At 49.4% G+C, this 46,168-nt stretch carries 46 protein-coding genes; 23 read left to right on the top strand and 23 right to left on the bottom strand.

Annotation, left to right across the window (positions count from 1 at the left end; all coding sequences use genetic code 11):
* The first annotated feature begins 376 nt into the window (after positions 1–376).
* Positions 377–1,456 (top strand): hypothetical protein, encoded by a 1,080-nt coding sequence (locus CX664_RS02345; RefSeq protein ID WP_101745160.1) that lies wholly within the window; start codon positions 377–379, stop codon positions 1,454–1,456.
* Between the two features lie 78 nt (positions 1,457–1,534).
* Here the strand turns inward: CX664_RS02345 and CX664_RS02340 are convergent, their stop codons facing one another.
* The gene (locus CX664_RS02340; RefSeq protein ID WP_101745159.1) at positions 1,535–2,137 is read right to left on the bottom strand and encodes a LysE family translocator; all 603 of its coding nucleotides are present in this window, start codon (positions 2,135–2,137) and stop codon (positions 1,535–1,537) included.
* A 165-nt stretch (positions 2,138–2,302) separates the two neighbouring features.
* On the opposite strand from CX664_RS02340, the gene CX664_RS02335 reads away from it, so the two are divergent.
* On the top strand, positions 2,303–3,718 hold the full coding sequence (locus CX664_RS02335; protein WP_101745158.1) for an aminotransferase-like domain-containing protein: 1,416 nt from the start codon (positions 2,303–2,305) through the stop codon (positions 3,716–3,718).
* 2 nt (positions 3,719–3,720) lie between these two features.
* The gene (locus CX664_RS02330) at positions 3,721–4,254 is read left to right on the top strand and encodes a DUF2878 domain-containing protein (protein ID WP_101745157.1); all 534 of its coding nucleotides are present in this window, start codon (positions 3,721–3,723) and stop codon (positions 4,252–4,254) included.
* Between the two features lie 70 nt (positions 4,255–4,324).
* Here the strand turns inward: CX664_RS02330 and CX664_RS02325 are convergent, their stop codons facing one another.
* Positions 4,325–4,810 (bottom strand): hypothetical protein, encoded by a 486-nt coding sequence (locus CX664_RS02325; RefSeq protein ID WP_101745156.1) that lies wholly within the window; start codon positions 4,808–4,810, stop codon positions 4,325–4,327.
* A gap of 279 nt (positions 4,811–5,089) precedes the next feature.
* Between CX664_RS02325 and selD the strand changes: the two genes are divergently transcribed.
* Positions 5,090–6,124: a selenide, water dikinase SelD gene (gene selD / locus CX664_RS02320; RefSeq protein WP_101745155.1), complete on the top strand. Its 1,035-nt coding sequence runs from the start codon at positions 5,090–5,092 to the stop codon at positions 6,122–6,124.
* Positions 6,125–6,246: 122 nt separating this feature from the next.
* Here selD and CX664_RS02315 read toward each other — a convergent pair whose 3' ends face one another.
* Together CX664_RS02315 and CX664_RS02310 are read right to left on the bottom strand one after the other, a co-directional pair.
* The gene (locus CX664_RS02315; RefSeq protein WP_206679310.1) at positions 6,247–6,492 is read right to left on the bottom strand and encodes a hypothetical protein; all 246 of its coding nucleotides are present in this window, start codon (positions 6,490–6,492) and stop codon (positions 6,247–6,249) included.
* 159 nt (positions 6,493–6,651) lie between these two features.
* Entirely contained in the window at positions 6,652–7,080 is a 429-nt protein-coding gene (locus CX664_RS02310) for a secondary thiamine-phosphate synthase enzyme YjbQ (protein ID WP_101745154.1), read from the bottom strand.
* Positions 7,081–7,486: 406 nt separating this feature from the next.
* On the opposite strand from CX664_RS02310, the gene CX664_RS02305 reads away from it, so the two are divergent.
* Entirely contained in the window at positions 7,487–7,864 is a 378-nt protein-coding gene (locus CX664_RS02305) for a RidA family protein (RefSeq protein WP_101745153.1), read from the top strand.
* A gap of 85 nt (positions 7,865–7,949) precedes the next feature.
* On the opposite strand, the gene CX664_RS02300 is transcribed toward CX664_RS02305, so the two are convergent.
* From CX664_RS02300 to CX664_RS02265, 7 genes are all read right to left on the bottom strand, one after another.
* On the bottom strand, positions 7,950–8,498 hold the full coding sequence (locus CX664_RS02300) for a DUF2058 domain-containing protein (RefSeq protein ID WP_101745152.1): 549 nt from the start codon (positions 8,496–8,498) through the stop codon (positions 7,950–7,952).
* Between the two features lie 181 nt (positions 8,499–8,679).
* On the bottom strand, positions 8,680–9,450 hold the full coding sequence (locus CX664_RS02295) for a cytochrome c1 (protein WP_101745151.1): 771 nt from the start codon (positions 9,448–9,450) through the stop codon (positions 8,680–8,682).
* Positions 9,450–10,685, bottom strand: coding sequence for a cytochrome b (locus CX664_RS02290; protein ID WP_101745150.1), 1,236 nt, complete (start codon positions 10,683–10,685; stop codon positions 9,450–9,452). The genes CX664_RS02295 and CX664_RS02290 overlap by 1 nt, the downstream gene beginning before the upstream one ends.
* The gene (gene petA, locus CX664_RS02285; RefSeq protein ID WP_101745149.1) at positions 10,685–11,278 is read right to left on the bottom strand and encodes a ubiquinol-cytochrome c reductase iron-sulfur subunit; all 594 of its coding nucleotides are present in this window, start codon (positions 11,276–11,278) and stop codon (positions 10,685–10,687) included. The genes CX664_RS02290 and petA overlap by 1 nt, the downstream gene beginning before the upstream one ends.
* A gap of 572 nt (positions 11,279–11,850) precedes the next feature.
* Positions 11,851–12,243: a 30S ribosomal protein S9 gene (gene rpsI, locus CX664_RS02275; RefSeq protein ID WP_101745147.1), complete on the bottom strand. Its 393-nt coding sequence runs from the start codon at positions 12,241–12,243 to the stop codon at positions 11,851–11,853.
* Between the two features lie 12 nt (positions 12,244–12,255).
* Entirely contained in the window at positions 12,256–12,684 is a 429-nt protein-coding gene (gene rplM / locus CX664_RS02270) for a 50S ribosomal protein L13 (RefSeq protein ID WP_101745146.1), read from the bottom strand.
* Positions 12,685–12,934: 250 nt separating this feature from the next.
* Positions 12,935–13,993: a hypothetical protein gene (locus CX664_RS02265; protein WP_145999762.1), complete on the bottom strand. Its 1,059-nt coding sequence runs from the start codon at positions 13,991–13,993 to the stop codon at positions 12,935–12,937.
* 310 nt (positions 13,994–14,303) lie between these two features.
* Here CX664_RS02265 and rpe point away from each other — a divergent pair, with 310 nt between their 5' ends.
* Positions 14,304–14,981, top strand: a complete 678-nt coding sequence (gene rpe, locus CX664_RS02260; RefSeq protein WP_101745144.1) for a ribulose-phosphate 3-epimerase — start codon at positions 14,304–14,306, stop codon at positions 14,979–14,981.
* A 3-nt stretch (positions 14,982–14,984) separates the two neighbouring features.
* Positions 14,985–15,161, top strand: coding sequence for a hypothetical protein (locus CX664_RS27720; protein ID WP_163369609.1), 177 nt, complete (start codon positions 14,985–14,987; stop codon positions 15,159–15,161).
* A 97-nt stretch (positions 15,162–15,258) separates the two neighbouring features.
* Here CX664_RS27720 and CX664_RS02255 read toward each other — a convergent pair whose 3' ends face one another.
* Complete coding sequence (locus tag CX664_RS02255; RefSeq protein WP_101745143.1) at positions 15,259–16,602, bottom strand: hypothetical protein; 1,344 nt, start codon at positions 16,600–16,602, stop codon at positions 15,259–15,261.
* 704 nt (positions 16,603–17,306) lie between these two features.
* Here CX664_RS02255 and trpE point away from each other — a divergent pair.
* The 4 genes from trpE to trpC are packed head-to-tail and all read left to right on the top strand — an operon-like array spanning position 17,307 to position 21,276.
* On the top strand, positions 17,307–18,797 hold the full coding sequence (gene trpE / locus CX664_RS02250) for an anthranilate synthase component I (RefSeq protein WP_101745142.1): 1,491 nt from the start codon (positions 17,307–17,309) through the stop codon (positions 18,795–18,797).
* Positions 18,797–19,381, top strand: coding sequence for an anthranilate synthase component II (locus tag CX664_RS02245; RefSeq protein ID WP_101745141.1), 585 nt, complete (start codon positions 18,797–18,799; stop codon positions 19,379–19,381). Before trpE ends, CX664_RS02245 begins: the two co-directional genes overlap by 1 nt.
* 24 nt (positions 19,382–19,405) lie before the next feature.
* Positions 19,406–20,461: an anthranilate phosphoribosyltransferase gene (trpD, locus tag CX664_RS02240; RefSeq protein ID WP_101745140.1), complete on the top strand. Its 1,056-nt coding sequence runs from the start codon at positions 19,406–19,408 to the stop codon at positions 20,459–20,461.
* Positions 20,462–20,472: 11 nt separating this feature from the next.
* On the top strand, positions 20,473–21,276 hold the full coding sequence (gene trpC / locus CX664_RS02235) for an indole-3-glycerol phosphate synthase TrpC (protein ID WP_101745139.1): 804 nt from the start codon (positions 20,473–20,475) through the stop codon (positions 21,274–21,276).
* A gap of 246 nt (positions 21,277–21,522) precedes the next feature.
* Here trpC and sodC read toward each other — a convergent pair whose 3' ends face one another.
* The gene (gene sodC, locus CX664_RS02230; RefSeq protein ID WP_101745138.1) at positions 21,523–22,098 is read right to left on the bottom strand and encodes a superoxide dismutase family protein; all 576 of its coding nucleotides are present in this window, start codon (positions 22,096–22,098) and stop codon (positions 21,523–21,525) included.
* Between the two features lie 368 nt (positions 22,099–22,466).
* Between sodC and CX664_RS02225 the strand changes: the two genes are divergently transcribed.
* On the top strand, positions 22,467–22,880 hold the full coding sequence (locus CX664_RS02225) for an OsmC family protein (RefSeq protein WP_101745137.1): 414 nt from the start codon (positions 22,467–22,469) through the stop codon (positions 22,878–22,880).
* Positions 22,881–23,023: 143 nt separating this feature from the next.
* Here the strand turns inward: CX664_RS02225 and CX664_RS02220 are convergent, their stop codons facing one another.
* Together CX664_RS02220 and cysZ are read right to left on the bottom strand one after the other, a co-directional pair.
* Positions 23,024–23,365: a histidine triad nucleotide-binding protein gene (locus tag CX664_RS02220; RefSeq protein ID WP_101745136.1), complete on the bottom strand. Its 342-nt coding sequence runs from the start codon at positions 23,363–23,365 to the stop codon at positions 23,024–23,026.
* Between the two features lie 32 nt (positions 23,366–23,397).
* Positions 23,398–24,132, bottom strand: coding sequence for a sulfate transporter CysZ (gene cysZ, locus CX664_RS02215; RefSeq protein WP_101745173.1), 735 nt, complete (start codon positions 24,130–24,132; stop codon positions 23,398–23,400).
* 198 nt (positions 24,133–24,330) lie between these two features.
* Between cysZ and trxB the strand changes: the two genes are divergently transcribed.
* Complete coding sequence (gene trxB / locus CX664_RS02210) at positions 24,331–25,284, top strand: thioredoxin-disulfide reductase (RefSeq protein WP_101745135.1); 954 nt, start codon at positions 24,331–24,333, stop codon at positions 25,282–25,284.
* Between the two features lie 47 nt (positions 25,285–25,331).
* Here trxB and CX664_RS02205 read toward each other — a convergent pair whose 3' ends face one another.
* Positions 25,332–25,808 (bottom strand): Z-ring associated ZapG family protein, encoded by a 477-nt coding sequence (locus CX664_RS02205; RefSeq protein ID WP_101745134.1) that lies wholly within the window; start codon positions 25,806–25,808, stop codon positions 25,332–25,334.
* Between the two features lie 346 nt (positions 25,809–26,154).
* Here CX664_RS02205 and zapE point away from each other — a divergent pair, with 346 nt between their 5' ends.
* Positions 26,155–27,249 carry a cell division protein ZapE gene (zapE, locus tag CX664_RS02200; RefSeq protein WP_101745133.1) on the top strand — a complete coding sequence of 365 codons (1,095 nt, stop codon included), beginning with the start codon at positions 26,155–26,157 and terminating at the stop codon, positions 27,247–27,249.
* A gap of 191 nt (positions 27,250–27,440) precedes the next feature.
* Here zapE and CX664_RS02195 read toward each other — a convergent pair whose 3' ends face one another.
* From CX664_RS02195 to CX664_RS02180, 4 genes are all read right to left on the bottom strand, one after another.
* Positions 27,441–29,141, bottom strand: a complete 1,701-nt coding sequence (locus CX664_RS02195) for a hypothetical protein (RefSeq protein WP_145999761.1) — start codon at positions 29,139–29,141, stop codon at positions 27,441–27,443.
* Between the two features lie 510 nt (positions 29,142–29,651).
* A complete protein-coding gene (gene djlA, locus CX664_RS02190; protein ID WP_101745131.1) occupies positions 29,652–30,473 on the bottom strand; it encodes a co-chaperone DjlA in 822 nt (273 codons plus the stop codon).
* On the bottom strand, positions 30,470–31,222 hold the full coding sequence (gene murU, locus CX664_RS02185) for an N-acetylmuramate alpha-1-phosphate uridylyltransferase MurU (protein WP_101745130.1): 753 nt from the start codon (positions 31,220–31,222) through the stop codon (positions 30,470–30,472). Before murU ends, djlA begins: the two co-directional genes overlap by 4 nt.
* Positions 31,219–32,310, bottom strand: coding sequence for an aminoglycoside phosphotransferase family protein (locus CX664_RS02180; RefSeq protein ID WP_101745129.1), 1,092 nt, complete (start codon positions 32,308–32,310; stop codon positions 31,219–31,221). Before CX664_RS02180 ends, murU begins: the two co-directional genes overlap by 4 nt.
* Before the next feature lie 557 nt (positions 32,311–32,867).
* Between CX664_RS02180 and CX664_RS02175 the strand changes: the two genes are divergently transcribed.
* The 8 genes from CX664_RS02175 (at position 32,868) to CX664_RS02140 (ending at position 42,222) form a co-directional block, all read left to right on the top strand.
* Positions 32,868–35,648: an LPS-assembly protein LptD gene (locus tag CX664_RS02175; RefSeq protein WP_101745128.1), complete on the top strand. Its 2,781-nt coding sequence runs from the start codon at positions 32,868–32,870 to the stop codon at positions 35,646–35,648.
* On the top strand, positions 35,649–36,986 hold the full coding sequence (locus CX664_RS02170) for a peptidylprolyl isomerase (RefSeq protein ID WP_101745127.1): 1,338 nt from the start codon (positions 35,649–35,651) through the stop codon (positions 36,984–36,986). It begins immediately after the preceding gene.
* 1 nt (position 36,987) lies between these two features.
* Complete coding sequence (gene pdxA, locus CX664_RS02165; protein WP_101745126.1) at positions 36,988–38,004, top strand: 4-hydroxythreonine-4-phosphate dehydrogenase PdxA; 1,017 nt, start codon at positions 36,988–36,990, stop codon at positions 38,002–38,004.
* 279 nt (positions 38,005–38,283) lie between these two features.
* Complete coding sequence (gene rsmA, locus CX664_RS02160; RefSeq protein WP_101745125.1) at positions 38,284–39,090, top strand: 16S rRNA (adenine(1518)-N(6)/adenine(1519)-N(6))-dimethyltransferase RsmA; 807 nt, start codon at positions 38,284–38,286, stop codon at positions 39,088–39,090.
* A gap of 17 nt (positions 39,091–39,107) precedes the next feature.
* The gene (locus CX664_RS02155) at positions 39,108–39,911 is read left to right on the top strand and encodes a symmetrical bis(5'-nucleosyl)-tetraphosphatase (protein ID WP_101745124.1); all 804 of its coding nucleotides are present in this window, start codon (positions 39,108–39,110) and stop codon (positions 39,909–39,911) included.
* 327 nt (positions 39,912–40,238) lie between these two features.
* On the top strand, positions 40,239–41,459 hold the full coding sequence (locus CX664_RS02150) for a type II secretion system F family protein (RefSeq protein ID WP_101745123.1): 1,221 nt from the start codon (positions 40,239–40,241) through the stop codon (positions 41,457–41,459).
* Between the two features lie 133 nt (positions 41,460–41,592).
* The gene (locus CX664_RS02145; protein WP_101745122.1) at positions 41,593–41,802 is read left to right on the top strand and encodes a hypothetical protein; all 210 of its coding nucleotides are present in this window, start codon (positions 41,593–41,595) and stop codon (positions 41,800–41,802) included.
* Positions 41,803–42,015: 213 nt separating this feature from the next.
* Positions 42,016–42,222, top strand: a complete 207-nt coding sequence (locus CX664_RS02140) for a hypothetical protein (RefSeq protein ID WP_101745121.1) — start codon at positions 42,016–42,018, stop codon at positions 42,220–42,222.
* 329 nt (positions 42,223–42,551) lie between these two features.
* Here CX664_RS02140 and CX664_RS02135 read toward each other — a convergent pair whose 3' ends face one another.
* From CX664_RS02135 to CX664_RS02125, 3 genes are all read right to left on the bottom strand, one after another.
* The gene (locus CX664_RS02135; protein ID WP_101745120.1) at positions 42,552–43,055 is read right to left on the bottom strand and encodes a Flp family type IVb pilin; all 504 of its coding nucleotides are present in this window, start codon (positions 43,053–43,055) and stop codon (positions 42,552–42,554) included.
* A gap of 52 nt (positions 43,056–43,107) precedes the next feature.
* Positions 43,108–43,668 (bottom strand): hypothetical protein, encoded by a 561-nt coding sequence (locus CX664_RS02130; protein ID WP_101745119.1) that lies wholly within the window; start codon positions 43,666–43,668, stop codon positions 43,108–43,110.
* 303 nt (positions 43,669–43,971) lie between these two features.
* The gene (locus CX664_RS02125) at positions 43,972–44,337 is read right to left on the bottom strand and encodes a hypothetical protein (RefSeq protein ID WP_101745118.1); all 366 of its coding nucleotides are present in this window, start codon (positions 44,335–44,337) and stop codon (positions 43,972–43,974) included.
* Between the two features lie 537 nt (positions 44,338–44,874).
* On the opposite strand from CX664_RS02125, the gene CX664_RS02115 reads away from it, so the two are divergent.
* The gene (locus tag CX664_RS02115) at positions 44,875–46,167 is read left to right on the top strand and encodes an OmpP1/FadL family transporter (RefSeq protein WP_180966350.1); all 1,293 of its coding nucleotides are present in this window, start codon (positions 44,875–44,877) and stop codon (positions 46,165–46,167) included.
* Position 46,168: the final 1 nt, after the last annotated feature.

The raw sequence follows: 46,168 nt of genomic DNA, 5'->3' as shown, positions 1-46,168 counted from the left end.
TTCTGGCTAAGTGGGCAGTTACTATGCAAGGCACAACGTAGGGAGCATAGCCGTAGCTATGTGACCGTAGTTGTAACGCCGCACGACTGCATGGATGCAGGAGCTAGAGCAACGCAGGAGCAGTTGCCGGGAGTGACTGTCCACTTAGTCAGAAAATACGATTTCATTTGGTTAACTACTTAGATCACCCCATAACTTACCTGGCATTTTTCATAAACCGTGATGCGCGATCCCGGCTGATAAAAATATACAGTTTCTCAAACATAAAACATCACTCTTTCCTGAGCTGAGGGATAGCTGTGGAACTTTTTAGAACTTTTGTACTCTAAAGATTCAAGCAAATTAATTATGAGAATCAAGCAAGGGATATCATGTAATGGATCATATCAAGCTTAGTGTTTTGTCAGCACTATCACATTCATGGTGCAGACATTCAGAATCCTTACTGCCAATCAGGGTCATTAAATCCCTTGTTAATGGCATCAAAGCACTGTTTGGCCGTTATTCTGTCAGCGTTCTAGACGGCAACACCCAAAAGCTGATGAAAGAACACCCAAATGCATGGTTTACCAAAAGACTCTATAAGCCAATAAGTGCTTATAACATCAGCATCCCGTCAGCCTGCAAGAGCTCAACCAGTTATGTTTCCAATAAGATAGATAAACTGCATGATGAAGGGCGTAGGCTTAAAGTTAAACTTGCTTTCAAACAGGATGGCAGTATTGCTCCAATTCCCATGTATAACTCCGATAATTCCTGGTTCCCCAAAGACCTTAATTTTAAAGCCCGTCGTCCTGATACTGACACTGTAAGACCTGGAGAACAAATAGTCTGCCGACACATCGCCTGGGCTTATGCCACAAAAGTGTTTGGTCGGGGAAAAGAGACTTTTAAAATAATAAACACCCCGAAAAAGATACAGACAATCTTTGCAAATACACCTGATTTTCCTTTAAGGGATGCGCTCCGTAATCCAGATGGATTAAAAAACGGCCCAATTACTAACAGATCCTTTTATGCCGATGGATATTATTTCCACGAGGGAGCGTTTTCTGAGGCTCTTTCGGGACTGGTAGAAAAGTATTGGAATATGCCTGCTGGCGATGAAAAGAATTTCTATTTTCGGTCAAAAGGTAATAAAAGCTTTGGCCACGCAATGGCCCTGAGATTAAAGAAGCAGGATGGATGCATGAAGGTTATTTTTTATGACCCTAACGAAACACTTATGCACAAGACCTTCCTGCTCTCGGAACCAGGTTTGGCTGCACACATTACCGGCAAAGATCTTCAAGACAGTTACATCTTTGAAGGAGCACTAATTAATATTGATGACAGGAAGAAAACTGCTGATGAATGTGATGTCCAGTGCTTCGGTGGATCACCTGGCGACTTGCTATGTTACTCAGCAGAAGGGCATCATCGTCATCCCTTATTCAGAGGTAGGCGTAATGGTTGACAGATCACCTTATAACTTACCTGGCATTTTTTATAACCCGGGATTTACGGTCCCGGCTGATAAAAAAGATACAGTTTCTCAGACATAAAATAACGCAACCGATGCGGCTGTCAGTGAAGCCAGAGACCAGTTAAAAGCCCTTAAACTTTGCTCATTTTTCAGAAATCGCCTCAGTCCTGAGCCAAAAACTACCCAGACTGAACAACAAGGTAGATTGATTAGAGTAAATATCACCCCGACCAGTAAAACAGAAAGCGTGTAGTTATCACCAGGCAATGTAAACACAACAGCGCTACTGACGGCCATCATCAAGGCTTTCACATTCACAAACTGAAAACTGATAGCCTGAAGAAAAGTCATTGGTCTTTTACTGTCCGCCTGTTCTGAAACACTGGCAGCCGTGGCAATCTTCCATGCCAGCCACAATAGATACATGGACCCAATATATTTCAAACCCGTTTGCAGCTGTGGATACCTCTCAAAGACACTCCCCAGTCCAAATGCAACCCCAAGAAACAGAATAAAGAACCCAATAGACACACCGAGCATATGGGGAATACTTCTGGCAAAGCCATAATTTACCCCGCTGGCTGCCAGCATAATATTATTGGGCCCTGGTGTAATACTGGAACTCAAGGCAAAGGTTACCAATGGCAACCAGAGTATCTCTATCTCATTCATTTTTCCCTCTGTAAATTTTAATAATGCCCTTGAAAATTGCCCCCATACAATCAAACAAACGACGATATAAAGGCTTCAATGAAGTATGATGCATGGACAAAAAAGCGTGCAATTAATAAATTGTCACCATGACAAAGATATCATTTCAAACATAATAAAAAGACAATGGATAAAAAAATAAGCTTCCCGTGCTGGCTGAAAAGCCTTTCCTTCAATTCCGGCCCCAAATATATGGCTCTCGCCGATGCCATCGAGCAGGCCGTTAAAAACGGATCATTACACTCAGGCGATAAACTGCCTACTCATCGCTGGCTTGCCGATGTTCTTAACGTAACCATTGGTACTATTACCCGGGGCTATGCTGAAGCAGAAAGACGACGGTTGATTACCGCCAGAGTGGGCAGTGGAACTTTTGTTACCGGTAAGGTCTGGCAGCAGGCCCAATTCAATGTACCTCAAAAACCAGAGTCTACGCTTATTGATATGAGCCTGACCCTTCAGGTTCCGGCACCGAGAGAAGAGATACTGGCCGAGACGCTGCAAATGATTGCATCAGACCCTCTGCGCATGACTTCTCTGCTGGACTATCTGCCTGAAACCGGACTTGAAAGGCATCGCAGTATCATTGCCGGATGGCTTGCAACGCTGTCGATCCATGTAAATCCAGACAATATTCTTATCACCAATGGGGGCCAGCATGGCAATATGATGGCTCTTCAGGCAGCCACCCGGCCAGGGGACACCATCGTTTCCGAGTCCCTTACCTATCCGGGGTTCATCAATGCGGCAAGGCAATGGCAAACTCACCATATAGGTTTGCCGATGGATGAGCATGGCCTAATTCCAGAAGCACTGGAACAGTGCTGCCTGCAACACCGCCCGAAACTGCTGTATCTAATGCCATCCCTGCAAAATCCGACAGCGCTCATTATGCCAATACAACGGCGGGAGCAAATCATTGAGATAGCACGCAGGCACAAACTGCTGATCCTGGAAGATGATGTACAATTCGTCGCTTCCGATAAACGACTGACATCGCTCTACAGCCTTGCTCCTGATCTGGTAATTTACAGCGGCAGCTTCTCAAAAACGCTGTCGGGTGGATTAAGGACCGGCTACCTCTGCTACCCTGCTCACCTGAGAGAACGGCTGGTTATGGCCATGAGGAGCGACTGCTGGGTGCCACCACCATTGATGGCTGAAGTTGCCAGTGAATGGATTGAATCCGGTATTGCCGAACAACTGATTCGCTGGCAGACCGAAGCCATTGCCAGACGTCAGAAACTCATGACCCACCACCTCAAAGGTATCGATATACAGGCACAAACTTATAGTTTTCATGGCTGGCTCAAGCTACCCGAACCTTGGCGGGCCGAGACTTTTGTACGACATCTGAATAATAAAGGAGTAAAAGTGCTCCAGTCAGAACTGTTTGCCGTTGGCAGCTACTCAGTTCCCCAGGCCGTACGCCTTTGTATCAGCAGCCCTGATAGTGACAATAAAGTTCAGTTCGCTTTGGAAACCATTCGGGACATCCTGACCGTAGAACTGGACCCTATCTATCGACCACTGGTGTTCTAATAATGATGACAAACGACAAAATAAAACTGATTGCTAATTATCTGCTTTTCCAGCTTGGCTGGTTTGCCTGTGTTCTTGGGGGTGATCAAATTGCCCTTGCTGCAGCCGTAATAGTCCTTTTTATCCACTTGCTATGGATAGGTAACTGGCATAAGGAAAAACAAATACTGGCTCTTACCTTGCTACTGGGGTGCGCTATCGATAGCTTTCTTGGAAATCTGGAAATCCTGAAGTTTAACTCTCAACTGGATGACGCTGGACGTATTTTACCACTCTGGCTGGCCTGTCTGTGGCTGATATTCGCCACCACTCTAAGGCACAGCCTTGACTGGTCCCGAACCAACAAACTCTACGGTGCCATACTGGGCTTCTTTGGGGGACCATTAAGCTATTTGGCTGGGTCAAAAATAAGTGATGTAACCCTTGCCCAGCCTTTATGGCAGACGCTGTTGATCCTGGCCATTATCTGGGCAGTTGTTATCCCAATGCTTCAGTCCTTTTCCCAGGCATGGCTGAATAAAGCAAAAAGTGGATAACGTCTTATGCTACTCAGCAGCTTTTTCAGTTTGAAAAGCTGCTGTCAGCTATAAAACCACCGGTAAACAGTCAATCAATTTCTGCTTCGTACTCTTTATAAGCGAAAATCCGATTGATGTGATGACTTCTGGTCAGCTTCTTAAACCAGTACGTACACCAGTGCTCCGGCGTTATTGAATCCGCCGGGGCGGGAACACCTGCCTCAAAATAATCAATCAGAACACTCTGACCTTCATCATCCAGCACATTAAATAATATTCCGGGACCGGCAGTAGAGCCGTCATCCAACAGCCGCACCCTGGGATGAAAGATCATATCTATATTAACTCGCCAAATATCATATTTATTACACATCATCAGGCGAAAACGCGCAGTATCAAACTGGGCACCTGAACCTGCTTTAATAAATTGATCAGACTCCAGCCAAGCGGGAAATTTACGAACAACCAGACCTTCGATCTTGCGATCACCGCTGGCAAGCCACTGCTGCAATGCTGCCGACTGTTGCTGCAGCAAATCATCGATAGAAGAACAAGGCAAAGTTAGTGCTCCCATCCGATTCTCCTGATTCATCAATTATCGCTATTCTTCTTTCGCTTTGGATCAACCTGGTCCTGGAGCCATATGTAATCCAAAATATATGGTTTATACGGTTATCTACTAACACTGACGTCTAAAATTACCTTTTATCACAGAGAAATGACATTAGAAACCTCTGTTTTCTATGGGGCCCCCGCAATGGTGTGCAACCTTCTCGCCCTTAAGGCATTTAATGAAAGGTTTCGCGGTGCTAAAGTACGCGCATTTCAAAGCGTTAGCTCAGAGGCAGTATTAATGAAGGATCTGAAGCTCACAGAATACAGTCATGGTGCGGGATGTGGATGTAAAATTTCACCACAGATTCTTGACGGTATTTTGCAAACCAACCTTACTCTTCCAGAGTTTCCTAACCTGGTTGTAGGTAATGCCAGCAAAGATGATGCAGCCGTTGTTGACCTGGGCAATGGTGAAGGGATTATCAGCACGACTGATTTCTTTATGCCTATTGTTGATGATCCATTTGACTTTGGTCGCATCGCTGCCACCAATGCCATCAGCGATATTTACGCCATGGGTGGCACGCCCTTAATGGCCATAGCCATTCTTGGCTGGCCCGTTAACAAGCTACCGCCGGAAGTCGCAGCCCAGGTAGTAGACGGTGGTCGTCAGGCCTGTGCCGCTGCAGGTATACCTCTGGCCGGAGGCCACAGTATTGACGCTCCTGAACCCATCTTCGGACTTGCCGTCACTGGTCGTGTATCTCTTGAACATCTGAAAAGAAATGATCAGGCTCAGGCCGGTCACAAACTTTATCTGACCAAGCCTCTTGGCGTTGGTATTCTCACAACAGCGCAAAAGAAAAAACTGTTGCAGGAGAAGCACCAGCATATTGCCCGTGACTCCATGTGCGTAATGAACACCATGGGGGCTGACCTGTCTCTGCTGAATGGCATCAGTGCCATCACCGATGTTACTGGCTTTGGCCTTCTTGGCCATCTTCTGGAGGTTTGTGAAGGCAGCAAGGTAAAAGCCACGCTGTATACCGACAAACTGCCACTTCTTCCTCATGTGGAAACCTATCGTCAGCAGGGCTGCATTCCCGGCGGAACGGAAAGAAACTATGCCAGCTATGGCCACAAAGCCGCCAATATTACCGAGCAACAGAAACACATTCTCTGTGACCCCCAAACCAGTGGTGGACTTTTGGTTGCGGTAGACCCGGCAGCGGAAGAAGCTTTCCATAACGTCGCGGCAAGATTTGAATTATCTCTGGAGCCAATTGGAGACCTATCGCCTTACGACGGTGGTAATTGGGTAGAAGTCGTTTGAATCTTCTGGAAGTGCTCACTGATCATTTTTCATGGGCAGTCTTGCATCCATGCTGTCGTGCGCTTCTGGTATAAAATATATGTGCAAAAAAACCCGGCGAATGCCGGGCTTTAACGGTTAAACTATATTGGTCTGTTACCATATTCACCGGAGGGCTTTTTCGGTGGGTCTGCGGTAATGTTCGATGGAATCTCCTCAATCTGGCCTCCTTTCTTCAAAAACTCTTCTACCTGGGCATCCAGACTTGCCCTGAGTTTTTTACGAGACTCGACGGTCCTCTCTTCAGCAGGTTCGTCGCGGCTCCCCAGAAACCCTATATCAGCGCCATCAAAACCAGCAGCAGCTTTAGTCGGCTTTTTCCGTGCCATAGCTATGTCCTCTAGGTACTGGTTTTCGGAATGTCCATTCCGAAATATTGAGATTGACTTCTTGTCCAATTTTTATAGTTATAGTCCAGCATTGTTAAAATGCCAGTTTGGTTCACCCTCCTGTATAAAAAATACATTGTTAATGCTTGTTTTTTATCATTACGTATAACTTTCACCGTGTAAAGTGATGATTAACTTACGACTTCCGCCGCTGTCTCTGTGTTCCCCCAGCCATATCCCCTGCCAATGACCCAAAGCCAGCGAACCGTCCCTGATTGGAATGATTACATCGGCACCAAACAGGCTGGATTTAATGTGGGCCGGCATATCATCACTGCCTTCTATCACATGGAGAAAATACTCTTCATTTTCAGGGATATAATGATTGCTGTAGGCTTCCATATCATGACGGACATTGGGGTCGGCATTCTCATTGAGTGTCAGTGAAGCAGAAGTATGCTGTAAAAAGATATGACAAATCCCTGTCTTATAATTCTCCAGCTCCGGTAACTGACCAATAATTTCGTCCGTAACCACATGAAACCCCCTCCGGTAGGGACGCAGCTGAACCTGTTTCTGGAACCACATAATTTAACCCTCACTCAAAGGTGCCGATAACAATCCGTCAGTCATCAGAGGATCCGTATCCATGATGTCACTTTACGATAAAAATGTGACAGTTTTGAAATTTGTCGCGATGTTCATAATCCGGAAACCGAGCTACCTACCCATGGCAGTTTATATAAGACCAGATTAAGCTTTCAGAATTCAAAAAACACTAGACGAGGCTTTTCGGCTGAGTTTTCCCCTTGCCATCAAGTTCTACACAAAGCATACCTGCCAAAAAACGACACCTGAAGAGTAAACACAGCAGTCATGATCTTTGGGAAACCGGTCAAAAATAAACCCCTAAATTCACTTTGAACCGATGACAAACACACGCGACATCTCTAAAATCTCGCCCCTTTCCCTTGAACAAAGCGGCTTAATCATCATGGACAACGTGATCGAAACCCCTGACGCTCCTCCGGCTATCGGCCCATACTCTCAGGGTATGCGCTTTGGCAACCTGGTTTTCACATCTGGCCAGCTGCCAATCGATCCGGAAACCGGAGAAGTGTCTGAAGACACCAAACAGCAGGCTCATCAGTGCCTGAAAAACCTGAAAGCGGTCTTGGAAGCGGCCGGCAGCGGCATGAACCGGGTGAAAAAAGTTACTGTATTCGTTCGCGATATGGATGAGTTCAGCAATATTAACGAAGTCTACAAGCAGTACTTCAAAGTACCTTTCCCTGCCCGCAGCCTGGTTGAAGTTGCCCGTCTGCCAAAAGATGTGAAGGTAGAAATTGAAGCCCTGGCAACGGTTGGCTAACCCGTTGGCAGAGCAGCCAACGATGGTTCTCATTCATTAAGTAAGATTTTGAGAACCCATTAATTGAACGGGGGGTTAGCCCCCGTTACCACATCAGGTCATCCGGAATCTGATAATCCGCATACCAGTCTTCTTCTTCCTCGGTCAAATCACCAGACTTATCATTCTGCATGACAATCGCTTCTGGCTTTCGCTCTGCAATCTTACTGGCCACCGGCGCAGGAATGAGCAGAAAATCGTCGCCCAGTATCGACAGGGCCAGCAAGCCCCTTTCCAACTTGGTTAACTGTTCATCAGTCACATAAATTTTCTTGATTTTGTTTTCATAAACAAACTTATATTCTGCTTCGCCCCCATTACGGGACAGCACATTAGTCTCAATCAGTTGACGAACCTGTGCGTCCAACGCCTTGCGCTGACGTTCATCTTCAAGCTGTCGATTCAGCTCACGATCTTTCTCAGCCTGAGCCTGCCTCTCTTTCTCCAGCTCAATACGGCGTTTTTCCTGATCGGTCATATCACCAGAGCGGGCAGCCTGCTGTTTCTTTTTCTTATTACTGGTCTTGGCCTGTAATGCCTGTTGTTTTGTCGCAAGGCCAGCTTTCATCAGCTGGTCACGAAGTGATTTACTCATCGTCTTAAATACCAGAGGGGGATTCAAAAAACTGGAATCTTAGCAAGCCCTTCTACTGACAGCCAGAGATGAAACCCGCCATTGTCTGCTTTTTGATAATCACAAAAAGAACAAAGCCCACAAAGAAGAGCATTCCTTTGTGGGCTTGTTGATTCAGAGAGCCGATAACGGCGACTATTGCTTAGTGGACATCCTTCCAGAATTCCCGTTTGAGCAGATAGGCAAACACGAAGAACAACGCCAGGAACAGGTATACATAAATACCCAGCTGCTTACGCTGTTCTTGCATTGGCTCCGCAGAGTAAGCCAGGAAGTTGGTTAAATCATAGGCCATTTGATCGTATTCGGTGGGCGTCATACTCCCCTTACGCTCCGGATCAACCGTCAGGCCACAGATCTTGTCCCCGGTCAGCGGGTCACGGGCCGTTGGGTCTGTATCACCGCAATTGTCGATCTGTACTCCCTGAAGCCCCAAAAGCACATGGGGCATACCAACATCCGGGAAGACCTTGTTATTTACCCCATAAGGGCGGCTTGGGTCTTCGTAGAAGGTCCGGAGGTAGGTATATAGCCAGTCAGGCCCACCTTTAACGCGGGACACTAGTGTCAGGTCCGGAGGTGTAGCACCAAACCAGACCTTCGCTTCGTCCGGGTCCATGCTGTTATGCATCAGATCACCGATCTTGGCAGACTTATCGAACACCAGGTGCTCCATCATCAGGTCATGGGGAATGCCAAGGTCATCCGCTACCCGCTCATAGCGCTGATACTGGGTCGCATGACAACCTGCACAGTAGTTCTGGTAATACTTCGCCCCCCGCTGCAGCGAAGCTTTGTCAGAAGGGTCCACATTGGCCTCATCAAGAGGGTATCCCCCACCGGCTGCTGCCGCCAACGATGAAAACAGCACCGAAACCAGAAACAACTTAATGGTCAGTATTATTCTTTTCATTAGCCGGTCACCCTCTCAGGTACAGGTTTGGTCTTCTCCCATCGTGTGTAGAAAGGCATCAACAGGAAGAACGCAAAGTAAATCAGCGTACAGATCTGGGCAATGAGTGTATAAGTCTTAGTAGCCGGTTGCGTTCCGAGCCAGGTCAGCAAAATAAAGACAAAGGCAAAGACCACAATGCTGGTTCTGCTGACCATGCCCTTGTAACGCCATGACCTGACCGGGCTGCGATCCAGCCAGGGCAGAACAAAGAGAATGGCAATCGCGCCACCCATGGCGATAACCCCCCCCAGCTTGGAGTCGATTGGTCCGATATCAAAGGTAATCGCCCTGAGGATGGAGTAGAACGCCCCAAAGTACCAGACTGGTGCAATATGCTCGGGCGTCTTCAGGCCGTTGGCCGGTTCAAAGTTGGCATGCTCAAGGAAGAACCCGCCCATCTCCGGGAAGAAGAAAATAATGCCACAGAACACAAACAGGAAGACCACAACACCGACAATATCCTTAACGGTGTAGTAGGGGTGGAAAGCGATACCATCCAGGGGCACACCATCGGGTCCTTTGTTCTTCTTGATATCTATACCGTCCGGATTGTTTGAGCCCACTTCATGCAGCGCCAGGATGTGCAAAACCACCAGACCAAGAATAACGATCGGCAGCGCAATGACATGCAGCGCAAAGAAGCGGTTCAGGGTAATGCCGGAAATCAGGAAGTCACCACGAATCCACTGCTGAAGATCCGGACCAATCACCGGAATAGCGCCAAACAGGGAAATAATTACCTGCGCCCCCCAGTAGGACATCTGCCCCCAGGGCAACAGGTACCCCATAAAGGCCTCACCCATCAGCGCCAGGTAAATGGCCATACCGAAGATCCAGATCAACTCCCGTGGTGCCTTGTAGGACCCGTAGAGAAGACCACGAAACATGTGGCAGTAAATAACCACAAAGAACATGGATGCGCCGGTAGAATGCATGTAGCGGATCAACCAGCCATATTCCACATCCCGCATGATGTACTCAACAGAAGCAAACGCGGCTTCAGCGCTGGGCACATAACTCATGGTCAGCCAGATGCCCGTCAGGAGCTGGTTAACCAGAACCAGCAGGGCCAGAGAACCAAAGAAATACCAGAAGTTGAAGTTTTTGGGCGCATAATATTTGCTGAGATGCTTCTCCCACGCCTGGGTGACGGGAAGTCGGGCATCAACCCAGGCCATTATTTTATTTCCCATCACGCATTCTCCTCATCTTTACCGATAATCAGAATATCATCGCCTTCAAAGGAGTAAGGTGGCACGACCAGATTCGTTGGGGCAGGAACTCCTTTATACACCCGACCGGCCAGATCGAACCGCGAACCATGACAGGGGCAGAAATACCCCCCCTTCCAGTTGGCATCAAACTCCATGGGTTTGACTTCCGGCAGATATTTTGGAGAACACCCGAGGTGGGTACACAAACCGACCAGAACAAGAACATCTTCCGTCCGTGAACGGTACGGATTGGTGGCATACTCAGGCTGCTCTGAGCTTTCTGATTTCGGGTCGCGCAAACGCCCATCCTGTGATGGCAGTTCATTAAGCATATCTTTGGTACGTCGCAGCACAAAGACTGGTTTACCCCGCCATTCATAGACAACCTGTTGCCCGGGTTCCAGCTTGCTTAAATTGACTTTTACCGGTGCACCGGCAGCCTTAGCTTTTGCACTCGGGTTCCACGACTTCAGAAAAGGCGTAGCAACCCCTACAGCCCCGGCAGCCCCCACCACCGAAGTCGCTGCCACGAGAAAGCGGCGCCGGCCTTTGTTTATGCCGTTGTCACTCATTAACCTACTCTCCCCATCCGGGCTGAACGCCCAATGACTTCTTTTTGTTCATGGGTGTGATAACAGATTTACTTCTGAAACAGGGCTTTTGTTAACCCGGATATTTCATAAACGTGCTCCCGATCTCGCTTGTCCTTTGCCGCTCTAAGGGAGTTTTGCTCAGTCGACCGTACTCCCCGGTACGGCGCTCCCTCACAAAATCCCTTAGAGCGACAAAGTTCGGCGCGAGATTCGGGGCAGTTTATGAAATATCCGGGTTGCAGCCTGAAAAGAACAAAGACTCAAAAGCTCTCTCGCAGAACCACCCGCACCTCAAATAACAACCTGACAGCTGCAATCAACCCCCAACAATAAAGCCGCATCGCATTATACTTACCCACATAAGCGGCAGTGCGTAATGATACTGGTTTTAACGCATAAAAAAAATGCCCAAAACAGGGCACAGGTTTTTTTAATAAAAGTTTCAGGCATAAAAAACTTCCCGATACGCTCTCCCGAAAGAGGCACAAAGGGAAGCTTTCCAGTAATCCAGGCAACCAGCCGGAAAACCGGCCGGTTGTCTGAGCACAATATCAGCGCTTGGAGAACTGTGGACGCTTACGGGCTTTACGCAGACCCACTTTCTTACGCTCAACTTCACGAGCGTCACGGGTAACGTAGCCAGCTTTACGCAGAGGAGAGCGCAGAGTCTCATCGTACTGCATCAGCGCGCGGGTGATACCATGACGGATAGCACCAGCCTGACCAGAACCGCCGCCACCAGATACAGTGATCTTGATGTCGAACTTTTCAGTCAGCTCAGTCAGTTCCAGAGGCTGACGAACTACCATTCGAGCAGTTTCACGGCCGAAGTATTCGTCCAGGGAACGGCCATTGACAGTGATACTGCCAGAACCGGCTCTCAGGAAAACACGTGCGGTTGAGGACTTACGACGTCCAGTTCCGTAGTATTGAGTTACAGACATAACCACCCCTGATTAAATTTCCAGTTGCTGAGGCTGCTGAGCAGCATGTGGATGCTCGCTTCCGGCATAAACCTTCAGCTTGCTGTACATGGCACGACCCAGAGAATTCTTGGGCAGCATCCCCTTAACAGCCGTCTCGATTACCAGCTCAGGCTTGTGATCGATCAGCTTGTCAAAGCTGATGGACTTCAGGCCGCCGATGTAACCGGTGTGGCGGTGGTACATCTTGTCAGTAGACTTACGTCCGGTAACACGTACTTTCTCGGCGTTTACTACAACGATGTAGTCGCCAGTGTCCACATGAGGAGTGTACTCTGGCTTATGCTTGCCGCGCAGACGCAGAGCGATTTCTGTTGCCAGACGACCCAGCGTTTTGCCTTCGGCATCAACTACGAACCAGTCACGTTTTACGGTTTCTGGCTTAGCACTAAAAGTTTTCATTAAATTCGCCTCTATGATACCGCTGACGCGATACCTGTTCCTACATGGCCGTTCCCTGCTGGGCAAGAGCCAGGCTAATAGCCCCAGATCAGCAATACCGGCCTGTTCAAAACATTGGGCGCTCAATCGGGAAACGGGAGCGGTATTATACCGTTTGGCAAGAGGAAATAAAGCCCCCTGCGAACCGGATCTCTGTTAAAAACCCGGAACCACCCTTTGCATCATTAATTTGCATAGCACGGCGACATGACTAACGAGCAACCTGCAAATCGCTGTCAGAAGCCCTGAGGACTTTTAAAATATGCCGCCCCTGAAAGTCCGGATTAAACTGAAGACCTTGCGGAAGCACCCTTCTGCCAAGCCTCTCAAGCTCTGAGGAGGCAGCACTGGTTCGGACTTCAACGGCCAGTAACAGGGAGTTCAGCAGGAAGCCAATAATACTTCGACTCCATAAACTCACACCAAAACCACCGGCAAGGGCAGCGTAAGTGACGATAAAAGAGACCCTGTTAACAAAACCGTTTTTCTGATCCCCGTGATACCCGATCACCATTCTCACAGGAGGCTGCGTTCTGTCATTATCGGCAAAACTGAACCCGACACCTTCTGAGAGGCCATTTATACTGAAAGGCCCGCCAAGATCGAGAAAAAGCTCATTATCCTTGGGAAACTTGTAATATCGATAACCATAAATCCCCCCCCGCCCTGCGCTACTGATGTACAGTGACTTAAGATCCATCCACTCCAGGCCCATAATATAAAGCGTTCTTTCCGGGGACAGCATCAAATCAAGGGCTGACTGATGGGTTGCCAGAATTAAAAAAAGTAACAACGGGTTTTTCTGCAAAGGGGCGGGCATTGTCCTTGAATCGATTTTTTTTACCAACCGCCTGACCTTACTTTCCGTGGTAAATCGCACCTTGTAACCCGAAACCTCAGATGCGGATTCAGTCAATATCGCCTCATACTCCACCAACAACAATTGCCCGGTTCGTTTAAGGTAAGAGAGGTAATTGACATAACCAAAAGCTCTATCCTCCACTTCCTCCATTTGATCAATCTCTTCCGCCTCTGACGGGACTGAAATCATTATTCGACAGGACTCGGCAACCCCCTGCTGGCACCCCACGGTATATTTCAAATCCCCCTTAACACCGAAGATATCCCTCAATTCCACAGAGCCCACATAGTCTGAAGCCTCAACGTCGTCAGACTGGGCCTGATAAGTCGCCATTGCCTGGCCGGTGATAATCAGTGCGATACAACAATATCGCCTCATTCCCCACACCAAAGCGCTTGAAAAAATCATCTTCATTTTTACCACAAGCCTCACCAACAATGCTGCCAATCAAATGAACTTTACCCTTTTTCGAGGCGATCCCTCCTCCAGTCGATAGACCGTTGACCAGAAGATAACGAGATGCTCAGTCAGCACAGTGCGCGAAGTAAAAGCATAGACGATGACAACCATTGTGAATAATTGTGCAGGCATTACGCTACGGTCTCAGCCTGAAATGGCCGGTCTATCCCTGCGATGTGTCAGAGCCGGTTGCACCTGACAGAGCCCTGACAACCCGCTACAATCGCCAAAAATCATACACAGGCAGATCAGGAAAACCATGCGCGACTATATTATTGCCCCGAGTATCCTTTCCGCAGATTTTGCCCGCCTGGGCGAAGAGGTCGATCATGTTCTGGCCGCCGGAGCGGACTGGATTCACTTTGATGTTATGGACAACCACTACGTCCCGAACCTCACCCTGGGTCCGATGGTGTGCAAGGCACTGAGAAAGCATGGCGTCTCTGCACCCATCGATGTTCACCTGATGGTGACCCCTGTCGATCGTATCATCGGTGATTTTATTGAAGCCGGTGCCAGTATGATCACTTTCCATCCGGAAGCCTCTGAACATATTGATCGCAGCTTACAACTGATTCGCGAAGGTGGCTGCCAGGCTGGGCTGGTACTCAATCCGGCAACATCCCCCGATGTGCTTGAGTATGTGATGGACAAGCTGGATATGATCCTGTTGATGTCGGTCAATCCCGGCTTTGGCGGTCAGAAGTTTATTCCTTCAACCCTGAAAAAACTGTGCAGGGTTCGCAAGCTGATTGATGATAGCGGGCTGAATATCCGTCTTCAGGTAGATGGTGGTGTGTCGGCCAGTAATATCCGCCAGATTGCCGAGGCCGGTGCGGATACCTTTGTTGCCGGTTCAGCCATTTTTGGTGCTGACAGTTATAAGGATGTCGTGACTCAAATGCGTTCCGAACTGTCTGAGGTAGTGGCTCTTTAGACCATGGAAACATCACGCTCCAACGGCCATCCGTTTTTGAACAACCTTTCCCTGGTTATGTACGACCTGGATGGCACGCTGGTGGAAAGCGTGCCCGATCTTGCCGCCGCGCTGGATAAGATGCTGCTCGATATGGGAATGCCTGCCGCCGGTAAGTCGAAAGCCCGCTTATGGATATAATCATGGTGAACCTATTGAGCGGGCTAAGCCCGACCTGGTGATTGCGTCATTAACCACACTTCTCCCAACGAAGGCTTAACCAGGTTCGGGAATGGTGTCATGCAGTCGGTGCCATTCCATTTTCCCAAACAGTGGCCTCCGAAGTTACCTCACGCTGGTAAAGACGTGAACAAACCCGATTGCTGTGCCCCCATGCCTGCTTCGCAACCGTTGGCAGCCTGGGTACCGGATTCGACTTCTCAGCTCTGAAAAACAGATAGTTAAGCGTGGTATATAACGCATATGATCTACACGATATATAGGCCCTGGGCTTATCCTGATAACCACTCACCGCAGGTATCAACAACTTACCCAGCATTTCGGGTCGCTCTTTGCTGTTGACGCAAAAATTCATATTCCAGGTTGTGTAGAGATCACTCCACTGCTTTGGCATCGGATAATTGAACAGGGGTTGCTGCCCCTGCTCATCCAACTCAGATGCACGTTGGGTGTATTTTCCCGGATAATGCTGGGCCAGGGTCAAGCCTGCACAGGCATTTTCGTGACGGCCGTTGGCTGTCTCAACGGTGGTTGCTTCAATGATATTAAAGGGCAAAATACAACGCCCCTGCGAATGGGGATAATCTCGTTTCGTTCGACTTTTCAACATCTTCACAATAGGCTGCTCAACGGAGATGAGCTTAATCGCTTTTTTGAAACCCAGCCCTCTGGTAGCCCTCCTGATTTCATTTCGCTTTTTTTTCCACAAATGAACACACACTTCCAATACTTCGGTATTTTGAATTTGTGCTTTGGTCAGTAAATTGAGCGCCAGAGCAAATGGTAATACTGATTCCATTTCATGAATAATTTCATTTTTGCCCTTTTCGAGCATGCCTTCGGTCGTTTCACTGACATTAATGATGTTATGAATCGCATGCATCAAATAATCATTTGATTTGATATTCTTGAAAACCTCACTGATTTCCCTTTCTATCGTTTCCTGCGAAATATCATTCGATAAGTTGTTACTGATTATTTCGAATATTTCCTGAGTCCACTCACCTCTCAAATCCATCAGGTCAAGATCTATGAAAGACTGCTTAACCTCTTGTCTCACGTCGTTAATATCGAGTTTCTGGATCAGCTCGCTGGCACGAGCATGCAACTCACTCAGAAACATATTTACCTTTTCTGTCTCCTCCGAACTCAATGATTTTTCTGAGCTATCAATTCCCCCTTGCCTGCATAGTGCGATTTTCAAATAAATTGACAATGTTTTATTGCAGATATAAACCAAAGGTCGGCTAATAAGGTAACCAGTGATTTTTTTCCTGGTCGTTGACGACCAGCAACCTTCATGTGTACGTTGACCCGGTATTGCTCTTGGATTATGGAGATCGCTTTGCATCAAGCCTTGAGCCTGATTCAGCCCCCGGGTGTAACTGGAATTTTCTATCATGTGAATTTCCCTGCACAAGTAGTTGGCCAAATGGAATCGTATATTTCTGGCTAAGTGGGCAGTCACTATGCAAGGCACAACGAAGGGAGCATAGCCTTAGCTATGTGACCGGAGTTGTAACGCTGCAGAGTGGCTGCCCACTTAATCAGAAAATACGATTTCATTTGGTTAACTACTTAGTTTCAACCACTTCAAGAAGGTACCCCATTCATTAAGTGGATGTACTAATAAACTGATCAGAATCAATAACAGACAACTGCTGCACACTGCATCATTAAACAAAATTGCCATAAACCCTGTGCTTTATGCCCTCGGGTACAGGAGAGCGGCGAGCATCACAACCCGGGACAACAAGCGGAGCAATTCTTCGGTTTGTAATAGTCGAAGCATTCATATACCATTTTCGATCACAATATAGTGAGAAGCACCGAAATAACTTAGCAGTGCGTAGGGAGTTTGCAGTGAAACTCTGTCGAAACCGAGACTGTCGAAACCGAGACAGTCATCACCAAAAGCGTTTTCACATCAGATGCAGCTACCAAAACACCTGTTTCGGCGCTTTCCTGTCTTCAATGTCCCTCCTTTTCACCTCCTGGCGCTGGCCATAGGCCTGCCAATTTCACTTAGCCCAACGGCAACATGGTTGTTGCCAAGCATAGATAATTTCAATCAATAATCCTGTTAGCTTATTCGAGAGAGCTGCCATGACGCCTGAAGCGTTTGCGCGTCTGACCAGAGAAGGATACAACCGCATCCCCGTTGTACGAGAGATTCTGGCAGACCTGGACACACCGTTAACCACCTATCTCAAGCTCGCCAATGGCCGCTACTCCTACCTGCTGGAGTCCGTGGAGGGCGGTGAAAAGTGGGGCCGCTACTCGATGATTGGCCTGCCCTGCCGCACCTTGCTCCGGGTCAACGGTGATCGTATTCAGATCGAAACCGATGGCCAGATTGTCGAAGAACACACCACCAGCGATCCACTGGCGTTTATCAAGGCATTCCAGCAACGTTATCAAGTGCCGGAGTTGCCGGAACTGCCCAGATTCACCGGCGGCCTGGTGGGTTATTTTGGTTACGATACGATTCGCTACATTGAACCCAAACTGGCACAAAGCGCCCCGAAGGACGAACTGCATACACCGGACATCCTGTTAATGGTGTCTGATGAACTGGTGGTATTCGACAACCTCAGTGGCAAACTGATCCTGATTACCCATGCCAACCCTGACCAGCCAGCCGCGCTGGAAAAAGCACAATTCCGCCTGGATAACCTTGTGCGCCAGCTGCAAACCAGCCACATTCAACCTCCGGTCCAGGCCTCTTTGAACCCCGCCTGTGAAGATGATTTTCAATCAGGGTTTGGTGAAGCAGCCTTCAAAGCTTCGGTTGGTGCAATCCGGGATTACATTCTGGCGGGTGATGCCATGCAGGTTGTTCTCTCCCAGAGAATGACAATCCCTTATGACAGTTCACCGCTGAACCTTTATCGGGCTTTGCGAAGTACCAATCCTTCCCCCTACATGTACTACATGGATCTGGGCGAGTTTCATGTCGTCGGCTCTTCTCCGGAAATTCTGGCCCGGCTGGAAGATGGCGAGGTGACCGTAAGGCCCATTGCCGGTACCCGAAAACGGGGTGATACCGAAGAGAAGGATAAAGCGCTCGAACAGGAGCTGCTCAATGACCCCAAAGAGCTGGCAGAACACCTGATGCTGATCGACCTGGGAAGAAACGACGTTGGACGTGTAGCAACCACAGGCTCAGTAACACTGACGGACAAGATGGTCATCGAGCGGTACTCCCACGTTATGCACATTGTCTCCCATGTGACGGGCGAACTGAAAAGTGGACTGGATGCCCTGGATGTACTAAAAGCTACGCTACCCGCAGGGACGTTAAGTGGGGCACCCAAAGTACGGGCCATGGCAATCATCGATGAAATGGAGCCGGTCAAACGGGGGGTCTATGGCGGCGCAGTGGGCTACCTGGCCTGGAACGGCAATATGGACACCGCTATTGCCATCAGAACAGCGGTTATCAAAGATCGGCAGCTCCATATTCAGGCCGGTGCCGGTATTGTTGCTGACTCCAGCCCGGACCTGGAATGGCAAGAAACCATGAATAAAGGGCGTGCCCTGTTTCGTGCGGTAGCCATGGCCCAGACCGGATTCATTAAAGGGATGAAACACTGATGCTGTTAATGATCGACAACTACGACTCATTCACCTTTAACCTGGTTCAATACTTCTCGGAACTGGGGGCTACTGTCGATGTCCACAGGAACGATCACATCACCATTGATGACATCGAAAAGTTAAGGCCAGACCATATCGTTATTTCTCCTGGCCCGTGCACGCCAAACGAAGCTGGCATCTCCATGGATGTTATACGACATTTTCAGGGTAAGGTTCCGATCCTGGGGGTCTGCCTTGGCCATCAGAGCATTGGCCAGGTGTATGGCGGCAGGATTGTTCGCGCCCGACAGGTGATGCACGGTAAAGTTTCTCCGGTCTTCCATCAGGATCTCGGGGTTTTCCAGGGGCTGGCCAACCCGGTCACCACAACCCGTTACCACTCACTGGTGATTGACAAAGAGAGTCTTCCTGATTGTCTTGAGGTCACCGCATGGACGCAATTTGCCGATGGCAGCAATGACGAGATCATGGGCGTTCGCCACAGAGAACTGCCCGTTGAGGGCGTGCAGTTCCATCCGGAGTCCATTATGACCGAACAAGGGCATGACCTTCTGGCCAATTTTCTCAAACAGTCCATATAACCATTGAGCTAAGGGAATGAAGACATGCAGATAAAAGAAGCCATCAACCGGGTCGTACAACATCTTGACCTGAGCCGGGGTGAAATGGTCGAGGTCATGCAACAGATCATGACAGGCCAGTGCAGTGACAGCCAGATTGCGGCTTTTCTGACTGGCATGCGGATGAAAAGCGAGAGCATTGAAGAGATCACCGGGGCGGCCATGGTTATGCGACAGCTGGCTACCCGGGTTGAGGTTAACACTGAGCACCTGGTGGATATTGTCGGTACCGGCGGGGATGGAGCCCACCTGTTCAACGTCTCGACAGCGTCGGCATTTGTCTGTGCGGCTGCCGGTGCCAAAGTGGCAAAACACGGTAACCGTGGGGTTTCCAGCTCAAGTGGCAGCGCCGATCTTCTGGAGCAGGCTGGCGTCAACCTGGATATCAGCCCTGATCAGGTGGCCCGCTGCATTACTGAGGTGGGGGTCGGCTTTATGTTTGCACCAGCCCACCACTCAGCCATGAAAAATGTGGTTGGTGTGCGCCGGGCGCTGGGTATTCGTACTCTGTTTAATATTCTTGGGCCCATGTCCAACCCGGCTAACGTAAAAAATCTGCTGATTGGTGTCTTTAACCGGGAGCTATGCCGCCCTATGGCCGAAGTACTGCGTGAACTGGGCAATGAGCATGTTATGGTGGTGCACTCCGTCGATGGCCTGGATGAAATCAGTATTGCCAGTGCAACTCACGTTGCTGAGCTGAAGGATGGCAACATCCGCGAATACACCCTGAAACCGGAAGATTTCAATATCAACTCCCAAAGCCTGATTGGGCTGGATGTGAAAGACAGTCATGAATCACTGGCGCTGATCAAAGACGCCCTCGGTAAACAGGAGGGAAAATACGCTGAAAAAGCCGCCAGCATGATCACCCTGAATGCCGGTGCTGCCATCTATCTTTCGGGGGTTGCCGGTGGCCTTGAAGAAGGCATTCTGATGGCCCGGGACGCCATCGATAGTGGCCTGGCGCTGGAGAAAATGAAAGAGCTGGCCAGCTTCACACGCGTTTTTTCTGCTGAAGCAGCCACCTGGTCAGTGTGAGGGTCCAATTCATGTCGCTACCGACGATTCTGAATAAAATCATTGCACGGAAGCATGAAGAAGTTTCTGAGCGCCGCAATACCAGGCCGCTTGATGAAGTGAAAACGCTGGCCGAAGAAAACACCCCAACACGGGGGTTCGCCCGAAACCTGCTGTTACGGGTGGAAAAGCAGCAGGCCGCTATCATTGCGGAAATCAAGAAAGCCTCTCCCAGCAAAGGGATTATTCGGGAACACTTCGAGCCCGCTGACATCGCCAGAAGCTACGAACGCTCCGGAGCCAGCTGCCTGTCCGTGTTGACGGACCAGGATTTCTTCCAGGGGAGTGACCGCTTTTTACAGGCCGCCCGGGATGCCTGCTCTCTGCCGGTGTTACGCAAAGACTTTATGGTTGACCCGTATCAGATATACGAAGCCCGGATGATTGGTGCTGACTGTATCCTGTTGATCGTCTCCGCACTGTCTGACCAACAGCTCAATGAATTTAATGCGCTGGCACAATCCCTTGGAATGGACGTTCTGGTCGAGGTGCACGGGGCCGATGAGCTGGCAAGAGCGCTGCCATTACCGGGCGCTATTCTTGGTATCAACAATCGCAATCTGCATACGTTTGAAGTGAGTCTGGATAATACCTTTGAGTTGCTGAACCGGATTCCCGATGATCGGCTGGTGGTTACGGAAAGTGGTATACACACAAAGCAGGATGTGGAATCCATGGTCCGGCATAATGTGAAAAGCTTTCTGGTGGGTGAGGCTTTTATGCGCCAGGAAGATCCGGGAGAAGCGCTCAGCAAGTTGTTTGGCAGTTATTTATGATGCAAAGGCCGCCCTGAGAGCAATGGCACTGACTTAAGCCTATAAGCCCCGTAAACAGGGACATTGATATAGGTTGATAGATTTGAATTTGAACCACAAAGGCACAGAGACTCAAAGAAAAGATTTCTTTTTTCTTCCTTTGTGTCTTTGTGCCTTTGAGGTGAAAGTCTTTTAACTATGGCAAGGCTTTCCGCTTAAGTCAGTGCCATTGGCCCTGAGAGGTTCGGCCAATCTTTATCACGTCAACTATTGAATAATCCCACAGGCTATTCTGGCACCACCGCCACCCAGGGGTGGGTTGTCAGAATAGTTATCGGAACCAGCATGAATCACCAGTGAACGCCCCTTCAGTTCAGAGAGTGAAAGTCGAGGTGCTATAACAGGGCTGACCGCGTTCCCATATTCATCAACCATTAATACTGGCAAATCCCCTGAATGCCCGTAACCTTCAGGCCCCTCGTGATGACCGGTGCTGTTTGGGTCATAGTGATCACCTGCGGCGAGGGCAGCAACGCTCTGGCCACCTTTTTCTCCTGGCTCACAGGAGGGGTTTTCATGAACATGAAAGCCATGCTCCCCGGGTGGCAGATCATGCAGTGCCGGCTGCAGTCTAATCCCTTTGGTGACATCATCATCGTCAGCATGATGTATAAACACGTTGCCTATTGTTGGCCCATTACCTGCCGGAGTCACCTGAAACATCGCAACTTCCAGCTTTTCCTCTACCTTGCCTTCACCCTGACCCGTATTATTTGAACACCCGGACAGCAAAGCAGATAGTGCGATCGGCAGAGCCAGGAACCTGATACCTTTATTAACCATGTTATGAAACCCCTGAGAAAACATATAAGCCTCAGTATAGGTTCCAATGACACTCAACAAGGGCTGATTATTACGGCTACCCTAATGGCTGTTTGTACTCAAAGAATTTAGAATAGCCTTCAAACAGCCTTAGCCCGGATATTTCATAAACGTGCTCCCGCTCTCGCTTGTCCTTTGTCGCTCTAAGGGAGTTTTGCTCGGTCGACCGTACTCCCCGGTACGGCGCTCCCTCACAAAATCCCTTAGAGCGACAAAGTCCTCGGCTTTGGCATCCTGCGTCGCCCTATCTCCCACATCCATGTGGTCGTGCGCGAGATTCGGGGCAGTTTATGAAATATCCGGGCTAGAAACGAGAACAGGAATTTCAAATGAAGGCACAAGTCAAGTGGGTTGATAACCAGCGTTTTCTGGGACTGACCGACAGCGGCAACTCCATCGTTATGGATGCCGATAAACACCAGAAGAGCGCACCTAGCCCTATGGAGATGGTGTTGATGGGTTTAGGTGGATGCTCTTCGGTGGACGTGGTCAATATCCTGGAAAAAGCGCGTCAGAAAGTGACCAGCTGCCATGTGGACATTGAATCCGAACGTGCTGATGCCATTCCCGCCGTATTTACCAGAATACATCTGTCTTTTGTGGTGAAAGGCAGCAAGATCAAAGCATCCCAGGTGGAACGTGCCGTAAACTTATCCGCCGAAAAATACTGCTCGGTTGCCCATATGCTGGGCAAAGGTGGTGTTGAAATCACCCACAGTTACGAGATTATCGAAACCGAGTAGATGATTTAAACCACAAAGGCACGAAGACACAAAGGAAGCCTTTTTTGTTTGCTGAGCCTGAACCAGGCAAGCCCAGAAAAAACTTTGTGTCTTTGTGCCTTTGTGGTTCCCTTCTTTTTAAGGCCTTTCGCAAAAGCTCACGATCAGCCCGGCGGCCACTGCATTTGGCGTCCCGCCAGCAAATGCAGGTGTATATGGTAGACCGACTGCCCACCATGGCTGTTGGTATTCACGGCCAGGCGAAAACCATCCTCACTTACCCCTTCGCTGGCCGCGATGTCTTTTGCCACCAGCATCATCTTGCCCAGCAGTGACTGGTCTTCTGCGACGGCATCATTCATGGTTGCAATATGCTTTTTGGGAATGACCAGAATATGGGTTGGAGCCGCCGGGTTAATATCCCTGAAGGCCACCACCTGATCATCTTCGTATACTTTATCTGCGGGAATATCACCCTCAGCAATTTTACAGAAAAGACAACTCATTAAACCCACTCCTTGCCTATAAAAAAATCCAGTCACCCTGCGGTCACAGGCTGCTCTATTTCCCGTTCCCACAACAGCGTTGCACCAACGACCGCAGCGGGAATAATCAGCAAATTGATCAACGGTATCAACATGGCCAGGTTAACAACCGCACCAAAAGGCCACGACGTTGATAGCTTTGGTTTCAATCGTGATAACATGTCGGAAAATGAGACACCCCGGTTATCCGCTGCATAGTCACAGTACTGGATAGCCATCATCCAGCCATTGAATAAAAACCATAACGCCAGTCCCAGAACCGGAACAAAAGACAGTATCAGCAGCACAATTGCCCGGGGCAGGAAATACAACAGTTTGCGCAACTCCCGGCCAATACTTCTCGGCACAATTGTCAGCCAGTCAGACAATTTAAGATCAGGCAGCTCAGCGCCTTCCATTCGCTGCACTTTTTCCGCCAACAGTGCATTAAACGGGGCCGCAATAAAATTCCCGATAATGGTAAAGGTAAAAAACATCACGGCCGCCAGGGCCAGAAAAAACAGCGGCCATAGCAGATACTCCAGAAACGCCAGCCACTCTGGCATCCAGCCGGTGAGTTGCTCCATCCACAGCGAGAAATGGCCCGATGCCCAATAAATAATCCCGGAAAACACCAGGATATTAATGACCAGCGGAATCAAAACAAACCATCGCAATTGTGGCAGTAAAATCATTTTCAGTCCCTGGATAAAGTAACCGGGGCCTGATGCAGGGGTATTATGTATCATCACTTTATTGTTAATGCTTGCCAGAAACCGAAATATTACACCAGCAACAGCTATTTCTCTTGTTTTCTTCTCTTGTGCTTTTCTCTTGAGCAATAGGGACAGACAATAAGACCCATAATTTTTGCCAATTGCCATGGCTCAAAGGCTATAGCTATTATAAGGCCATTTAATCATTACCCATTATTAATGGAGTACATAATGAGCATAACCAGACACTCCCGCCTGTTAATTCTTGGTTCCGGGCCTGCGGGCTATACCGCCGCTGTCTATGCCGCCAGGGCCAATCTCAACCCGGTCATGATTACCGGCATGCAACAGGGGGGCCAACTGACCACCACAACGGATGTCGATAACTGGCCAGGCGGTCAGGAAGGGCTTCAGGGCCCCGGCCTGATGATGGAGATGGAAGCCCACGCCAAACGCTTTGGTACTGAAATTATTTTTGACCATATCGAAGAAGTGGATTTCAGCCAAAAGCCCTACACCCTGAAAGGCAGCCACACGTATACCTGCGATGCCCTGATTATCGCCACCGGAGCCAGCGCACGCTATCTTGGCCTGGACAGTGAAGAAGCCTTCAAGGGTAAAGGGGTGTCCGCCTGCGCAACCTGTGATGGATTCTTTTACAAAAACAAAGATGTGGTCGTGGTCGGTGGCGGCAACACGGCGGTGGAAGAAGCGCTCTATCTCTCTAACATTGCCAGAACCGTTACCGTGATTCATCGACGCCAGCAATTTCGCTCAGAAAAGATCCTTCAGGACAAACTGATGGATCGCGTGCAGAACGGCAATATCAAACTGGTTCTTGACTCTGTTCTGGATGAAGTTCTGGGCGACGATATGGGGGTCACCGGCGTCCGGGTTAAAAACGTACTAAGTGGTGAATCTGAAGAAATATCCGCAATGGGCTGCTTTATCGCCATTGGCCATACGCCAAACACCGGTATTTTTGCCGGTCAGCTGGATATGAAAGATGGCTATATACGGGTAAATAGCGGTCTGGCAGGCAATGCCACACTGACGTCAAAAGAGGGAGTATTTGCCGCCGGGGATGTTATGGATCATGTCTATCGCCAGGCGATTACCTCTGCCGGTACTGGTTGCATGGCCGCATTGGATGCCGAGAAGTATCTGGATGCCCTGGAAGCTTAAATAGAGCTACTACAGGCTTCCTCGACAGGAAGCCTGTAAGACACAGTTTATTTATCGGTGGTGGTTCCTTCTTTCGCAGACTCACCGTAACCATACTCCTCAGCCAACGCTCCCTGTTCATCAGGGCTGGATTTAGGCGCATAGTCCTTGGGCTGCTCCAGGGGTGGCGTGCGTTCATTACGACGCTTATGAATCTTCCCGGACAGCAGTGCGTTACTGCTTAACAGGGAGTCGCCAAGCCGGTTGCGGACTTCTTCATCCTTACAGAGCGCTTCCGCACCATTGGCCAGATGCTCATGGACATCCCGGTAGGTATCGGTCAGTTTATTGATCAGGTGGGCTGATGTGGTGAAGTGATCTCCCACACGCTCCTGGTACTCTTTGAATTCCTGCTGAAGTTCATCCAGCTGGCTCTCCAGCCTGCCGTTACGGGATTTTGCACCGGACAGTAAATGGTAAACGAGCGCACCACACAGAATCCCCGTCAGAAACGCCAGACTACCGATAAACCAAAGTACGTTCATGTTTTCCACAGTATCGCCTCACTCAGTGGGGCCCGCGCCCTTGTCATTAAATCACAACGCCATGTGCTTTAGCGCCTGCCTATAAACAGATTGTATAGATTCCATTGAAGTTGGCCTAGCCCATACCGGCAAAAGCCAGATTTGAGCAGAACCCACTTACTTTGTATAGTTGCTTTCGTCAAAGAGTGATAAAAGAACATCAAAGCCTATAATGACCGAACCCGGCCTGAAAAGGTTCAGTTCAGCAAGCCTTGCCACCTGACCGTAGTCCAGTTACATTGACAGCTTTTGCCCCGTTGGCAAATATGAAAACAATAAGCAGCGCTCCTTTATCCAGTATTTGATTATGACCCCGCAAGCTTGTTATCACAGGGATATCACCCAAAAAGGTTTTAGCAGGGACCCCGCCCAGGCTGAGGCGGTAAAACACTTGCAAAACCTCTATGAACAGCTGATCCAACCACCCGGGGGATCACTCCTCAAGAAGATCAAAGGTGCCCTCGGCAAGCCCCGTGAGCCATTACGTGGCCTCTATTTCTGGGGGGGCGTTGGCCGGGGTAAAACCTGGTTGATGGACACCTTTTATCACTGCCTGCCCTTTCAGGATAAGCTGCGCATGCACTTCCACCACTTTATGCGCCGGGTGCATGCCGAGCTTAAGACACTGGAGGGGCAGAAAAACCCGCTATCAAGCGTCGCTGAACGTCTTTCCAAAGAAGCAAGGATCATCTGCTTTGATGAGTTCTTTGTTTCCGACATCACGGACGCCATGATCCTGGCCGGTTTGATGGATCAACTGTTTCAGCGGGGCGTCACCCTGGTTGCCACATCGAATGTGGACCCTGACCTGCTCTACAGGGATGGACTGCAAAGGGCGCGCTTCCTTCCGGCCATCGACCTGATAAAAAAGCACACCCTGGTGGTGAATGTTGATGGCAATATTGACTATCGCCTGCGTCTTCTGGAGAAAGCTGAAACCTATTATTGGCCTCTCAATAAGGCCAACCATGAAAAGCTGGAGCGGATATTTTCAGAGCTGGCTGCTGACCCGGAACATATTGAGTCGGGCCAGAGCATCGAAATATCAGGACGCCCGATTAACACCGTAAAGTCAGGCAGAGATGTGGCCTGGTTTACCTTTACGGATCTGTGCGATGGTCCCCGCAGCCAGAATGACTATATTGAGCTTGCCTGCCTGTACCATTCAGTCATTGTTCAGGATGTCCCTCAATTTGATGCCAACCGGAATGATCAGGCCCGCCGCTTCATCAATCTGATTGACGAGTTCTATGACCGTGGCGTAAAACTTATTTTATCCTGTGAAGTTCATCTTGAAGCACTCTATGCCAGTGGTACTCTGTCGTTTGAGTTCAAGAGAACGCGCAGTCGTCTGCAGGAGATGCAGTCTACAGAGTATCTTGCCCGGCCTCACAAGACATAAGCGCGTCGAAAATAACTACAGGAGTTTCATCGTATGGATCTTGGTATTCAAAACAAAGTTGGCTCTTTTCGTATTGCAAACTGCTGACTATTTTTTGTTGAAAACAAGCCAGCACGGGTATTGTTCATGAATCCGGGCTGGATTGCCAACCCCATTTCTTGAGAACTCACCGCCGGAATAGCCCGGTACTTTCACTGTGCAGAGTGACCAGCAATTAGTGGTAAATGACAGTGAAGGAGGTGGTTAGCATCAGTCAAACAGCCAGTTACGCAGCAGTTGGGCAGTCGAAAAGCATTTTTTGTTTTTCCCCGGGCAATAGACGTTTGACCACTAGCAAGGGATGCCGGTTTGAGCCAATCGGGTACAATCTCACCTAACAGGGGGCTTTGCGAAGTTTGAGCAGGATTGCCTGAATCAACAAAAACGTTGCTTTTACAGGCCTCCAGGTAGATTGCTAACAGCTCTTCGACCTTTTCGTGAACCGCATTTATGCTTTTCAAAAGTTCACTTCGGGAAGCCGTTATATCAACAATTAACTTATTGTCGTCTGATCTGTTCCAGAAAAGGTGCTGAAATTTAGCAAATAAATCGTCAAAATCCGAAGTGTTGATGACCCTGTTAAAAAAATCATTCTGAAAAAAATGTTTGGAATAAGTTTCGCTCAACTTAACCAGCTCTTGCTCGACAATATCAAGACCAGGCATACCATCAATATCACCCACACGCTTAAGATATGCAGGGCATTTAGTCATTACTGACAAAAAGTTTGCCTTTTCATAATCAGTGATTGCTTCAATAATTTTGCCCATTTCTTTTTTAATGCCATCCACTTTCAGAGCTTCAGCAATCTCATCTATTTTTTTTCTGATCGTATCCTTGTCATCTTTATCTACCAACTGCAATTGAACCCGATTCATCAGCATGATCAATCGCTCTGTTGCCAGCTGAAGTTTGCCAATTAAGGGGGTGAAATGCTCAAGGTATATCAACTGCTGAGCCTGTTGGGTGAAGTCCAGAATACCGATATTACTTTTCTCAATCCTGTTTTTGATCTTTTTCTTCAATGTGTCAATGATTACCAGCAACACTTCGTGCTGTGCGGTTTCTCTGTTCAATACAGGTAACTCATGATTTTTGTTAGTCACCAGCATTGCTGCATTACAACCGGCTTGTGGGTGCCCGCCAACACCACCAGGAATAAGCATCCGGTAAGTTGCTCCAGTGGCATCTTCACCAGACTCATTGGTCAACATCGGAAACTGGTATTTTTTTAGCTCGATACAAGGTGGGCCATTAAACAACTCTTGATGCCTGAGCGTTGGTGTAGTCTGACAGCCATGCCACTCTGAAGAAATATTCATATAGTGTTTACGACGTCCAATGTAACCATAATAGCAACATACGACCCCATCCCTGACGAATTCGATTCCCGCTTCAGCCATGTTTTCCGGAGACAGATTATCTGTAAATGTAGTATCCTTTAACTCACCGTCATCGGTGTAATAACTTTTTTCAAGCATTGATTTTACTGCATTAACATCATGTCGTTGAACTTCAGTCAAGACGCAAATCCTTTTCTCACTTAAACTTCTGACAATTCCTTGAAAATCAGTGCCACACCACGCGTCGCCAACCACCATATAACGGCTGGATAAATCCATTTCTACAAGGCAACGGCCTACCCTGCACGGATCAACCAGGATAGGATGATCACAGGATACCGCCCTTACAATCCGGCCAGTGTCGACACGGTGGACTTTCCTGTTTTCGTCCTTTTTTACATCTGAATATATATTTAGCTTTGTTACATTGCCAAACCCATCGTAGGGTTTGTCTTTACGATAAAAATCTCTTAGGCCCCAATAATATTTGACGTTAAGTGTAACATTCATCGACCTTTCACCACCCCGTGATTTCACCCATTTGAGATGACTTGCTGACAGTGAAAGATCAGACCTTCATTAACCGATTTAGTTCTATTGAGTCATTTCAGGAATTACGATTATTTCCAAAAAATGACAGAACACCCAAAGAATCTAAAGCAAGAATTAAACAGAAGGTTGGACTTCCCTCTCAACGATAGAGGTGGAGAATTCATTAATTTCTTTGAAAATGAGATACTTCTTTTTTCTTCTCAGTGCTGATCTCACCTTTCGCGGCAACTCTGAAAAGCAATAGATCACAGAACGATTGGAATCAAGGTCAATCCTTGTAGTGGCTGGAACATACCAGTACATAAACTGCTTACGTTTTGAATAAATCACAGCCCCGGCCTCCAGATGATTAAGTTAAGATTTAGTCTGTTGGTCATTTAGTCAACTTAATCCTGAAAAAGTTCCCCTGAAGGCCGTATAAAAGTAGCAACTATCTAAAATCATTATAAAGACAGCTGCCTATTCTAACTATCCCGTGGCCTTTCTGGCTGCCCGAACCTGATCATAAGCCCCCTGAATTTCCTGGGTTTTTTCCTTGGCAACTGCCATCATTTCCTCAGGCAACCCCTTGGCCACCAGTTTATCCGGATGGTGTTCGCTCATCAGCTTACGATAAGCCTTCTTGACTTCAGCATCTGAGGCTCTGTCTGGCACGCCCAGAACATCATAGGCCCGCTTCAGATCCATTCCTGAAGATGATCGGTTGCCACCGGCTCCGGAATGATAGCCACCTTGCTGATAATACTCTCTCTGGGCAATAAACCGTTTGTGAATTTGCTCAAAAGCAAAGTTGCCCACCCCCAGAATACTGCAAACCTGCTTGAATACCGCTTTTTCTGAAGGGCTCAGCCCACCGTCGGCATAGGCTGCCGACAGTTGAATCTCCAGAAACATGGGAATCAGTGTGCTGGCACCGGCCACCTCACGAAATGACCGAAGCGCACCTTCAATATCGGAAGACGGCTTCTTGCCCTCGTTAAACAGCTCTATTGCCATCCTGCGCTGCTCTTCTGAGAGGCGCATGTTATGCATAATGGCTCGTGCTGTTTCTATTTCGTACTCACTTACCCGGCCGTCCGCTTTTGCCACACGGCCCATCACCAGAAACGTTGCCCTGAAAAAGGCGGTCTGGGCTTTTTGACGATAAGCGGCAGAAGTCCCGAAGCCAGCAGCTCCCTGCCCACCTAAATAGGTCCGGTTAATCCAGGAACCCACAAATGCGCCCAAAATAGCGCCAAAGGGTCCACCGGTCATGAATCCAACCAACGCGCCAATTACTATTGCGGTCATGAAGTCCTGCTCTGATCTTGAAGATTGTTTTGGCTTTGCGGCCGGTCCTGCTGCTGTTTTTGAAGATAGCCTTCCAGTGCCTGTAGCCGTTCAACAGAACCCACATCCGTCCAGAAACCATGGTGGTACTGGCCACTGACCCGGCCCTGTTGCATGGCCTCAATCAATAACGGAGCCAGGGCAAAGGCTGTGCCACGCTGACACCCGTCAAATAATCGCGGGGATAGTATGCTGACGCCACTGAATGTCAGTCTGGCTTTTTCCGGCATTGCTGCTTTCTCAAAAAGAATCCCATCGTCGAGACAAAAATCCCCTGCCGGATGGAAGTCCGGGTTATCAACCATCACTAGATGCGCCAGCATGCCTTGCGGGAGCAGCAGATTTTTCAGACAGATATCTGTATAAACATCCCCATTCACCACCACAAACGGAGCATCACTTTCGCCCGCCTGGCCTTGAGCCAGCAGCGGCAGGGCTCGACAAATCCCACCGCCGGTTTCCAGAGGCTCGCCTTCCGGAGAGTACTGAATAGTTACCCCCCAGTCGGAACCTGAGCCAAGTGCCTCCTCAATCTTTTCACCCAACCAGCCATGATTAATGACCAGTTCCCTGAAACCAGCCTGCACCAACCGCTCGATATGATAGGTAATCAGGGGTTTTCCTGCCACTGGTACCAGGGGTTTGGGAATGGACAGGGTAATGGGTCTGAGTCTTTTGCCATAACCTGCGGCAAGTATCATGGCCTTCATACACCGGCTTCCTCCATTACCTGTTTAAGCCGCCCTTTAACCAAAGGTTCAACGCCCTTTTGCAGCCACTCGGCATGGGCTTTGCATTGAGGGTATCGCTGGCAGATGGACACCACATACCCCAGGGTTCTTGGAATATCGTTAAGGTAGCCGGGTTTGCCATCACGCAACCATAACCTGGAAAAGATCCCCAGACATTTCAGATGACGCTGTAAACCCGTGAGATCAAACCAGGTTTTCAGCTGTTCCTGATCATAATCTGCCAACATCGGGTGACGGGCAATAAAGGAGGAAAACCAGCGATCTATCTTTTCTTCAGGCCAGGCTATGTAGCAGTCCCTCAATAAAGACACGACGTCATAAAGCAATGGCCCATGCAGCGCTCCCTGAAAATCAATAACCCCAATACTGCCATCCGGTGCCAGCATCAGGTTCCGGGAATGGTAATCACGATGAACCGTCCCCTTTGGCTGGTCAAGAAACGTTGATACCAGCGAAGAAAACAGCCCCGTCAGCGGCTGCATAATGTGAGAATCTTCAGCATCAAATCCCATCAGCGCCCCAAGAAACCACTGGGGATAAAGAGACAGCTCAAGGCGGATCAGCTTTTCATCGTAGGGAGGCAGGTTATCAGGCAACTGTTGCTGTACGGTGAGTAAGGTGTCCAGAAGCTGCGGATAGTGCTGGTCGGCGGCAGAACCTTGCAGTAAAACCTGCATTGGCGTATCCCCCAGATCCTCCTGAAGCATAAAGCCATGCTCATAATCAACCGCAAACACCTCAGGAACGTGGACCCCGCCTGCCCGCCAGTGTGATGCTATCTCAACAAAGGTGCGGGTATCTTCTGTTGCCGGAGGAGCGTCTACGGCAACCAGCGTCCGCTGAGGGGTTTTAACCCGGTAATATTTTCGAAAACCTGCATCACTGCCAATGGCCTGTAAAGGCATTGAAGCACCTGCATCAAGGTTCCCATGATCAAAGGCAGGGCTTTGTCCGCCAGATAACACTGAAACAACCCATTGTGCCAGTTGTTCCCGACGGCAAGATGCTTCAGAAACGTTCTGAAGCTCTGAAATTGTTGTGGCCAACGCTTTTGCTTCCCATTAGCAATGTCAGATCAATACCCAAGACTACCACAGAGAGCTATTCTGGCCTATTGGCGCTTAGGCTCTATTGACATAAGGTTCCCAGCCCGGGAGAAAATGAAATAACGACATTTGACATTTCAGGCTCTCGTGTTCAAAGTTCCCAGTGGATTTAACACTGCATTTCCTGTGCAATTGGATATAGAATATTGCGACTCAAATGCAGTATGCACATTATGAGGTTTAAACCTTCCTTCTGCATTGATCCTGCGCGTCCCGCTGAGCACGCAACGAAACGTCAACAGGCCCTGGAACGAGCAAGTTTATTTTCATGAAAAGCCACCTCATTCGTTATGTCGAGAACATCACAGGTTTCAAACCCGAAAAGAGACGATCGTTTTTTTTCCCGGTATCCGCATTCATGAGGCCAGCTTCTGAAAAGAAAGTTGGATATGCCGTTTTCATATCGCCAGATAAACAACACCAGACCATTACTTTAACGCAGCCTTTTCTTGCCCCTACTCGCCAAATAAGAATGTTGCCCCAGGATTGCTGAGCTTATGGATATGCCCCCATTACCCTTTACCCCAAAAGCACTGACACTGGTCATTGCAACCAGCATTATTGCCAGCCAGCCAGCAGCCAGAGTCATTGCCGCTGAACCCTCGGGTGGTCAACAGAGCGAATGGCACTGCCAGACACTGGCTAATGGTCATTGGAGTTGTCATCCTGCAACCGGCAAATCCAAACCGGCGCAACCGAAGCCCGGGGCCAAACAGCAGGTCAGAAACCCGAAAAAATCGACGACGCCAATAAAGCCTGCCACCAACGGTCAAAACGCCGCCCTCAAACAACAACTGGACTGGCAACCTATCCGGGACCTCTCGGCACAGAGAAGGTCAACTGAGCCTTTCTATAGCTGCGGCGCTTATATCGAACCGCCCAGACCTGGCAAAGACTATAGCGGGGATAGCAATAATGCACCCATTGTCGCCGAGTCCAATGAATCCAGTTATGACAAAGACTCAGTTGCCACCTTCAAGGGTGATGTTACGGTCCGCCAGGGCAGTCGGCAGTTTGAAAGTGACCACGCCACGCTGGACAAAAGCCGGAACCATGGCCAGTTCGAAGGCAACGTTCGCTTTCGGGACAGTGGCGTGCTGCTGGTCGGTGACAAAGGTGATCTACAACTCGACAGTGGCCGTGCAACCCTTGAGAACACCGCTTATGTGATGCATGAGCAGAAAGCCCGAGGCAGTGCCAGGCGCATCGTCCGCAATGAAGACACTACGCTTGAATTGTCTGACGCCACTTACACCACCTGCCCTCCAGGTGACAAAGGCTGGCAGCTGTCCGGGCAACAGGTAACCCTTGATATGGGTAGTGGTCAGGGTCTGGCCAAAAATGCCGTCGTCCGTGTGCAAGGTCTGCCAATCCTCTACACGCCATATTTGTCTTTCCCAATTGATGACCGAAGAAAGTCCGGTTTTCTTTACCCTACGCTATCCCAAAGCAGTGATAACGGTTTGGACTTTGCCATCCCTTATTACCTGAATATTGCACCCAACTATGATGCCACCCTGACGCCCAGATATATGAGCAAACGGGGAGTAATGCTGGAGAACGAGTTCCGCTATCTGGTGGGTAACACCCGGGGTGAACTGGGGCTTTCCGGATTGCTGGACAAAGATCAGCTGAAAAAAGAGAACCCTTATTACAATGACCACCGCTGGTTGCTCAACTATCGTCAGCAGACCAACCTGACCAGCCGCTGGACGGCAGAAGTCGACTACACCAAAGCCAGCGATAAAAAGTATCTGGATGATTTCAGCACCAGCCTCAACCTGTCTGCCAATGCACCGCTGAACCAACGGATAAGTACCCGCTACCTGGGAGGGGATACCAACCACAGCTGGCAGTTTAGTGTGGATGCTCACCAATACCAGAATATGAACCAGACGTCAGATGACATCTATAACAAACTGCCTCAGATCAAACTGTCTGGTAACTGGCTGGCCAGTAGCCGCTTGAACCTGAATTATGTGGCCGACTACACGAAGTTCTCCCGTGATGATAATTGGCATTATGTTAAGGAAGAATCGAAAACAACACCGGATAACGAATACTTCGAGAGCGTATACGACGAAGGTTACGGTATTAAAAGCGCCAATGGTGAACGGCTCTACCTGGAAACCGGGGCAGGTTACTCTTTTGACTGGAGCTATGCATTTATCCGCCCGGCGGTGAAGGTGCAACATGTTGAATACCGGCTGACGGACCTGAGTGCAACTGAGGTAGAGACTGACCTGAATAGGGCCTACGGCAACTTCACCGCTGCAGATTACACCGAGTCACCCAAGACAACAGTGCCCACATTCAGCATTGACAGCGGCCTTTACTTTGACCGCTTCACCAATATCGGTGGCACCGAATTCACCCACACTCTTGAGCCCAGGATGAAGTATCTCTACTCCCCCTATAAAGAGGGGCAGGAGATGAACCCGGTGTTTGATACCGCACTGATGAACTTCAACTACAACTCACTCTGGCGCGACAGCCGCTTCTCCGGCCACGACCGGTTAGGTGATGCCAACCAGCTCTCCCTGGGCCTGACAACCCGGCTGATAGAAGATGATGGCTTTGAGCGGGTGCGCTTTGGCATTGGTCAGATCATCTATTTTGAAGATCGTCAACTGTGGATCAGCCCTATTGCCGGTATTGACCAGGGTGTTACTGACCAGGACCTGGATACCGATCCGGGCGATGAGACCAAGCGCCTGCTGGAAGAAATGCAGGATTCAGTGTCACCACTGGCATCGGAACTGGTTTATAACATTAATCGCAGTATGAACATCCGTCAGGATCTGATGTGGGATACCAGTAACAACAAACTGGACAGCTACGGTCTTTACTACCAGTACAAACCGGATGATCGCCGTGTCATGAACGCTGGCTATCGTTTCCTGAGTCAGGCTGATCGTTTTGTTAAAAACGAGCTGGATCAAAATACCGGTCTGACCACCGACAACAACCTGAGCCAGACCGACCTCTCTATCGCATGGCCTGTGACCACCAACTGGTCAGCCATGGGCCGCTGGCAGTACGATTTAACCAACAAGCGGAACCTTGAGATATTATCCGGAGTCGAATATAACAGTTGCTGTTATCAGGTACGTGTACTGTGGCGCAAGTGGGTTGAGGATGATGACAACATTGATCACCCTGACAGCAAAAACGGCGTATTTCTGCAGTTTGTCCTGAGAGGACTTGGGGATCTGACCGGTGGCACCACAAAACAGTACATCAAAGGTATTAAAGGTTACGCAGGGGATGAGAAGTAGATGATGAAGGGATTAAAAAGCATGGCACTGGCTTCCTTGTGCCTGCTGTCTTTCAGCAGCGGTGGCGTTTACGCACAGTCAAATGATGCGGCGCAAACCCCGCAGAATGGCATCGCCCGGAGCCAGCTGGAACTGGATCGAATCGTTGCCAAAATTGATCAGGACGTGATCATGCAAAGCGAGCTGGATGCCCGCATTGACGCGGTGCATCGCCAGCTGGCATCGAGAAATATCAACCTGCCGCCGGAAGATGTGCTGAAAAACCAGGTACTGGAACAGCTGATACTGGAAAACATTCAGATCCAGATGGGCAAGCGCGGAGGCATCCGTATTGATGACTGGGCTCTTAATGACGCCATTGCCCGAATCGCCCAGCGCAACCAGATGACCCTGGAAGCGTTCCGGCAAAACCTGGAAGCGGATGGCCTGTCGTTCAGCCAGGCCCGTGAAGAAATTCGCCGGGAAATGATTCTTAACCGTGTTCGTCAGCGCCAGGTTGCCCAGCGGGTCCAGGTCAGCGAACAGGAAATTGATAACTTCCTGAGCTCTCCTGAAGGGCTGGCGCAAGTGCAGACGGAATATCGTCTGGGTCATATTCTGATTGCCACTCCCGACAATGCCACACCCGACCAGGTCCAGAGTGCAGAGCGCCTTGCAGATGATCTGTCTGGACAACTGCGTCAGGGGGCAGATTTTCAGGCCCTGGCCATTGCCAATTCCAGAGGGCAGAATGCCCTGGAAGGTGGCGACCTCGGCTGGCGAAAAGCCGACCAGCTCCCCACGCTTTTTGCGGAACAGGCCATTAACATGACCCCGGGGCAGACCTCCGACGCTATTCGCAGCCCTGCCGGTTTCCATATCATCAAACTTATGGATACCAGGGGGAATAAAAAAGTGGTTCAGAGTCAGGTTCATGTTCGCCATATCCTGATCAAGCCCAATGAAATTCGCAGTAACCTTGAGTCCCAGATGCAGGCGAAGAAACTGTATCAGCGGGTTCAGGCGGGGGAAGCGTTCAGCGAGCTTGCCAAAGCGTATTCTGACGATACTGCTTCTGCGCTCAATGGCGGTGATATGGGATGGATTTCTCCAGAAACACTGGTTCCGGAATTCCAGACCGTGATGAACATCATTCCGGAAAAAGTAGTCAGCGAGCCATTTCGCACCACCTACGGCTGGCATATTCTCGAAGTGCTGGGCAAACGACAGTCTGACATCAGCACCCAGGTTCGCCGCAACCAGGTAAGAGAACTGCTCAGTAATCGCAAGTTTGAAGAAGAACTGCAAGTCTGGCTGCGGGAAATCCGCGATCAGGCCTACGTTGAGATCCAGCTCTGATATGACCGGTGTCACCACCCAACCCATTCCCCGGCTGGTGGTTACCGCCGGGGAGCCTGCTGGCATCGGCCCCGACCTGTGCCTGATGCTGGCAACCCAGGGCCACGAGTTTTCCAAACCGGTGCAACTGGTGATCGCAGCCGATCCGGAGCTATTGGCACAACGGGCAATGCAGCTGGGCCTATCCGTTGACCTGCAACTCTTTAGCCCGGATATCAGAGAACCTTCCCGGGCAAACACCCTGGTGGTTGCCCCGGTCTCCATGGCTACCCCGGCAACAGCTGGTGCCGTTAATCCCGCTAACGGTCAATATGTTCTTGATACCCTGAAGTTAGCCCTGGAAGGATGCGTGAACGGCCTTTTTGATGGAATGGTGACCGGCCCTGTTCATAAAGGAGTGATCAATAACGCCGGTATTCCCTTCAGTGGCCACACAGAGTTTCTTGCAGAACAGACCCACACCGGGAAAGTTGTGATGATGCTGGCGACAGAGGGCTTAAGAGTCGCCCTGGCCACCACCCATTTGCCACTTTCAGAAGTTTCTTCAGCAATTACCCGTGACTCCCTGACCCAGGTTATTCACATTCTTCATCGGGAGTTACAGGATAAGTTTGCGATCCGCACGCCTCATATTCTTGTCTGTGGACTGAACCCCCATGCCGGCGAGGGTGGTCACCTGGGAATGGAAGAGATTGAAACCATTATTCCCGTTCTGAACCATTGCAGGGCTCAGGGGATGAACCTGACCGGCCCCTTACCCGCTGACACCCTGTTTAACCCAAAACTGCTGCAACAGGCTGATGCCGTACTGGCCATGTACCATGACCAGGGATTACCGGTACTCAAATACAAAGGCTTTGGGCAGGCCGTCAATATCACCCTGGGGCTGCCGATTGTCCGCACCTCTGTTGACCATGGCACCGCCCTGGATCTTGCGGGCACCGGGAACATTGACTCAGGCAGTTTATACACCGCCATCGAAACGGCACTGGAGATGCTTGGAGCCTGTCGGACTTAAGCGTCCGTAGCGAGGATTGCGAGAAATTGAGGATAAAAATTTCTGCTTCTGAGGAGAATAGCGGGGCTATTTGACGAAGAAGCAGGAATTTTTAGACCAATTTATCGCAACCGCAGTAGGACAGTCTTAAGTCCGACAGGCTCCTTGCCTTCCCGGCATAGGCTTCTGGCAAAAACAGCAGTCGGGCGTTATTATTGCCAGTTTGACCGATATCCATGCAATATATTTTTCATGGCTGATGGTCATCGACTGTTTCGCCCCAGATGAGCAATACCCCTCATGCCCCAGACAGACGTTCCTTACCATAAGGCCCGCAAACGTTTCGGCCAGAACTTTCTTCACGATCATGGCGTTATCGGTGAGATCGTTGCGTCGATCAACCCGAAACAGGGCGAGCATCTGGTTGAGATTGGTCCCGGCCAGGGAGCCCTGACCGCCGACGTGCTTGAGCGTGCCGGTGGACTGGACGTGGTAGAGCTGGACAGGGACCTGATTCCTACCCTGCTCCTGCGCTTTGGCCTGAACCCGAACTTTCATATTCACGAAGCCGATGCGCTGAAGTTTGATTTTGCCAGCCTGAAAACCGATGACCGGCCACTGCGCATCATTGGTAACCTGCCCTATAACATTTCAACCCCGTTAATCTTTCACCTGTTAAGCTTTGAAAGCATGATTCAGGATATGCACTTCATGCTGCAAAAAGAAGTGGTTCAGCGCCTGGCCGCCGCACCGGGGGAAAAACACTATGGCCGCCTGGGTATCATGGCGCAGTATTACTGCAAGGTCGATTACCTGTTTACGGTAGGGCCCGGAGCATTCAAGCCTGCGCCCAAAGTCGACTCAGCCATCGTGCGAATGACCCCGTATCATGAGCTACCTCATCCCTGTAAAGATATTCTGAAACTGGAACAGGTTGTTCGGGATGCTTTCAGCCAGCGGCGTAAAACCATCCGTAATACACTCAAGCAGCATCTCAAGGCAGCAGAGCTTGAAACACTGGCCATTGATCCTGCCGCCCGGCCAGAAGTACTGACCCTTGCCGATTTTGTTCGAATAGCCGACTACTTGATCGATAGACAACATTAACAGCCCAGGAACAGCCAATGACCACCTACGCAGTCGGGGACATCCAGGGTTGTTATGACCCTCTGCGACAACTGTTGGATAAACTCAAGTTTGACCCTGACCATGATGTCCTCTGGGTTGCTGGTGATATGGTCAATCGCGGCCCAGAATCTCTGGCAACACTGCGCTACCTGAAAAGTCTTGGCAATAGCTGTATCGCCGTTCTCGGGAATCACGATCTGCACCTTCTGGCCGTGGCCTGTGGCATTCGCAAGCAGAAAAGCAAAGACACCCTGACTGAAGTGCTGGAAGCCCCTGATGCTGATGAGCTGCTCCAGTGGCTACGCTTTCGCCCAATGCTGCACCACGACGACCAGAGAAAGATCACCATGGTGCATGCCGGTATTCCTCCTGTCTGGACTGTTGACCAGGCTATCGAACAAGCCCGGGAACTGGAGCAGGCTCTTCGCTCTGAAGACCATGTCAAATGGCTTAAAAAGATCTTCAAAAACACCAGGCCTCAGCCATGGGGTGATGAGCTTAAGCTGAAGAAAAGGCTACGGCTTAGCGCAGCCTACTTTACCCAGATGCGTTTCTGTAATGACCATGGCGTGCTGGACCTCGAAAGCAAAGGGTCTGTCCCGAAAAACGGTTATGCGCCCTGGTTCAGCTTTTCCGGGAGCCCCTGCTTTCGAGAGCAGATCATTTTTGGCCACTGGGCAGCGCTGGAAGGGGTCAGTGGTCATGATAATATCCACGCCCTGGACACTGGCTGCGTCTGGGGTAAAAGCCTGACCGCGATCAATGTGGACGGTTTCCAACGAACCGAAGTTTTCAATTAAAAACACACGACAGACCAGGCTTTGTTGACCAAAAGTAACAGGCCTGTTGGCTCCTGCAGCTTACTTCCACAAGGCGGACCGGGGAGATCTAACCAAACCGGTTCAACGCAGCCTGAAGGCGGCTGTAAAAGCCAGACTGCACATCCCGCTGAACGTGCAGTGAAACCTCAGCAGGCCCTAATGACCCACTGTATTTGACCGAAACAAACAGTAATCAGCTCTCAATTTCAGAGGATTATCTGTTTTTATGATCGCCCTGATATAAACTGGGCGAAAGTAAACTTATAATCTGCTCATCAAGAAGAACAGCTATGGATCGCGCATACAATGGCCGCAAAACCAAACAAAACAGCCACCTTTGTCTGGCAGGGCAAAGATAAAGCCGGCAAAAAGATCAATGGGGAAATGCAAAGTGCCAGTGCTGCGCTGGTCAAGGCTGAGCTTAGAAAACAGGGCATCCTGGCGACCAAAGTCTCTAAAAAAAGCCTCTCCCTGAGCCTTGGCGGTGGGGGCAAAGTCAAGCCCATGGACATAGCCCTGTTCACCCGCCAGATGGCAACCATGATGAAGGCAGGGGTACCACTGCTTCAGGCCTTTGACATTACCTCCGGCGGTATCGAGAAAGAGGCCATGAGGAACCTGGTTGGCAAGATCAAGAATGAAGTAGCCTCAGGCAGTACTTTTGCCGACTCCCTCAGACAACACCCGGATTATTTTGACGACCTGTACTGCAATCTCGTCGCCTCTGGTGAACAGTCCGGAGCACTTGAGACATTGCTGGATCGAATCGCTACCTATAAAGAAAAAACCGAAGCCCTCAAGGCAAAAATCAAGAAAGCGATGAACTATCCAATTGCCGTAGTGCTTATTGCGATGATCGTTACCGTCATCCTTCTGGTGAAGGTGGTCCCTCAATTTGAAGAGGTTTTTCAGGGCTTCGGTGCTGAGCTACCCGCCTTTACCCAGGTTGTCATCAACATATCAGAGGTTGTCCAGGAATATTGGCATATCGTCCTGGGCGCTTTGGTCGCTGGCGGCTTCCTGATATCACGGACACTGAAGTCATCCAAGGCAGCCAGAGATGGTCTGGATCGCCTGATGCTGAAGCTGCCGATTATTGGTGAAATTCTGGATAAATCCGCCGTTGCCCGTTTTGGCCGAACCCTGTCAACCACCTTTGCCGCCGGGGTTCCCCTGGTCGATGCGCTCGACTCGGTCGCTGGTGCTGCAGGCAATGTCGTATATGCCAATGCCGCAAGAAAAATTAAAGAAGATGTATCCACCGGTCAGCAACTACAGTTTGCCATGAAAAGCACCGGAATATTCCCGCCTATGGCGATACAAATGGTCTCTATCGGTGAGGAGTCAGGCTCTCTGGATGAGATGCTTGATAAAGTCGCCACCTTCTATGAAGAAGAAGTGGATAATATGGTTGATGGCATGACCAGCCTCATGGAACCCATCATCATGTCGGTGCTGGGTGTACTGGTCGGTGGCTTGATTGTGGCAATGTATCTGCCAATTTTCCAGTTGGGTTCTGTTGTTTAACGAACCTTTTGTTAAGATGGATTAAAACTGTTTACAGGTGGATTAAACTGTTTGCATGTGGATAAAATCCTTTACAGTTCCAGAATTTGGACTTTCTTCTCTTCTGGGCTAATTATTGACCGGAAGAGAAGGTATGGAGAAGAAACGCAAAGACGTAACAGAAGAAGATGTTCTTCGCAGGACTACTGAATGGGAGAAAAAGTGGAAGTCCGGTGAATATAAGCCTTGGATAGAAGTCCAAGAAGTCCCATCTGGAGGTCGGTCTAAGAAAATCAAAGGGCACAAATCCAACCGAACACACCATTTGCTATCTGATGCAGGGGTGTTCTCTCTGAATAATTGAAACCTATGTGCACCCCAATCACGACTATTATGGGAACCATTTTTCACAGTCGTAATCTATCGCCATGCCTGCTTCTGTCGTTGCCCGTAAACCAAAAACCATTGAGAAGACTTTGCAACCAACCATCAAAGAACTCTGTCTAACTCGTATATCAAGCATTTATCCGACAGGGTAGGTGCATTAATTGAAGACCAGAAAGACATCGAATATGACTTGCCGCTCCTGCCAGAACCCGTCGAAACCATTGCCATAGGTCTGGATGGCACCTGCATGTTGCTCTGTGAACACGGCTGGAGAGAAGCGATGTGTGGAACCCTGAGTCTTTACTCGGCCAATGGTGATCGATTGCACACTATTTATACCGCCAGCTCACCTGAATATGGCAAGCAAAGCCAGGAGAAAGCTCTGGTTAGAAGATAGGCTCCATAACTTGAAACACACATGCGGTGCGGCCGGGAAAATACTGAAGGAAATTGAATCAGAAGAACTCCCGAAAAAGACGACGGCATTGATATAAAAGCGTTACATGACCTACTTTACCAACAATCATCACTTAATGAAGTATCAAGAGGCTCTGGAACACAACTGGCCGATCGGTTCTGGAGTCACAGAAGCAGCATGTAAGACATTGGTCAAACAACGGCTATGCGGTTCAGGAATGAGGTGGAAATTAGCCGGGGCAGAAGTACTGCTGGAAACAAGGTCTCTTATCCATAGCAAGGGGCGCTGGGAACAACTGTGGTCTAACGTTATGTCAGGCAAAGTTCTACTTGATTGCTGAGCCAGCTATTAACCCGAGAGAGCCCCCCATCCGATGGCGCTTCTTTGCCTTCGCTGTTATCGCCTGAACCATCATTTCCACCACCGGGTTGCTCACCTGGTTTCCCGTCATCGTCTCCACCGGAGCCATCACCATTGCCATTTTCATTCCCACTGTCAGGGCCTTCACCATAATCCGGCTCACTGCCTGATCCACCTCCGGTGTCGGGCGTCTCTTCCTCATCGCCACTGCCCGGTGATGTGTCGGAGGGAAAGTCCACAGAACCGTTACCATTGCTTGGCGGTAACCTGTGGCCCGCATCATCTCCTGCCATTTCCTGGGCCATTTTGCTGCCCTGGTCCCGCAAGACATCACCCACTGAGCCCATGCCGCCAATAAGCATCACGGCGATCAGCCCGACGATGGGCAGGTATTCAGACATGGCAACACCCGACTGGCGACGTTTCCTTGTCCGGCTGAAGACATCCTTCATTATTTGATCCTGTTATTTTTGTTCTTTTGCTATTCGTACAGCGGTAAATGAATTACCGAACAAAAGACACAAACTGTATATTTTCCCAAACCCGTGTCAGGGCAGGCTGAGCATGGGTGATCTTTCCAGGTAGCGTCCATGCCAGCAGGGTCATCAATTGCCCCTGCCGGTTTGTTACAAAAGCCAGCTTGGCTTCGCTGTTTTGTGCCAGATCTTTGTACACCACCTCGTAGCCTTGGAGCTCTCCATAGACTACGGGCATCAACTCCGAAAAAGCGGATTCCGGTAGTTTGAGTCTTTTGCGAGCTTCTTGCAGGGCTACGTGTGCTGTGATGCTCATCAGGCCATCTCCTCCCAGTGGTAGTGTTTCTTCAGGGTAGTAACGAAGATGCACGACGGTTGGTGGGTAATAGGCATCAGGGCTTTCAATCACATACACAGACTGGCCATCCAATTCAATCAGGGCACCTGACCAGGGTGGATCGTTGTCAATACCCACCTGATAACCCAGGCCAGTCCAGAGAATTTGCAACTTTCTGGACTGAACCGGCGGCTCAGCATGAGCCAACGCTCCTGATACGGACAACAGCAAGCACAGGGCAATTTCCCTCATCCGATTCTGGCTCCTACGGAGGCCAGCAAGGGCACCCCGAAAAGCACAAGAACCCCAAGCAGACCTTGCCAGGAATGCAACCTGCGGACGGAATTTTTATAGTTGAATGTTGAAAACAGCCAGCATAACAACCAAACCAGTATATATACGTCGATGACAGCGGATGGCTGCATATCGGGGCCAAAGAAGGCGGGCGCTTGGGTCAGGTGGGTTTCAGGTTCTTACATCTTGAACCGTTATAGTGGTCGCCTTCACACCAAATTTACATGGCTCTGCTCTCTTTACTTAATTTCGATCACTCATCTACTCAACCCACTCATACACATGAAAACAATTATTGTCGTCTGTCACCAGCATGCGGTTGCCGTATATCTGGGGCTCAGAGAAACGTTGACTGGTTAACTCTTCCAGAACCTGGGCATGTTCAACGCACTGGCTATTAATATTGAAGCGACCAATCACCCGGTTGTCTGCCTTGAAGTACAGTATGCCGTTATCCAGAGTCTTTAAGTGTGGTGATACCGTGCCTACTTCCCAGCCTTTATATTCACCAGGCACTTCCTTTTGGACCAACAACTTTCCAACGACCGGGTCAATGCACTCATAAAAATACTCTTTCTCACCGAAGGCTTTATACCAATTCCGCCTTCTAAATATGAGATCGAGCAAGTCATTTTGGACCGCTGGGCAAGGCGGAATGACGAGTAATAGCAAGACTATTGCGAGGAATTCCAACGAAGATCCAGCGGTTCAAAATGGCTGCGCAGTTCATATTTAGAAGGTGGAATTGGTATTACTAGCACTGGAAAAATTATGAAGCAGTCCAGTTTCCGGTTCTTTGAAAAAAACAATGATCGATGCGAAATCTCCCAAAGGCGCTCTCCAGTATTTGGGTTTAGCCCCCACATAAAACATAACCGGCGATCACGCCTCCCCCGCTGTTTGACTTTCTTCTCAAGGGATATCGCAATAACATTGTCGTAAACACGTATCGGTTCGTTGGCAGTTTTAACACCCTCGGGTAAGTCGATTTTAGAAACAAAACATAACAGAAAGTTTTTTAAAATCTGAATAATATTCCTTTCAGTTTTTATTCGGCACATTTTCTGCGTGCTTCTTTCTTAGCGGTATCATCCACTGACAGTCAATTTCAGGAAACGACTTGTCAGCGTACTGCTCAATAGACTTTTGTGGAGTTTCATGTCTATGGTTTCGCGCCAAGGCCGTTTATTTGTTCTTTCCTCTCTGGCTTTTGCCGTATTCACCGGTAATGCCGTTGCAGGTGGCTTTGAAAAAGCAACCATGTGGGACGCGAAATACGCTGCCCTGGCGGGTGCTGCTGTTTCTTCCGTTAATACTTCCAGTGCCGTTTTCTATAACCCAGCTGGTCTGGCCCGTCTTGAGGGCAATGAAATTGCCTTGAATGTGTCCCCTACCTTTGTTCAGACCAATGGTCCTGCAGCAGGCAGTGACACCTATATGAAAGGTGAGACAAACTTTGTGCCCAATGCCGGCTTGACGGGCGCTTATCGCCTGAATGACCAGTTGGTTATGGGTTATGGGTTCTATGGTGCAGGGGGTTCTTCTACCAGTTATGAAGGTGTTAAGGTTGGTGAAGGCCTTTTAAGCAAGACTGGCGAGTATTCAACCGATATTAAGATACTGGAAGCCGGTCTGGCCCTGGCCTACCAGATCAATAACAACTGGTCCATCGGTGGCACCTACCGTATTACCTATGCCCTGGCTGATATTAATCTGGCAGTTGCTCCTTTTGCCGGACCTGTTGGTGCACTTGCTGGTTATAACGACCTTTCTGGCTTTAACACATTTGGCGTGCGCCTTGGCGCAATGTATCGCTCAGATGATAACCGCTGGGGCTGGGGACTGAATTACCGCTCAGATGTCAATATAGAAGCAGATGGGAAAGCCAGTTTTGAATCAGGTGCACCGGGTTTAGGTGGGATGATTCCTTTGGACTATGCAGGCGTAAACGCTACCGCTGAAACAGCATTACCAACCCAGATTTCCACAGGTGTGGACTACACCCTGAATGATGACTGGAAGCTGTTTGGTGAAGTTACCTGGTCGCAGTACAGCTCTATTGAAGCGATCAAGTTTGTCAGCAGTGAAGGAAATCTGGCTGTTGACAGCATTAATACTAACTGGGATGACCAGTGGAACTTCCGCTTTGCTACTGAGTACACCGGCATGGACAACTGGGCGTTGAGAGCAGGTTATATCTACACAACAGCCGTGACGCCTGAAAAATTCGCGGCTCCAACCTTCTCCACTCCTGCTGGTGCTCATACCTTTACCATAGGTGCAGGTACTACCTTGATGGGTGACAAATTGGCACTTGATATGGGAGCAGAATATAACTTCGCTAAAAATGACACGGTAAAAGGTGGTGGTGACCTGACCGCTACTTCAGAAGCCAGCTCTGGCAAATACGACACCAACGCCTGGGCACTGCACGCCACTCTGCGCTACAAGTTCTAAT

The sequence above is a fragment of the Endozoicomonas acroporae genome, assembly GCF_002864045.1.
GTDB classification, from domain to species: domain Bacteria; phylum Pseudomonadota; class Gammaproteobacteria; order Pseudomonadales; family Endozoicomonadaceae; genus Endozoicomonas; species Endozoicomonas acroporae.
The sequence above is the reverse complement of the archived record's forward strand: the minus strand, read 5'-3'. Positions and strand labels throughout refer to the sequence as shown.

Bases quoted from the DNA above. Each gene is read 5' to 3' on its own strand.
- CX664_RS02290 (WP_101745150.1), bottom strand. From the start codon at position 10,685: ATGGGAAATAAAATAATGGCCTGGGTTGATGCCCGACTTCCCGTCACC.
- pdxA (WP_101745126.1), top strand. From the start codon at position 36,988: ATGACCGGTGTCACCACCCAACCCATTCCCCGGCTGGTGGTTACCGCC.
- CX664_RS02295 (WP_101745151.1), bottom strand. From the start codon at position 9,450: ATGAAAAGAATAATACTGACCATTAAGTTGTTTCTGGTTTCGGTGCTG.
- zapE (WP_101745133.1), top strand. From the start codon at position 26,155: ATGACCCCGCAAGCTTGTTATCACAGGGATATCACCCAAAAAGGTTTT.
- CX664_RS02305 (WP_101745153.1), top strand. From the start codon at position 7,487: ATGGACAACGTGATCGAAACCCCTGACGCTCCTCCGGCTATCGGCCCA.
- CX664_RS02205 (WP_101745134.1), bottom strand. From the start codon at position 25,808: ATGAACGTACTTTGGTTTATCGGTAGTCTGGCGTTTCTGACGGGGATT.
- CX664_RS02325 (WP_101745156.1), bottom strand. From the start codon at position 4,810: ATGGGAGCACTAACTTTGCCTTGTTCTTCTATCGATGATTTGCTGCAG.
- CX664_RS02220 (WP_101745136.1), bottom strand. From the start codon at position 23,365: ATGAGTTGTCTTTTCTGTAAAATTGCTGAGGGTGATATTCCCGCAGAT.
- trxB (WP_101745135.1), top strand. From the start codon at position 24,331: ATGAGCATAACCAGACACTCCCGCCTGTTAATTCTTGGTTCCGGGCCT.
- CX664_RS02340 (WP_101745159.1), bottom strand. From the start codon at position 2,137: ATGAATGAGATAGAGATACTCTGGTTGCCATTGGTAACCTTTGCCTTG.
- CX664_RS02135 (WP_101745120.1), bottom strand. From the start codon at position 43,055: ATGAAGGATGTCTTCAGCCGGACAAGGAAACGTCGCCAGTCGGGTGTT.
- CX664_RS02345 (WP_101745160.1), top strand. From the start codon at position 377: ATGGATCATATCAAGCTTAGTGTTTTGTCAGCACTATCACATTCATGG.
- CX664_RS02265 (WP_145999762.1), bottom strand. From the start codon at position 13,993: ATGATTTTTTCAAGCGCTTTGGTGTGGGGAATGAGGCGATATTGTTGT.
- CX664_RS02195 (WP_145999761.1), bottom strand. From the start codon at position 29,141: ATGAATGTTACACTTAACGTCAAATATTATTGGGGCCTAAGAGATTTT.
- selD (WP_101745155.1), top strand. From the start codon at position 5,090: ATGAAGGATCTGAAGCTCACAGAATACAGTCATGGTGCGGGATGTGGA.
- CX664_RS02155 (WP_101745124.1), top strand. From the start codon at position 39,108: ATGACCACCTACGCAGTCGGGGACATCCAGGGTTGTTATGACCCTCTG.
- rpe (WP_101745144.1), top strand. From the start codon at position 14,304: ATGCGCGACTATATTATTGCCCCGAGTATCCTTTCCGCAGATTTTGCC.
- rplM (WP_101745146.1), bottom strand. From the start codon at position 12,684: ATGAAAACTTTTAGTGCTAAGCCAGAAACCGTAAAACGTGACTGGTTC.
- rpsI (WP_101745147.1), bottom strand. From the start codon at position 12,243: ATGTCTGTAACTCAATACTACGGAACTGGACGTCGTAAGTCCTCAACC.
- CX664_RS02170 (WP_101745127.1), top strand. From the start codon at position 35,649: ATGATGAAGGGATTAAAAAGCATGGCACTGGCTTCCTTGTGCCTGCTG.
- sodC (WP_101745138.1), bottom strand. From the start codon at position 22,098: ATGGTTAATAAAGGTATCAGGTTCCTGGCTCTGCCGATCGCACTATCT.
- CX664_RS02310 (WP_101745154.1), bottom strand. From the start codon at position 7,080: ATGTGGTTCCAGAAACAGGTTCAGCTGCGTCCCTACCGGAGGGGGTTT.
- CX664_RS02255 (WP_101745143.1), bottom strand. From the start codon at position 16,602: ATGATAGAAAATTCCAGTTACACCCGGGGGCTGAATCAGGCTCAAGGC.
- CX664_RS02330 (WP_101745157.1), top strand. From the start codon at position 3,721: ATGATGACAAACGACAAAATAAAACTGATTGCTAATTATCTGCTTTTC.
- djlA (WP_101745131.1), bottom strand. From the start codon at position 30,473: ATGACCGCAATAGTAATTGGCGCGTTGGTTGGATTCATGACCGGTGGA.
- CX664_RS02145 (WP_101745122.1), top strand. From the start codon at position 41,593: ATGGAGAAGAAACGCAAAGACGTAACAGAAGAAGATGTTCTTCGCAGG.
- CX664_RS27720 (WP_163369609.1), top strand. From the start codon at position 14,985: ATGGAAACATCACGCTCCAACGGCCATCCGTTTTTGAACAACCTTTCC.
- CX664_RS02225 (WP_101745137.1), top strand. From the start codon at position 22,467: ATGAAGGCACAAGTCAAGTGGGTTGATAACCAGCGTTTTCTGGGACTG.
- CX664_RS02335 (WP_101745158.1), top strand. From the start codon at position 2,303: ATGGATAAAAAAATAAGCTTCCCGTGCTGGCTGAAAAGCCTTTCCTTC.
- CX664_RS02115 (WP_180966350.1), top strand. From the start codon at position 44,875: ATGGTTTCGCGCCAAGGCCGTTTATTTGTTCTTTCCTCTCTGGCTTTT.
- trpC (WP_101745139.1), top strand. From the start codon at position 20,473: ATGTCGCTACCGACGATTCTGAATAAAATCATTGCACGGAAGCATGAA.
- murU (WP_101745130.1), bottom strand. From the start codon at position 31,222: ATGAAGGCCATGATACTTGCCGCAGGTTATGGCAAAAGACTCAGACCC.
- CX664_RS02150 (WP_101745123.1), top strand. From the start codon at position 40,239: ATGGCCGCAAAACCAAACAAAACAGCCACCTTTGTCTGGCAGGGCAAA.
- petA (WP_101745149.1), bottom strand. From the start codon at position 11,278: ATGAGTGACAACGGCATAAACAAAGGCCGGCGCCGCTTTCTCGTGGCA.
- CX664_RS02315 (WP_206679310.1), bottom strand. From the start codon at position 6,492: ATGGCACGGAAAAAGCCGACTAAAGCTGCTGCTGGTTTTGATGGCGCT.
- CX664_RS02245 (WP_101745141.1), top strand. From the start codon at position 18,797: ATGCTGTTAATGATCGACAACTACGACTCATTCACCTTTAACCTGGTT.
- CX664_RS02300 (WP_101745152.1), bottom strand. From the start codon at position 8,498: ATGAGTAAATCACTTCGTGACCAGCTGATGAAAGCTGGCCTTGCGACA.
- CX664_RS02175 (WP_101745128.1), top strand. From the start codon at position 32,868: ATGGATATGCCCCCATTACCCTTTACCCCAAAAGCACTGACACTGGTC.
- rsmA (WP_101745125.1), top strand. From the start codon at position 38,284: ATGCCCCAGACAGACGTTCCTTACCATAAGGCCCGCAAACGTTTCGGC.
- trpE (WP_101745142.1), top strand. From the start codon at position 17,307: ATGACGCCTGAAGCGTTTGCGCGTCTGACCAGAGAAGGATACAACCGC.
- trpD (WP_101745140.1), top strand. From the start codon at position 19,406: ATGCAGATAAAAGAAGCCATCAACCGGGTCGTACAACATCTTGACCTG.
- CX664_RS02130 (WP_101745119.1), bottom strand. From the start codon at position 43,668: ATGAGGGAAATTGCCCTGTGCTTGCTGTTGTCCGTATCAGGAGCGTTG.
- cysZ (WP_101745173.1), bottom strand. From the start codon at position 24,132: ATGATACATAATACCCCTGCATCAGGCCCCGGTTACTTTATCCAGGGA.